Below are 42,950 nucleotides of genomic sequence, written 5' to 3' on the forward strand. Positions count from 1 at the left end.
GAAGCCATGCTGGCGGAGAATCATACGCATTCGGTGCCGAGAGCCGACGACGACTGGCGCTCATTTCTGATCGGGAATGCCCGCAGCTTCAGGCAGGCGCTGCTCGCCTACCGCGATGGCGCGCGCATCCATGCCGGCACGCGACCGGGCGCACCGCAGATGGAAACGGCCGACGCGCAGCTTCGCTTCCTCTGCGAGGCGGGTTTTTCGGCCGGGGACGCCGTCAATGCGCTGATGACAATCAGCTACTTCACTGTTGGGGCCGTGCTTGAGGAGCAGGCCGGCGACAGCGATGCCGGCGAGCGCGGCGGCACCGTTGAACAGGCTCCGCTCTCGCCGCTGTTGCGGGCCGCGATAGACGCCTTCGACGAAGCCGGTCCGGACGCAGCGTTCGAGCAGGGACTCGCGGTGATTGTCGATGGATTGGCGAAAAGGAGGCTCGTTGTCAGGAACGTTGAAGGACCGAGAAAGGGTGACGATTGATCAGGACCGCTGCCGGAGCGCAACCCACTCACTACAGCAGAGCCATGTAGACAACATCCCCTCCCCCTTTCCACCGCGTCAGACGCCCGTAGCAGCCCGCTACGGGCTTTTTCATGCCCTGCCCTAGCGTCCAAGCCTCACGGCCGCGCTCGGCCTCTCTGGCGGCCTTCTGGCGCTCCTGCTGCGGCGTCCGCTCGTGGGCCGTGGCGCGGGTCCGCGCGCCGGCCTCGTGCGCCTGGCGCTCGCGGGCGAGGTCCAGGGCGGCCGTCTTCACGTTCTGCCTTGCGCAGATGAGATAGATCTAGCGTGGACTCAAGGCTCTCGCGAATGGCTCGCGTTGGAAACTTTCATTGACACTTGAGGGGCACCGCAGGGAAATTCTCGTCCTTGCGAGAACCGGCTATGTCGTGCTGCGCATCGAGCCTGCGCCCTTGGCTTGTCTCGCCCCTCTCCGCGTCGCTACGGGGCTTCCAGCGTGTCATTTTCAGAAGACGACTGCACGGAATATCAGGAGTCGGCTGCACTGGTGGATTGCAGCGCGGTGTACAGGGCCGTCTTGCTCACCTTGAGCCGTGTAGCGGCCTCTCGGACATTAAGCCCGTTGGCGATGTGCTCCCGCGCTCGCTGCAACTTGTCGGCGGTGACAACCGGCTTTCGCCCGCCCTTCCTCCCACGAGCGGCGGCGGCAGTCAACCCGGCCTTGGTGCGCTCGCGGATCAAGTCGCGCTCGAACTGGCCCAGCGCGCCGAACACGTGGAAGATGAGCCGCCCGCCTGGCGTGGTGGTGTCGATGGCTTCCGTCAGAGAACGGAAGCCGACGCCTCGCGCTTCCAGCGCGCCTATCGTTTCGATTAGGTGCGGCATAGAGCGCCCGAGCCGATCCAGCCGCCAGACGGCCAGCACGTCGCCGTCGCGCAGGTAGGCCAGCGCATCAGCCAAGCCGGGGCGGTCGGCCTTGGCCCCGGAAGCCGTGTCCTCGAAAACGCGCTCGCAGCCTGCCTTGCGTAGCGCATCCGTCTGCAAGGCGGTGTCCTGTTCCGCCGTCGATACCCGCGCATAGCCGATCAGTGCCATTTGCCGCCTCTCTTGTCCGTCATTCCGTCCGCCTATCTTAATGTCCGACAACCCGTTGTGCAATAACTTTGCTGGACAGTGTCCGGCATGGCCGACTAATGATCGTTTGGCGGACAAGGCGACTGGCATCAGCCGAACAGCTCGCTATGGGAGCCAAGCCGCGCCAGTCGCAGGGTGTCGGCGTCGGACTTGCGGTAGATCAGCAGCAGGTCGGGCTTGATGTGGCATTCGCGGTAGCCCGCCCAATCGCCGGAAAGATCGTGGTCGCGGTATCGCACATCCAGGGGCTGATCGGTCGCCAGCGCGACCAGAACCGGCTTGAGGTCATCATTCGTGCAGCGGACTCCTGATACTGTTCGTTCAATAGACGACTGCACAACAGCCTTCAAACCGCGTTGTCTGGTGCAGTCGTCTTCTGAAAATGACAACAGCCCCCACGCCCTGCTGGGCTGGGGGAAAGTCTCAACGGATCATGCCGGGGCCGTCCCGGTCGCGGCTGCGCTGTGCTTGCCGCTCTCGCTCCTGCTCCTGCTCCTGCCGGTGGGCCTGCACCTCTGGCGCTGCCCACGCATTGGCCGCCGTGCGCCGGGCGTAGTCCTCGACGTGGCCCGCCTTGCGGCTCTCAACGTGCGGGGAGCATTCCAGGATGCCCTTCTCGATGTCCTGCGCCGTGAAGCGCCCGGATTTCGCCATGTCCGTGGCAATCATCCAGTCCAGCCGGGAGAAGTCGGCTTCCTTGCCGTACCGCTGCATCAGGCGCTGCGCCTGCCGCTGGTACTCCTTCACCGGGTCGTATTGCGAGCCATAGCCGCCCGGCTTGGCCGTTTCCAGCGCCTCTAGGCGCTTTTCCCGCTCTTGCTGGGCCGCTGCCCTGTCTAGGTGCTGCTCGATGCGTTCTAGGTACGATGGCGCGGATCTGGCGGCCTTGCCGGGGCAGTCGTGGGCCAGTACGTAGGGCTGGCGACCGTCACGGGCGTGCTGCGGCTTCTGGTTGGTGAAGCCTGCCAGCCGCCCATAGTGGCGACTGTCGCCGCCGTACTGCTTCGCCAGCCCCTGCGCCGCGATGCGCCGCACGTCTGCGGATAACGGTTTATCCGACAGCTTGACCCACGCCTGATAGTTGCCGGGGCTGGTTTCGATGGTCGCAGCGGGGGCGAATCCTTCCGCCTTCATGCGCTCCAGAGCCTGCGGCTTGAGGTCATCGACCAGCACTAGGCCATGCTCGCCAGCCGGGCGGATATACACGTCGTTGCCTTTGGCGTTCATCCGCTTGAGCCACGCGGCGGACTGCTCCAGCTCGGCGCGGCTCCATTCCCGGTTCATCATCTGGCCGGTCTTAGCCTCCCGGATGCCCACCTCGAAGCGCGGCACGTCCAGCGCCGTCACCTGCCTCTGGATGGCTTCAAGGCTTCGATCACGGCGGGTTTCAGGTACTCCGCCACCGCTTGCGCGTCCAGCATGTTCTGCACCTTGGGCGGGGCCAGCCAAAGCCAAAAGCCGCTCACGAGCGCCGCCGTAACCAACCCCGTTACCACGGCTAGGCCGTAGTGCCTCCACTCCATCCGCTGCCCGGCTTGGTTCAGGCTCTCGGCGGCTTGGCTCGCTGCAGCTACCGCGTCCTTGTAGCCCTTCACCGACTCCGATAGCTGGCGCGTGAACGTCTCGCCCTGCTCCCGGCTCTTGCGGTCGATCTCGGCCAGCGTCTGCCGGGTCTCGTCGGCCAGCGCCGCCATTGCTTGGGCCAGCGGCTCCAGCGTCGCGGCCAAGTCCTCCGCGCTCTGGTGCTTGGCCTGCCTCACTGTCTCGATCTGGCTCGCCAAACGCTCTAGCCGCGTCTCGTTCGATGCTGCGGCGGACTGCCGCAAAGTCTCTGTCTTGCTCATAGCTGATGCCCCTTTTCTGGATGCCTGCGGCGGTGTAGCCCTTCCCTAAGTCGCTGCCCTTCATGGTCACGCCGTCCAGCCGGTACGACAGACCGGACAGCTTCGCGCCGTTGAGCTGGGCCACCGGCACCACCTCCACGCCTGCCGCCTCCAGTCGCTCCTGGTACTCGCTGAAGCTGCGGCAATCCCTGGCGCACGCGTCACAAATCTGCTGGAGCTGCTGCCGGGCGCTGGGCTGGCCGGTGCGGGCGTGCTGCTCGATCTCGCCCTTGGTCGGCGCTTTGCGCTCGGCCTCGATGCTCGGGGCCACCCGTTGCAGGCCGTAATCCCGTTCGATCTCTCGCATGATGGTTTCCTGCCGCTTGTAGTCCTGCCCGTCGCTGACCACCTCGCCGGCGTGGGTGATGCGGTTCGCCAAGATGTGGATGTGCTCGTGCTCGGTGTCGGTGTGCCGGGTGATGACGAACTGGTTGTCCTTGAAGCCCATCCCGCGCAAATAACGCTGCCCGACTTCCCGCCACTGCTCATCCGTAAGCTTTTCGCCGGGGGCGGCGGATAGCGAAACATGCATAACTGCCTTGCCCAAGTTCGGGCGAAGCTTGCGAATCTCGCCAAATTCTGCGGCGAGTTCTCGCGGGTTTTGCCCGGCCATGTTGCTATCAATGACGCGGCCCTTCTCTTTCGTGAGGTCGTATTCCAGCGCCCCACGGAAGCCGCGGCCCTTGACCATCTTGGCAATCATTCGCCGCCACCCGCGCCAATGAGGGCCAGCCGAAGCCGCCCGACTTCACCGGCCAGCCGCTGCAAAAGCGCGTCGGCAACGGTGACGGGGCGGCCTTCGTTCGCCAGCCGGGTTAGCTGGTTGAGGTTGGCCGCGAGTCTCGCCAGTTCGGCGTACTGCTCGCGGTTGATGGGCGGGACTGGTGGCGACGGTAGGCGTCGGGATAGCGCCGCTTCCCGCAGCCACTGTGCCGGGGTCATGCCCATCTGATCGGCCTTGGCCCGGAGTGCGGCGTATTCCTCCGCCGACACCCGGACGCCAATGGTCGAGGCGCGCACGGCGGAGGGGTCGCCCTTGGGGCGGCCTCCTCTGCCTTTGCGCGGTGGGGTTGTTTCTGCCGTCATGAACGAGCCTCCAACGAGTGAATGCGGCGGGCGGTGCCGACCGAAGGGAGCGCCGCCGGGGTGCAGGGGCGCAGCCCATGCCAAGCCGTTTGAGCGAAGCGAAAACATGGCTTGCTTCTAACCAACTACGCCACCGATAACCACATCATACGCCAGTCGATGCGGGGGGAAAAACGGCGGGGACAGGATCTGCCTTCCGCAGCGCCTCAAGCTGCCCGGCAAGTCGTGCGGCCTGCTCGCGGGCCTCTGCTGCCACCTTGCGAGCCTCGTCACGCTCGGCCTGCGCCTGCCGGGTTTCCTGCGCTGCTGCGGCGCGGGCGGTGTCGTGGGCCTGTGCAGCCTTGGCGGCCTGCTGCTCGATCTGCTCGGCGCGGGCCTCTGCGCGGCTCACACGGTCGGCGCACGCCTCCAGCTTGGCGGCCAGCACGGCGGCCTGTTGTTCGGCGGCGGTGCGGCCCTGCTGTGCCTCGGCCAATGCGGCGCGTAGGCGCACAAGCTCGGCGGCCTGCTCGCTCACGCGCTCGGCCTGCGCCTCGATCTTGTGCCGGGCGGTTGCCACCTCCAGCCGCGCAGACTCTGCCGCCTGCTGCTCGCGCTCGATGCGCTGCTGCGCCTCGGCCAAGTCGGCGGCCTGCTGGGCGGCTTTGCCTGCCAGCGTGTCGCGCTCAGTGGTCAGCACGGCCACCTGCTCGGCCAGCTCGTCGCGTTCGTCTTCCAGCACCTCGCCAGCGGCGGCCAGTTCGGCGGCCTCCGCCTGCGCCTGCACCAGACGGCCCTCGATCTCGCCGCGTGCCCGCGATGCGGCCCGCTCGATCTCGGCGGCAATGGCAGCGGTCAGCGCCTGCGGCAGTTCCGGCGCAGCGGCGGCGGCCACCGGGCGAGCCTCACGCCACGCGGCCAGATGCTTGTGGATGGTGTTCGGGCTGCCGGTGTCGCCCAACCGCTCCCGCACCGCCCGGATGGTCGGCTGCTGACCCTCGCCTGCCAGCGCATCAGCGACGGCGGCGACCTGCTCAAAAGTGATGCCCTGACGTGCCATGATCGTTGCTCCTTTCGTACCGTATCGGTGTAAATCGTATCAATACAGATATGATACGCAATACAGATACGATACGCAAGCGGTTTTCGTAACGTACCGCTGCCCGGTCGGCTGCTCGTTTTTGGTGAAACACCGTGCTGACGCCTCGCCTTCGGCTCGTTGTCGGCCAGCCGTCGAACGAAAAGCGGAGCTTTCCGCCCGCCGCCCGGCTCCGGCCAGAAACGGGCCTACAGCGCGTTTTGAGAAGGTAAGAAAGGGGGCAGGCAGGGCCACGTCGAGAAAACGCCGCCACGGGCCGCCTACTAGTGGAGAGGGGGTCAAGCGAACCGTGGAATAAAGGGGGTAGCCCGTAGGGGGGCACCGTTGATGCCGCGAAAGTCGCTTGATGCCCTCGGAGCGCCCCAGCCTGAGCGAGTGGGGGCAGGACGAAGGGCGAAGACCGCCACCCTGCCCCCCGAGCCTCACGGCGGCGAGTGGCCCCCGGCAGGGCCGCCGGAGGCATCTTGCAAACACGATCAAGGCGACAGCCGTTTGACCGCATCCACAAATGACAATCTGAACAGGTGCATGGCCAGGTCGATGGCACCGCCGCCCTGCTCTTTCCGCGTGTCGTACCACTTCGGCCCGGTCGCCAGTAGCTCAACACCGCCGCCACCAATGGACACATTCAGCCGCACCGTAGCCTTGTCCTTCACCGGCACAAAGCCAGGATCACGTTTCCAGTACAGGCCCAGCCGGTCTAGCGTTTCCTGCACCGTCATTGCCCGCAACGAATCCAGCAGCGCGGGCGGAAAGGATCGACGGGCGCGACTCATGACAGCCACCCGAGGAACTGGACGAGGGGGCCGCGCCGTTCAGGCGCTATTCAAAGGCAGGCGCTATTCAAGCAGGCTATCAAAGGCAGGCGCTATTCAAAGGCAGGCGCTATTCAAAGGCAGGCGCTATTCAAAGGCAGGCGCTATTCAAAGGCAGGCGCTATTCAAAGGCAGGCGCTATTCAAAGGCAGGCGCTATTCAAAGGCAGGCGCTATTCAAAGGCAGGCGCTATTCAAAGGCAGGCGCTATTCAAAGGCAGGCGCTATTCAAAGGCAGGCGCTACGCGCCGGGCGTAGGCTTCGCCATTAGTAATACGCATGGACTTGGGACACTCTCCCGGCTCTGCGATGTAGCGCCCGGCAGCGGTCTTGCTAATGCCCATCTGTGCAGCAATGGCCCGCACGCTCAGACCCTGCGCCTTGAGGGCCAAAGCCTGCGCCTGCTTGGCGCTGGCTGCTTCCAGATAGGAAGCACGATCGACAGCCCCAGCGGCACGTCTGCGGGCTTTCTCGCGCTCGCTGTGGCGCTCTGCGGCCATGTCCCGGCTGATGAGCGTGCGCAGCTTGCGCTGCTCGTCGTCGGTGATGTGAAACAGGCTGATAAGCGTGTCGTTCTTGGGCGTGTAGAGCGGCGCAAACTGCTTGCCGCCGAACTCCACCTTTTCCCCGGCTTCGTGGGCCTTGGCCTTGGCGTACAGCGTCATAAGCTCGGCGCTGCGGTAGTTCCACCGTGGGTCAAGCTCACGGGCCAGCGCGGCGGCCTCGTGGTACATCTGGCCGGTGTGCGTCGCACCTGACAGCAGCAGGAAATTCAGCCGCCAAAACAGGTGCTGCATCCGCTCACCCTCGGCCACGCCGCCGCGCAGCGCGGCCAGCGTGCGCAAGTCCTCCAGGCGATCCCACGCCAGTTGCCGCCCGTTGAGCGTGCGCAGGTTGCCGGTTTGGCCGCCCGGCAGCAGCTTGAACTGGCGACGGTCGGCGCGGGCCTTGCGGTCGGCCTCGATGTCCCAGCGGGCCACCGGCAGCAGCGCCTCGGCCAGATACTCGAAGTTGTACCGGATCGGCTCGCCGTCCGGGCCTAGCTCAACGTGGATGACGCGGCAAACCTCGCCGCTCTTGCTGTTCACCGTATTGACCAGCCGGAGCACGCGGCTTGCATCCTTGGCCGCTGGATCAGCGCCCAGCCCGGCCAGACGGTCGATCAGGTAACGCTGGCAGGCATTCCAGCGTGGCAGCGCCTGACGCGGCAAGGTGCCATCCAGCAGCCACTTTGCTTGCACGCCACGGCCAGAGAAAACGAGGATCGACGGCGGCGGCACGCCTTCGTCGTAGCAGCGGAACATGACAGCGGCGGCCAGTTGCTCGGGGCTGCGCCCCTGCGCCCACGGCTCGCGGTAGGTGTCCAGATCGGCGAACAGCAAGCCGATGCGGGCCAAGTTGACCACGCGGCGATTGGGCTTGATGAACTCAGCCTGAGACAGCCAGGTATCCCGGCTGTGGTCGAGCATGGAGAGCACCACGGGCATCTGTGACAGCCGGTAACTGTCCTGCTTCTTGCCGCTGCCCTCGCCCGTCGCCATGAGCAACGAGAAAAAGCCCTGCCGGGCTGTGTCGTGATAGCAACCCGCCTCATCGGCTGGGCTGAAAAGTCGTAGCTGTGCTTGCCCCATAACCCTCTTTCCGCTTGTGCGGCAAGAGGTAGGGCGCTACAATGCAGACCATAGTTTGGGTGTTTCTGGTCGTCTGCATCGGTCACGCCTTGGGGTTCCAAACAGTGCCACCTGCTAGGTTCCCACCTCTTGCCAAGCCCCGCTGCCACGCGGGGCTTTGCTTTTTCATCCATCTGAACTCCGCTCCTTCGCTTCCAAAGTTCGCGGAATCCAGCCTTTTGCATTCGCCGTCCAGTGCAGCACGCCATGCTGCCGCAGCACTGCCGCCGCGCCATCGAAAGAGCGAAAAAACCGGATGCCTCCCCGGTACTGGCCGAGAATGCGCCGCTCGTTGCCAACGTGCAGCACGATCACCAGCCCGCGCTCTGTGTTCTCGATGACAGCGCCCTTGATCTCATGCGGTGCGTTCTTCGCAAACGCCTTGAAATGAGAGGGCGGCAGTACCTCCAGACTCAACGGTTCCATTTCAACCATCACTTTATACCCCACGCGCCGTATTTCATCAACATTATTAAATTTCGCCAAATCAAAAATGTATGGACTATAGTCCATGCTTTTGACCCGTCCAGCCGGTTAAGTGATTACTCAATCACTCTTTTCATCAAGTGAGCGCACCAGTTCGCGCAGAATGTCCGTGATGCTGCGCCCGGTCTTGGCGGCGTAAATCTTCAGCTTCGTGTGCTCGGCCCGGTCGAGGTCGAAATTCACCCGGACGGTGGCGGCCTTGTCGGCAAGGTCGGACAAGGTAGGGCCAGCCTTCGCGGCGCTCGGGCGGCCTGCTTTCATGCCAAGTTTCCCGCTACTCATTTTCACCTACTCCTTAATTACTCAAATGGTGCAATTGAGGAAACGGCGCACTTCCTCAGCCAGCGCCCGGATTTCCTCGGCGGCCTCGCTCGTCGGCTCTTGGTCAATGGCCGTGGTGCCGCTGGCCGCGCTGCTCGGGTAGATGACGCGCTGCGTGATGCGCGTTTGCAGGATCGGCAGGCCGTACCCGGCCAGCGCCTCGGAGACTTCCGCACCAATCTTGGTGCCCTTGATCGCACGGGACACCACGAAAGCCGCTTTTAGCTTGCCGTCGGTCAGCTCGATGCGCTGCTTGACCAAATCCACGAGGTCAGAGGTTGCCCAAATGTCGTAGGGCGACGGCTGCACCGGGATCAGCACACAATCGGCGGCCTTCATTGCCGACACGGCCAAGTCATGAGCCTGCGGCGCTCCGTCGATCACAACAAAGTCTTTCCGGGCCACGCTCTTTAGATCGCGCTCGATGGTGGGCCGGTCGATGCCAACCACGGGCACGGGTTGATCCTCGCGGACGGCGGCCCAATCGCGGGCGCTGCCCTGCGGGTCAGAATCAACCAGCAACACGTCTGCGCCGTCGAGTTGCAGGGCGCGGGCAAGGTGGGTGGCGATGGTGGTTTTACCCGCCCCGCCCTTCTGGTTCAGTACAGCAATGACTTGCATATGCGCTCCTTGAGCTATTGAGCGTTTGAGGAAAAAAGGAATTACTCAAGCGCAGTATAGCATATTGAGGATTTGAGTAAATGCACCTTTTGAGGGTTTGAAGTCATAAAAAACCCCGCACGCGGCGGGGTTCGGTGGCAGGGCAGGGGAGGGCTTAGGCGGCCTGGTGGATCTCGTCGGCCACCTGTCGGCACATGGCCAGCATGTCGAGCGTGCCCGCTGCGATGGCCTCAAGGGTCGCATCATCCAGCGCCTGCACGATGCTGGTAGCCCGGCGCTCAAGCTCCTGTGTCATTTTCAGAAGACGACTGCACCAGACAACGCGGTTTGAAGGCTGTTGTGCAGTCGTCTATTGAACGAACAGTATCAGGAGTCCGCTGCACGAATGATGACCTCAAGCCGGTTCTGGTCGCGCTGGCGACCGATCAGCCCCTGGATGTGCGATACCGCGACCACGATCTTTCCGGCGATTGGGCGGGCTACCGCGAATGCCACATCAAGCCCGACCTGCTGCTGATCTACCGCAAGTCCGACGCCGACACCCTGCGACTGGCGCGGCTTGGCTCCCATAGCGAGCTGTTCGGCTGATGCCAGTCGCCTTGTCCGCCAAACGATCATTAGTCGGCCATGCCGGACACTGTCCAGCAAAGTTATTGCACAACGGGTTGTCGGACATTAAGATAGGCGGACGGAATGACGGACAAGAGAGGCGGCAAATGGCACTGATCGGCTATGCGCGGGTATCGACGGCGGAACAGGACACCGCCTTGCAGACGGATGCGCTACGCAAGGCAGGCTGCGAGCGCGTTTTCGAGGACACGGCTTCCGGGGCCAAGGCCGACCGCCCCGGCTTGGCTGATGCGCTGGCCTACCTGCGCGACGGCGACGTGCTGGCCGTCTGGCGGCTGGATCGGCTCGGGCGCTCTATGCCGCACCTAATCGAAACGATAGGCGCGCTGGAAGCGCGAGGCGTCGGCTTCCGTTCTCTGACGGAAGCCATCGACACCACCACGCCAGGCGGGCGGCTCATCTTCCACGTGTTCGGCGCGCTGGGCCAGTTCGAGCGCGACTTGATCCGCGAGCGCACCAAGGCCGGGTTGACTGCCGCCGCCGCTCGTGGGAGGAAGGGCGGGCGAAAGCCGGTTGTCACCGCCGACAAGTTGCAGCGAGCGCGGGAGCACATCGCCAACGGGCTTAATGTCCGAGAGGCCGCTACACGGCTCAAGGTGAGCAAGACGGCCCTGTACACCGCGCTGCAATCCACCAGTGCAGCCGACTCCTGATATTCCGTGCAGTCGTCTTCTGAAAATGACAACAAGGTCATTTTCCACGTCAACAAGGACGTGAAGATCACCTACACCGGCGTCGAGCTGCGGGCCGACGATGACGAACTGGTGTGGCAGCAGGTGTTGGAGTACGCGAAGCGCACCCCTATCGGCGAGCCGATCACCTTCACGTTCTACGAGCTTTGCCAGGACCTGGGCTGGTCGATCAATGGCCGGTATTACACGAAGGCCGAGGAATGCCTGTCGCGCCTACAGGCGACGGCGATGGGCTTCACGTCCGACCGCGTTGGGCACCTGGAATCGGTGTCGCTGCTGCACCGCTTCCGCGTCCTGGACCGTGGCAAGAAAACGTCCCGTTGCCAGGTCCTGATCGACGAGGAAATCGTCGTGCTGTTTGCTGGCGACCACTACACGAAATTCATATGGGAGAAGTACCGCAAGCTGTCGCCGACGGCCCGACGGATGTTCGACTATTTCAGCTCGCACCGGGAGCCGTACCCGCTCAAGCTGGAAACCTTCCGCCTCATGTGCGGATCGGATTCCACCCGCGTGAAGAAGTGGCGCGAGCAGGTCGGCGAAGCCTGCGAAGAGTTGCGAGGCAGCGGCCTGGTGGAACACGCCTGGGTCAATGATGACCTGGTGCATTGCAAACGCTAGGGCCTTGTGGGGTCAGTTCCGGCTGGGGGTTCAGCAGCCAGCGCTTTACTGGCATTTCAGGAACAAGCGGGCACTGCTCGACGCACTTGCTTCGCTCAGTATCGCTCGGGACGCACGGCGCGCTCTACGAACTGCCGATAAACAGAGGATTAAAATTGACAATTGTGATTAAGGCTCAGATTCGACGGCTTGGAGCGGCCGACGTGCAGGATTTCCGCGAGATCCGATTGTCGGCCCTGAAGAAAGCTCCAGAGATGTTCGGGTCCGTTTACGAGCACGAGGAGAAAAAGCCCATGGAGGCGTTCGCTGAACGGTTGCGAGATGCCGTGGCATTCGGCGCCTACATCGACGGCGAGATCATTGGGCTGTCGGTCTTCAAACAGGAGGACGGCCCCAAGGACGCTCACAAGGCGCATCTGTCCGGCGTTTTCGTGGAGCCCGAACAGCGAGGCCGAGGGGTCGCCGGTATGCTGCTGCGGGCGGTGATAGACTATGGCCGCGAGCATGTGGAGCAGATCATGCTGACGGTTGCGGAAGGGAACGAAGCCGCTATAAACCTCTATCAGCGATCGGCTCGTTGCCCTGCGCCGCTCCAAAGCCCGCGACGCAGCGCCGGCAGGCAGAGCAAGTAGAGGGCAGCGCCTGCAATCCATGCCCACCCGTTCCACGTTGTTATAGAAGCCGCATAGATCGCCGTGAAGAGGAGGGGTCCGACGATCGAGGTCAGGCTGGTGAGCGCCGCCAGTGAGCCTTGCAGCTGCCCCTGACGTTCCTCATCCACCTGCCTGGACAACATTGCTTGCAGCGCCGGCATTCCGATGCCACCCGAAGCAAGCAGGACCATGATCGGGAACGCCATCCATCCCCGTGTCGCGAAGGCAAGCAGGATGTAGCCTGTGCCGTCGGCAATCATTCCGAGCATGAGTGCCCGCCTTTCGCCGAGCCGGGCGGCTACAGGGCCGGTGATCATTGCCTGGGCGAGTGAATGCAGAATGCCAAATGCGGCAAGCGAAATGCCGATCGTGGTCGCGTCCCAGTGAAAGCGATCCTCGCCGAAAATGACCCAAAGCGCGGCCGGCACCTGTCCGACAAGTTGCATGATGAAGAAGACCGCCATCAGGGCGGCGACGACGGTCATGCCCCGGGCCCACCGGAACGAAGCGAGCGGGTTGAGAGCCTCCCGGCGTAACGGCCGGCGTTCGCCTTTGTGCGACTCCGGCAAAAGGAAACAGCCCGTCAGGAAATTGAGGCCGTTCAAGGCTGCCGCGGCGAAGAACGGAGCGTGGGGGGAGAAACCGCCCATCAGCCCACCGAGCACAGGTCCCGCGACCATCCCGAACCCGAAACAGGCGCTCATGAAGCCGAAGTGCCGCGCGCGCTCATCGCCATCAGTGATATCGGCAATATAAGCGCCGGCTACCGCCCCAGTCGCCCCGGTGATGCCGGCCACGATCCGCCCGATATAGAGAACCCAAAGGAAAGGCGCCGTCGCCATGATGGCGTAGTCGACAGCAGCGCCGGCCAGCGAGACGAGCAAGACCGGCCGCCGCCCGAAACGATCCGACAGCGCGCCCAGCACAGGTGCGCAGGCAAATTGCATCAACGCATACAGCGCCAGCAGAATGCCATAGTGGGCGGTGACGTCGTTCGAGTGAACCAGATCGCGCAGGAGGCCCGGCAGCACCGGCATAATCAGGCCGATGCCGACAGCGTCGAGCGCGACAGTGCTCAGAATTACGATCAGGGGTCTGTTGGGTTTCACGTCTGGCCTCCGGACCAGCCTCCGCTGGTCCGATTGAACGCGCGGATTCTTTATCACTGATAAGTTGGTGGACATATTATGTTTATCAGTGATAAATTGTCAAGCATGACAAAGTTGCAGCCGAATACAGTGATCCGTGCCGCCCTGGACCTGTTGAACGAGGTCGGCGTAGACGGTCTGACGACACGCAAACTGGCGGAACGGTTGGGGGTTCAGCAGCCGGCGCTTTACTGGCACTTCAGGAACAAGCGGGCGCTGCTCGACGCACTGGCCGAAGCCATGCTGGCGGAGAATCATACGCATTCGGTGCCGAGAGCCGACGACGACTGGCGCTCATTTCTGATCGGGAATGCCCGCAGCTTCAGGCAGGCGCTGCTCGCCTACCGCGATGGCGCGCGCATCCATGCCGGCACGCGACCGGGCGCACCGCAGATGGAAACGGCCGACGCGCAGCTTCGCTTCCTCTGCGAGGCGGGTTTTTCGGCCGGGGACGCCGTCAATGCGCTGATGACAATCAGCTACTTCACTGTTGGGGCCGTGCTTGAGGAGCAGGCCGGCGACAGCGATGCCGGCGAGCGCGGCGGCACCGTTGAACAGGCTCCGCTCTCGCCGCTGTTGCGGGCCGCGATAGACGCCTTCGACGAAGCCGGTCCGGACGCAGCGTTCGAGCAGGGACTCGCGGTGATTGTCGATGGATTGGCGAAAAGGAGGCTCGTTGTCAGGAACGTTGAAGGACCGAGAAAGGGTGACGATTGATCAGGACCGCTGCCGGAGCGCAACCCACTCACTACAGCAGAGCCATGTAGACAACATCCCCTCCCCCTTTCCACCGCGTCAGACGCCCGTAGCAGCCCGCTACGGGCTTTTTCATGCCCTGCCCTAGCGTCCAAGCCTCACGGCCGCGCTCGGCCTCTCTGGCGGCCTTCTGGCGCTCCTGCTGCGGCGTCCGCTCGTGGGCCGTGGCGCGGGTCCGCGCGCCGGCCTCGTGCGCCTGGCGCTCGCGGGCGAGGTCCAGGGCGGCCGTCTTCACGTTCTGCCTTGCGCAGATGAGATAGATCTAGCGTGGACTCAAGGCTCTCGCGAATGGCTCGCGTTGGAAACTTTCATTGACACTTGAGGGGCACCGCAGGGAAATTCTCGTCCTTGCGAGAACCGGCTATGTCGTGCTGCGCATCGAGCCTGCGCCCTTGGCTTGTCTCGCCCCTCTCCGCGTCGCTACGGGGCTTCCAGCGTGTCATTTTCAGAAGACGACTGCACGGAATATCAGGAGTCGGCTGCACTGGTGGATTGCAGCGCGGTGTACAGGGCCGTCTTGCTCACCTTGAGCCGTGTAGCGGCCTCTCGGACATTAAGCCCGTTGGCGATGTGCTCCCGCGCTCGCTGCAACTTGTCGGCGGTGACAACCGGCTTTCGCCCGCCCTTCCTCCCACGAGCGGCGGCGGCAGTCAACCCGGCCTTGGTGCGCTCGCGGATCAAGTCGCGCTCGAACTGGCCCAGCGCGCCGAACACGTGGAAGATGAGCCGCCCGCCTGGCGTGGTGGTGTCGATGGCTTCCGTCAGAGAACGGAAGCCGACGCCTCGCGCTTCCAGCGCGCCTATCGTTTCGATTAGGTGCGGCATAGAGCGCCCGAGCCGATCCAGCCGCCAGACGGCCAGCACGTCGCCGTCGCGCAGGTAGGCCAGCGCATCAGCCAAGCCGGGGCGGTCGGCCTTGGCCCCGGAAGCCGTGTCCTCGAAAACGCGCTCGCAGCCTGCCTTGCGTAGCGCATCCGTCTGCAAGGCGGTGTCCTGTTCCGCCGTCGATACCCGCGCATAGCCGATCAGTGCCATTTGCCGCCTCTCTTGTCCGTCATTCCGTCCGCCTATCTTAATGTCCGACAACCCGTTGTGCAATAACTTTGCTGGACAGTGTCCGGCATGGCCGACTAATGATCGTTTGGCGGACAAGGCGACTGGCATCAGCCGAACAGCTCGCTATGGGAGCCAAGCCGCGCCAGTCGCAGGGTGTCGGCGTCGGACTTGCGGTAGATCAGCAGCAGGTCGGGCTTGATGTGGCATTCGCGGTAGCCCGCCCAATCGCCGGAAAGATCGTGGTCGCGGTATCGCACATCCAGGGGCTGATCGGTCGCCAGCGCGACCAGAACCGGCTTGAGGTCATCATTCGTGCAGCGGACTCCTGATACTGTTCGTTCAATAGACGACTGCACAACAGCCTTCAAACCGCGTTGTCTGGTGCAGTCGTCTTCTGAAAATGACAACAGCCCCCACGCCCTGCTGGGCTGGGGGAAAGTCTCAACGGATCATGCCGGGGCCGTCCCGGTCGCGGCTGCGCTGTGCTTGCCGCTCTCGCTCCTGCTCCTGCTCCTGCCGGTGGGCCTGCACCTCTGGCGCTGCCCACGCATTGGCCGCCGTGCGCCGGGCGTAGTCCTCGACGTGGCCCGCCTTGCGGCTCTCAACGTGCGGGGAGCATTCCAGGATGCCCTTCTCGATGTCCTGCGCCGTGAAGCGCCCGGATTTCGCCATGTCCGTGGCAATCATCCAGTCCAGCCGGGAGAAGTCGGCTTCCTTGCCGTACCGCTGCATCAGGCGCTGCGCCTGCCGCTGGTACTCCTTCACCGGGTCGTATTGCGAGCCATAGCCGCCCGGCTTGGCCGTTTCCAGCGCCTCTAGGCGCTTTTCCCGCTCTTGCTGGGCCGCTGCCCTGTCTAGGTGCTGCTCGATGCGTTCTAGGTACGATGGCGCGGATCTGGCGGCCTTGCCGGGGCAGTCGTGGGCCAGTACGTAGGGCTGGCGACCGTCACGGGCGTGCTGCGGCTTCTGGTTGGTGAAGCCTGCCAGCCGCCCATAGTGGCGACTGTCGCCGCCGTACTGCTTCGCCAGCCCCTGCGCCGCGATGCGCCGCACGTCTGCGGATAACGGTTTATCCGACAGCTTGACCCACGCCTGATAGTTGCCGGGGCTGGTTTCGATGGTCGCAGCGGGGGCGAATCCTTCCGCCTTCATGCGCTCCAGAGCCTGCGGCTTGAGGTCATCGACCAGCACTAGGCCATGCTCGCCAGCCGGGCGGATATACACGTCGTTGCCTTTGGCGTTCATCCGCTTGAGCCACGCGGCGGACTGCTCCAGCTCGGCGCGGCTCCATTCCCGGTTCATCATCTGGCCGGTCTTAGCCTCCCGGATGCCCACCTCGAAGCGCGGCACGTCCAGCGCCGTCACCTGCCTCTGGATGGCTTCAAGGCTTCGATCACGGCGGGTTTCAGGTACTCCGCCACCGCTTGCGCGTCCAGCATGTTCTGCACCTTGGGCGGGGCCAGCCAAAGCCAAAAGCCGCTCACGAGCGCCGCCGTAACCAACCCCGTTACCACGGCTAGGCCGTAGTGCCTCCACTCCATCCGCTGCCCGGCTTGGTTCAGGCTCTCGGCGGCTTGGCTCGCTGCAGCTACCGCGTCCTTGTAGCCCTTCACCGACTCCGATAGCTGGCGCGTGAACGTCTCGCCCTGCTCCCGGCTCTTGCGGTCGATCTCGGCCAGCGTCTGCCGGGTCTCGTCGGCCAGCGCCGCCATTGCTTGGGCCAGCGGCTCCAGCGTCGCGGCCAAGTCCTCCGCGCTCTGGTGCTTGGCCTGCCTCACTGTCTCGATCTGGCTCGCCAAACGCTCTAGCCGCGTCTCGTTCGATGCTGCGGCGGACTGCCGCAAAGTCTCTGTCTTGCTCATAGCTGATGCCCCTTTTCTGGATGCCTGCGGCGGTGTAGCCCTTCCCTAAGTCGCTGCCCTTCATGGTCACGCCGTCCAGCCGGTACGACAGACCGGACAGCTTCGCGCCGTTGAGCTGGGCCACCGGCACCACCTCCACGCCTGCCGCCTCCAGTCGCTCCTGGTACTCGCTGAAGCTGCGGCAATCCCTGGCGCACGCGTCACAAATCTGCTGGAGCTGCTGCCGGGCGCTGGGCTGGCCGGTGCGGGCGTGCTGCTCGATCTCGCCCTTGGTCGGCGCTTTGCGCTCGGCCTCGATGCTCGGGGCCACCCGTTGCAGGCCGTAATCCCGTTCGATCTCTCGCATGATGGTTTCCTGCCGCTTGTAGTCCTGCCCGTCGCTGACCACCTCGCCGGCGTGGGTGATGCGGTTCGCCAAGATGTGGATGTGCTCGTGCTCGGTGTCGGTGTGCCGGGTGATGACGAACTGGTTGTCCTTGAAGCCCATCCCGCGCAAATAACGCTGCCCGACTTCCCGCCACTGCTCATCCGTAAGCTTTTCGCCGGGGGCGGCGGATAGCGAAACATGCATAACTGCCTTGCCCAAGTTCGGGCGAAGCTTGCGAATCTCGCCAAATTCTGCGGCGAGTTCTCGCGGGTTTTGCCCGGCCATGTTGCTATCAATGACGCGGCCCTTCTCTTTCGTGAGGTCGTATTCCAGCGCCCCACGGAAGCCGCGGCCCTTGACCATCTTGGCAATCATTCGCCGCCACCCGCGCCAATGAGGGCCAGCCGAAGCCGCCCGACTTCACCGGCCAGCCGCTGCAAAAGCGCGTCGGCAACGGTGACGGGGCGGCCTTCGTTCGCCAGCCGGGTTAGCTGGTTGAGGTTGGCCGCGAGTCTCGCCAGTTCGGCGTACTGCTCGCGGTTGATGGGCGGGACTGGTGGCGACGGTAGGCGTCGGGATAGCGCCGCTTCCCGCAGCCACTGTGCCGGGGTCATGCCCATCTGATCGGCCTTGGCCCGGAGTGCGGCGTATTCCTCCGCCGACACCCGGACGCCAATGGTCGAGGCGCGCACGGCGGAGGGGTCGCCCTTGGGGCGGCCTCCTCTGCCTTTGCGCGGTGGGGTTGTTTCTGCCGTCATGAACGAGCCTCCAACGAGTGAATGCGGCGGGCGGTGCCGACCGAAGGGAGCGCCGCCGGGGTGCAGGGGCGCAGCCCATGCCAAGCCGTTTGAGCGAAGCGAAAACATGGCTTGCTTCTAACCAACTACGCCACCGATAACCACATCATACGCCAGTCGATGCGGGGGGAAAAACGGCGGGGACAGGATCTGCCTTCCGCAGCGCCTCAAGCTGCCCGGCAAGTCGTGCGGCCTGCTCGCGGGCCTCTGCTGCCACCTTGCGAGCCTCGTCACGCTCGGCCTGCGCCTGCCGGGTTTCCTGCGCTGCTGCGGCGCGGGCGGTGTCGTGGGCCTGTGCAGCCTTGGCGGCCTGCTGCTCGATCTGCTCGGCGCGGGCCTCTGCGCGGCTCACACGGTCGGCGCACGCCTCCAGCTTGGCGGCCAGCACGGCGGCCTGTTGTTCGGCGGCGGTGCGGCCCTGCTGTGCCTCGGCCAATGCGGCGCGTAGGCGCACAAGCTCGGCGGCCTGCTCGCTCACGCGCTCGGCCTGCGCCTCGATCTTGTGCCGGGCGGTTGCCACCTCCAGCCGCGCAGACTCTGCCGCCTGCTGCTCGCGCTCGATGCGCTGCTGCGCCTCGGCCAAGTCGGCGGCCTGCTGGGCGGCTTTGCCTGCCAGCGTGTCGCGCTCAGTGGTCAGCACGGCCACCTGCTCGGCCAGCTCGTCGCGTTCGTCTTCCAGCACCTCGCCAGCGGCGGCCAGTTCGGCGGCCTCCGCCTGCGCCTGCACCAGACGGCCCTCGATCTCGCCGCGTGCCCGCGATGCGGCCCGCTCGATCTCGGCGGCAATGGCAGCGGTCAGCGCCTGCGGCAGTTCCGGCGCAGCGGCGGCGGCCACCGGGCGAGCCTCACGCCACGCGGCCAGATGCTTGTGGATGGTGTTCGGGCTGCCGGTGTCGCCCAACCGCTCCCGCACCGCCCGGATGGTCGGCTGCTGACCCTCGCCTGCCAGCGCATCAGCGACGGCGGCGACCTGCTCAAAAGTGATGCCCTGACGTGCCATGATCGTTGCTCCTTTCGTACCGTATCGGTGTAAATCGTATCAATACAGATATGATACGCAATACAGATACGATACGCAAGCGGTTTTCGTAACGTACCGCTGCCCGGTCGGCTGCTCGTTTTTGGTGAAACACCGTGCTGACGCCTCGCCTTCGGCTCGTTGTCGGCCAGCCGTCGAACGAAAAGCGGAGCTTTCCGCCCGCCGCCCGGCTCCGGCCAGAAACGGGCCTACAGCGCGTTTTGAGAAGGTAAGAAAGGGGGCAGGCAGGGCCACGTCGAGAAAACGCCGCCACGGGCCGCCTACTAGTGGAGAGGGGGTCAAGCGAACCGTGGAATAAAGGGGGTAGCCCGTAGGGGGGCACCGTTGATGCCGCGAAAGTCGCTTGATGCCCTCGGAGCGCCCCAGCCTGAGCGAGTGGGGGCAGGACGAAGGGCGAAGACCGCCACCCTGCCCCCCGAGCCTCACGGCGGCGAGTGGCCCCCGGCAGGGCCGCCGGAGGCATCTTGCAAACACGATCAAGGCGACAGCCGTTTGACCGCATCCACAAATGACAATCTGAACAGGTGCATGGCCAGGTCGATGGCACCGCCGCCCTGCTCTTTCCGCGTGTCGTACCACTTCGGCCCGGTCGCCAGTAGCTCAACACCGCCGCCACCAATGGACACATTCAGCCGCACCGTAGCCTTGTCCTTCACCGGCACAAAGCCAGGATCACGTTTCCAGTACAGGCCCAGCCGGTCTAGCGTTTCCTGCACCGTCATTGCCCGCAACGAATCCAGCAGCGCGGGCGGAAAGGATCGACGGGCGCGACTCATGACAGCCACCCGAGGAACTGGACGAGGGGGCCGCGCCGTTCAGGCGCTATTCAAAGGCAGGCGCTATTCAAAGCAGCGCTATTCAAAGGCAGGCGCTATTCAAAGGCAGGCGCTATTCAAAGGCAGGCGCTATTCAAAGGCAGGCGCTATTCAAAGGCAGGCGCTATTCAAAGGCAGGCGCTATTCAAAGGCAGGCGCTATTCAAAGGCAGGCGCTATTCAAAGGCAGGCGCTATTCAAAGGCAGGCGCTACGCGCCGGGCGTAGGCTTCGCCATTAGTAATACGCATGGACTTGGGACACTCTCCCGGCTCTGCGATGTAGCGCCCGGCAGCGGTCTTGCTAATGCCCATCTGTGCAGCAATGGCCCGCACGCTCAGACCCTGCGCCTTGAGGGCCAAAGCCTGCGCCTGCTTGGCGCTGGCTGCTTCCAGATAGGAAGCACGATCGACAGCCCCAGCGGCACGTCTGCGGGCTTTCTCGCGCTCGCTGTGGCGCTCTGCGGCCATGTCCCGGCTGATGAGCGTGCGCAGCTTGCGCTGCTCGTCGTCGGTGATGTGAAACAGGCTGATAAGCGTGTCGTTCTTGGGCGTGTAGAGCGGCGCAAACTGCTTGCCGCCGAACTCCACCTTTTCCCCGGCTTCGTGGGCCTTGGCCTTGGCGTACAGCGTCATAAGCTCGGCGCTGCGGTAGTTCCACCGTGGGTCAAGCTCACGGGCCAGCGCGGCGGCCTCGTGGTACATCTGGCCGGTGTGCGTCGCACCTGACAGCAGCAGGAAATTCAGCCGCCAAAACAGGTGCTGCATCCGCTCACCCTCGGCCACGCCGCCGCGCAGCGCGGCCAGCGTGCGCAAGTCCTCCAGGCGATCCCACGCCAGTTGCCGCCCGTTGAGCGTGCGCAGGTTGCCGGTTTGGCCGCCCGGCAGCAGCTTGAACTGGCGACGGTCGGCGCGGGCCTTGCGGTCGGCCTCGATGTCCCAGCGGGCCACCGGCAGCAGCGCCTCGGCCAGATACTCGAAGTTGTACCGGATCGGCTCGCCGTCCGGGCCTAGCTCAACGTGGATGACGCGGCAAACCTCGCCGCTCTTGCTGTTCACCGTATTGACCAGCCGGAGCACGCGGCTTGCATCCTTGGCCGCTGGATCAGCGCCCAGCCCGGCCAGACGGTCGATCAGGTAACGCTGGCAGGCATTCCAGCGTGGCAGCGCCTGACGCGGCAAGGTGCCATCCAGCAGCCACTTTGCTTGCACGCCACGGCCAGAGAAAACGAGGATCGACGGCGGCGGCACGCCTTCGTCGTAGCAGCGGAACATGACAGCGGCGGCCAGTTGCTCGGGGCTGCGCCCCTGCGCCCACGGCTCGCGGTAGGTGTCCAGATCGGCGAACAGCAAGCCGATGCGGGCCAAGTTGACCACGCGGCGATTGGGCTTGATGAACTCAGCCTGAGACAGCCAGGTATCCCGGCTGTGGTCGAGCATGGAGAGCACCACGGGCATCTGTGACAGCCGGTAACTGTCCTGCTTCTTGCCGCTGCCCTCGCCCGTCGCCATGAGCAACGAGAAAAAGCCCTGCCGGGCTGTGTCGTGATAGCAACCCGCCTCATCGGCTGGGCTGAAAAGTCGTAGCTGTGCTTGCCCCATAACCCTCTTTCCGCTTGTGCGGCAAGAGGTAGGGCGCTACAATGCAGACCATAGTTTGGGTGTTTCTGGTCGTCTGCATCGGTCACGCCTTGGGGTTCCAAACAGTGCCACCTGCTAGGTTCCCACCTCTTGCCAAGCCCCGCTGCCACGCGGGGCTTTGCTTTTTCATCCATCTGAACTCCGCTCCTTCGCTTCCAAAGTTCGCGGAATCCAGCCTTTTGCATTCGCCGTCCAGTGCAGCACGCCATGCTGCCGCAGCACTGCCGCCGCGCCATCGAAAGAGCGAAAAAACCGGATGCCTCCCCGGTACTGGCCGAGAATGCGCCGCTCGTTGCCAACGTGCAGCACGATCACCAGCCCGCGCTCTGTGTTCTCGATGACAGCGCCCTTGATCTCATGCGGTGCGTTCTTCGCAAACGCCTTGAAATGAGAGGGCGGCAGTACCTCCAGACTCAACGGTTCCATTTCAACCATCACTTTATACCCCACGCGCCGTATTTCATCAACATTATTAAATTTCGCCAAATCAAAAATGTATGGACTATAGTCCATGCTTTTGACCCGTCCAGCCGGTTAAGTGATTACTCAATCACTCTTTTCATCAAGTGAGCGCACCAGTTCGCGCAGAATGTCCGTGATGCTGCGCCCGGTCTTGGCGGCGTAAATCTTCAGCTTCGTGTGCTCGGCCCGGTCGAGGTCGAAATTCACCCGGACGGTGGCGGCCTTGTCGGCAAGGTCGGACAAGGTAGGGCCAGCCTTCGCGGCGCTCGGGCGGCCTGCTTTCATGCCAAGTTTCCCGCTACTCATTTTCACCTACTCCTTAATTACTCAAATGGTGCAATTGAGGAAACGGCGCACTTCCTCAGCCAGCGCCCGGATTTCCTCGGCGGCCTCGCTCGTCGGCTCTTGGTCAATGGCCGTGGTGCCGCTGGCCGCGCTGCTCGGGTAGATGACGCGCTGCGTGATGCGCGTTTGCAGGATCGGCAGGCCGTACCCGGCCAGCGCCTCGGAGACTTCCGCACCAATCTTGGTGCCCTTGATCGCACGGGACACCACGAAAGCCGCTTTTAGCTTGCCGTCGGTCAGCTCGATGCGCTGCTTGACCAAATCCACGAGGTCAGAGGTTGCCCAAATGTCGTAGGGCGACGGCTGCACCGGGATCAGCACACAATCGGCGGCCTTCATTGCCGACACGGCCAAGTCATGAGCCTGCGGCGCTCCGTCGATCACAACAAAGTCTTTCCGGGCCACGCTCTTTAGATCGCGCTCGATGGTGGGCCGGTCGATGCCAACCACGGGCACGGGTTGATCCTCGCGGACGGCGGCCCAATCGCGGGCGCTGCCCTGCGGGTCAGAATCAACCAGCAACACGTCTGCGCCGTCGAGTTGCAGGGCGCGGGCAAGGTGGGTGGCGATGGTGGTTTTACCCGCCCCGCCCTTCTGGTTCAGTACAGCAATGACTTGCATATGCGCTCCTTGAGCTATTGAGCGTTTGAGGAAAAAAGGAATTACTCAAGCGCAGTATAGCATATTGAGGATTTGAGTAAATGCACCTTTTGAGGGTTTGAAGTCATAAAAAACCCCGCACGCGGCGGGGTTCGGTGGCAGGGCAGGGGAGGGCTTAGGCGGCCTGGTGGATCTCGTCGGCCACCTGTCGGCACATGGCCAGCATGTCGAGCGTGCCCGCTGCGATGGCCTCAAGGGTCGCATCATCCAGCGCCTGCACGATGCTGGTAGCCCGGCGCTCAAGCTCCTGTGTCATTTTCAGAAGACGACTGCACCAGACAACGCGGTTTGAAGGCTGTTGTGCAGTCGTCTATTGAACGAACAGTATCAGGAGTCCGCTGCACGAATGATGACCTCAAGCCGGTTCTGGTCGCGCTGGCGACCGATCAGCCCCTGGATGTGCGATACCGCGACCACGATCTTTCCGGCGATTGGGCGGGCTACCGCGAATGCCACATCAAGCCCGACCTGCTGCTGATCTACCGCAAGTCCGACGCCGACACCCTGCGACTGGCGCGGCTTGGCTCCCATAGCGAGCTGTTCGGCTGATGCCAGTCGCCTTGTCCGCCAAACGATCATTAGTCGGCCATGCCGGACACTGTCCAGCAAAGTTATTGCACAACGGGTTGTCGGACATTAAGATAGGCGGACGGAATGACGGACAAGAGAGGCGGCAAATGGCACTGATCGGCTATGCGCGGGTATCGACGGCGGAACAGGACACCGCCTTGCAGACGGATGCGCTACGCAAGGCAGGCTGCGAGCGCGTTTTCGAGGACACGGCTTCCGGGGCCAAGGCCGACCGCCCCGGCTTGGCTGATGCGCTGGCCTACCTGCGCGACGGCGACGTGCTGGCCGTCTGGCGGCTGGATCGGCTCGGGCGCTCTATGCCGCACCTAATCGAAACGATAGGCGCGCTGGAAGCGCGAGGCGTCGGCTTCCGTTCTCTGACGGAAGCCATCGACACCACCACGCCAGGCGGGCGGCTCATCTTCCACGTGTTCGGCGCGCTGGGCCAGTTCGAGCGCGACTTGATCCGCGAGCGCACCAAGGCCGGGTTGACTGCCGCCGCCGCTCGTGGGAGGAAGGGCGGGCGAAAGCCGGTTGTCACCGCCGACAAGTTGCAGCGAGCGCGGGAGCACATCGCCAACGGGCTTAATGTCCGAGAGGCCGCTACACGGCTCAAGGTGAGCAAGACGGCCCTGTACACCGCGCTGCAATCCACCAGTGCAGCCGACTCCTGATATTCCGTGCAGTCGTCTTCTGAAAATGACACGCTGGAAGCCCCGTAGCGACGCGGAGAGGGGCGAGACAAGCCAAGGGCGCAGGCTCGATGCGCAGCACGACATAGCCGGTTCTCGCAAGGACGAGAATTTCCCTGCGGTGCCCCTCAAGTGTCAATGAAAGTTTCCAACGCGAGCCATTCGCGAGAGCCTTGAGTCCACGCTAGATCTATCTCATCTGCGCAAGGCAGAACGTGAAGACGGCCGCCCTGGACCTCGCCCGCGAGCGCCAGGCGCACGAGGCCGGCGCGCGGACCCGCGCCACGGCCCACGAGCGGACGCCGCAGCAGGAGCGCCAGAAGGCCGCCAGAGAGGCCGAGCGCGGCCGTGAGGCTTGGACGCTAGGGCAGGGCATGAAAAAGCCCGTAGCGGGCTGCTACGGGCGTCTGACGCGGTGGAAAGGGGGAGGGGATGTTGTCTACATGGCTCTGCTGTAGTGAGTGGGTTGCGCTCCGGCAGCGGTCCTGATCAATCGTCACCCTTTCTCGGTCCTTCAACGTTCCTGACAACGAGCCTCCTTTTCGCCAATCCATCGACAATCACCGCGAGTCCCTGCTCGAACGCTGCGTCCGGACCGGCTTCGTCGAAGGCGTCTATCGCGGCCCGCAACAGCGGCGAGAGCGGAGCCTGTTCAACGGTGCCGCCGCGCTCGCCGGCATCGCTGTCGCCGGCCTGCTCCTCAAGCACGGCCCCAACAGTGAAGTAGCTGATTGTCATCAGCGCATTGACGGCGTCCCCGGCCGAAAAACCCGCCTCGCAGAGGAAGCGAAGCTGCGCGTCGGCCGTTTCCATCTGCGGTGCGCCCGGTCGCGTGCCGGCATGGATGCGCGCGCCATCGCGGTAGGCGAGCAGCGCCTGCCTGAAGCTGCGGGCATTCCCGATCAGAAATGAGCGCCAGTCGTCGTCGGCTCTCGGCACCGAATGCGTATGATTCTCCGCCAGCATGGCTTCGGCCAGTGCGTCGAGCAGCGCCCGCTTGTTCCTGAAGTGCCAGTAAAGCGCCGGCTGCTGAACCCCCAACCGTTCCGCCAGTTTGCGTGTCGTCAGACCGTCTACGCCGACCTCGTTCAACAGGTCCAGGGCGGCACGGATCACTGTATTCGGCTGCAACTTTGTCATGCTTGACAATTTATCACTGATAAACATAATATGTCCACCAACTTATCAGTGATAAAGAATCCGCGCGTTCAATCGGACCAGCGGAGGCTGGTCCGGAGGCCAGACGTGAAACCCAACAGACCCCTGATCGTAATTCTGAGCACTGTCGCGCTCGACGCTGTCGGCATCGGCCTGATTATGCCGGTGCTGCCGGGCCTCCTGCGCGATCTGGTTCACTCGAACGACGTCACCGCCCACTATGGCATTCTGCTGGCGCTGTATGCGTTGATGCAATTTGCCTGCGCACCTGTGCTGGGCGCGCTGTCGGATCGTTTCGGGCGGCGGCCGGTCTTGCTCGTCTCGCTGGCCGGCGCTGCTGTCGACTACGCCATCATGGCGACGGCGCCTTTCCTTTGGGTTCTCTATATCGGGCGGATCGTGGCCGGCATCACCGGGGCGACTGGGGCGGTAGCCGGCGCTTATATTGCCGATATCACTGATGGCGATGAGCGCGCGCGGCACTTCGGCTTCATGAGCGCCTGTTTCGGGTTCGGGATGGTCGCGGGACCTGTGCTCGGTGGGCTGATGGGCGGTTTCTCCCCCCACGCTCCGTTCTTCGCCGCGGCAGCCTTGAACGGCCTCAATTTCCTGACGGGCTGTTTCCTTTTGCCGGAGTCGCACAAAGGCGAACGCCGGCCGTTACGCCGGGAGGCTCTCAACCCGCTCGCTTCGTTCCGGTGGGCCCGGGGCATGACCGTCGTCGCCGCCCTGATGGCGGTCTTCTTCATCATGCAACTTGTCGGACAGGTGCCGGCCGCGCTTTGGGTCATTTTCGGCGAGGATCGCTTTCACTGGGACGCGACCACGATCGGCATTTCGCTTGCCGCATTTGGCATTCTGCATTCACTCGCCCAGGCAATGATCACCGGCCCTGTAGCCGCCCGGCTCGGCGAAAGGCGGGCACTCATGCTCGGAATGATTGCCGACGGCACAGGCTACATCCTGCTTGCCTTCGCGACACGGGGATGGATGGCGTTCCCGATCATGGTCCTGCTTGCTTCGGGTGGCATCGGAATGCCGGCGCTGCAAGCAATGTTGTCCAGGCAGGTGGATGAGGAACGTCAGGGGCAGCTGCAAGGCTCACTGGCGGCGCTCACCAGCCTGACCTCGATCGTCGGACCCCTCCTCTTCACGGCGATCTATGCGGCTTCTATAACAACGTGGAACGGGTGGGCATGGATTGCAGGCGCTGCCCTCTACTTGCTCTGCCTGCCGGCGCTGCGTCGCGGGCTTTGGAGCGGCGCAGGGCAACGAGCCGATCGCTGATAGAGGTTTATAGCGGCTTCGTTCCCTTCCGCAACCGTCAGCATGATCTGCTCCACATGCTCGCGGCCATAGTCTATCACCGCCCGCAGCAGCATACCGGCGACCCCTCGGCCTCGCTGTTCGGGCTCCACGAAAACGCCGGACAGATGCGCCTTGTGAGCGTCCTTGGGGCCGTCCTCCTGTTTGAAGACCGACAGCCCAATGATCTCGCCGTCGATGTAGGCGCCGAATGCCACGGCATCTCGCAACCGTTCAGCGAACGCCTCCATGGGCTTTTTCTCCTCGTGCTCGTAAACGGACCCGAACATCTCTGGAGCTTTCTTCAGGGCCGACAATCGGATCTCGCGGAAATCCTGCACGTCGGCCGCTCCAAGCCGTCGAATCTGAGCCTTAATCACAATTGTCAATTTTAATCCTCTGTTTATCGGCAGTTCGTAGAGCGCGCCGTGCGTCCCGAGCGATACTGAGCGAAGCAAGTGCGTCGAGCAGTGCCCGCTTGTTCCTGAAATGCCAGTAAAGCGCTGGCTGCTGAACCCCCAGCCGGAACTGACCCCACAAGGCCCTAGCGTTTGCAATGCACCAGGTCATCATTGACCCAGGCGTGTTCCACCAGGCCGCTGCCTCGCAACTCTTCGCAGGCTTCGCCGACCTGCTCGCGCCACTTCTTCACGCGGGTGGAATCCGATCCGCACATGAGGCGGAAGGTTTCCAGCTTGAGCGGGTACGGCTCCCGGTGCGAGCTGAAATAGTCGAACATCCGTCGGGCCGTCGGCGACAGCTTGCGGTACTTCTCCCATATGAATTTCGTGTAGTGGTCGCCAGCAAACAGCACGACGATTTCCTCGTCGATCAGGACCTGGCAACGGGACGTTTTCTTGCCACGGTCCAGGACGCGGAAGCGGTGCAGCAGCGACACCGATTCCAGGTGCCCAACGCGGTCGGACGTGAAGCCCATCGCCGTCGCCTGTAGGCGCGACAGGCATTCCTCGGCCTTCGTGTAATACCGGCCATTGATCGACCAGCCCAGGTCCTGGCAAAGCTCGTAGAACGTGAAGGTGATCGGCTCGCCGATAGGGGTGCGCTTCGCGTACTCCAACACCTGCTGCCACACCAGTTCGTCATCGTCGGCCCGCAGCTCGACGCCGGTGTAGGTGATCTTCACGTCCTTGTTGACGTGGAAAATGACCTTGTTGTCATTTTCAGAAGACGACTGCACGGAATATCAGGAGTCGGCTGCACTGGTGGATTGCAGCGCGGTGTACAGGGCCGTCTTGCTCACCTTGAGCCGTGTAGCGGCCTCTCGGACATTAAGCCCGTTGGCGATGTGCTCCCGCGCTCGCTGCAACTTGTCGGCGGTGACAACCGGCTTTCGCCCGCCCTTCCTCCCACGAGCGGCGGCGGCAGTCAACCCGGCCTTGGTGCGCTCGCGGATCAAGTCGCGCTCGAACTGGCCCAGCGCGCCGAACACGTGGAAGATGAGCCGCCCGCCTGGCGTGGTGGTGTCGATGGCTTCCGTCAGAGAACGGAAGCCGACGCCTCGCGCTTCCAGCGCGCCTATCGTTTCGATTAGGTGCGGCATAGAGCGCCCGAGCCGATCCAGCCGCCAGACGGCCAGCACGTCGCCGTCGCGCAGGTAGGCCAGCGCATCAGCCAAGCCGGGGCGGTCGGCCTTGGCCCCGGAAGCCGTGTCCTCGAAAACGCGCTCGCAGCCTGCCTTGCGTAGCGCATCCGTCTGCAAGGCGGTGTCCTGTTCCGCCGTCGATACCCGCGCATAGCCGATCAGTGCCATTTGCCGCCTCTCTTGTCCGTCATTCCGTCCGCCTATCTTAATGTCCGACAACCCGTTGTGCAATAACTTTGCTGGACAGTGTCCGGCATGGCCGACTAATGATCGTTTGGCGGACAAGGCGACTGGCATCAGCCGAACAGCTCGCTATGGGAGCCAAGCCGCGCCAGTCGCAGGGTGTCGGCGTCGGACTTGCGGTAGATCAGCAGCAGGTCGGGCTTGATGTGGCATTCGCGGTAGCCCGCCCAATCGCCGGAAAGATCGTGGTCGCGGTATCGCACATCCAGGGGCTGATCGGTCGCCAGCGCGACCAGAACCGGCTTGAGGTCATCATTCGTGCAGCGGACTCCTGATACTGTTCGTTCAATAGACGACTGCACAACAGCCTTCAAACCGCGTTGTCTGGTGCAGTCGTCTTCTGAAAATGACAACAGCCCCCACGCCCTGCTGGGCTGGGGGAAAGTCTCAACGGATCATGCCGGGGCCGTCCCGGTCGCGGCTGCGCTGTGCTTGCCGCTCTCGCTCCTGCTCCTGCTCCTGCCGGTGGGCCTGCACCTCTGGCGCTGCCCACGCATTGGCCGCCGTGCGCCGGGCGTAGTCCTCGACGTGGCCCGCCTTGCGGCTCTCAACGTGCGGGGAGCATTCCAGGATGCCCTTCTCGATGTCCTGCGCCGTGAAGCGCCCGGATTTCGCCATGTCCGTGGCAATCATCCAGTCCAGCCGGGAGAAGTCGGCTTCCTTGCCGTACCGCTGCATCAGGCGCTGCGCCTGCCGCTGGTACTCCTTCACCGGGTCGTATTGCGAGCCATAGCCGCCCGGCTTGGCCGTTTCCAGCGCCTCTAGGCGCTTTTCCCGCTCTTGCTGGGCCGCTGCCCTGTCTAGGTGCTGCTCGATGCGTTCTAGGTACGATGGCGCGGATCTGGCGGCCTTGCCGGGGCAGTCGTGGGCCAGTACGTAGGGCTGGCGACCGTCACGGGCGTGCTGCGGCTTCTGGTTGGTGAAGCCTGCCAGCCGCCCATAGTGGCGACTGTCGCCGCCGTACTGCTTCGCCAGCCCCTGCGCCGCGATGCGCCGCACGTCTGCGGATAACGGTTTATCCGACAGCTTGACCCACGCCTGATAGTTGCCGGGGCTGGTTTCGATGGTCGCAGCGGGGGCGAATCCTTCCGCCTTCATGCGCTCCAGAGCCTGCGGCTTGAGGTCATCGACCAGCACTAGGCCATGCTCGCCAGCCGGGCGGATATACACGTCGTTGCCTTTGGCGTTCATCCGCTTGAGCCACGCGGCGGACTGCTCCAGCTCGGCGCGGCTCCATTCCCGGTTCATCATCTGGCCGGTCTTAGCCTCCCGGATGCCCACCTCGAAGCGCGGCACGTCCAGCGCCGTCACCTGCCTCTGGATGGCTTCAAGGCTTCGATCACGGCGGGTTTCAGGTACTCCGCCACCGCTTGCGCGTCCAGCATGTTCTGCACCTTGGGCGGGGCCAGCCAAAGCCAAAAGCCGCTCACGAGCGCCGCCGTAACCAACCCCGTTACCACGGCTAGGCCGTAGTGCCTCCACTCCATCCGCTGCCCGGCTTGGTTCAGGCTCTCGGCGGCTTGGCTCGCTGCAGCTACCGCGTCCTTGTAGCCCTTCACCGACTCCGATAGCTGGCGCGTGAACGTCTCGCCCTGCTCCCGGCTCTTGCGGTCGATCTCGGCCAGCGTCTGCCGGGTCTCGTCGGCCAGCGCCGCCATTGCTTGGGCCAGCGGCTCCAGCGTCGCGGCCAAGTCCTCCGCGCTCTGGTGCTTGGCCTGCCTCACTGTCTCGATCTGGCTCGCCAAACGCTCTAGCCGCGTCTCGTTCGATGCTGCGGCGGACTGCCGCAAAGTCTCTGTCTTGCTCATAGCTGATGCCCCTTTTCTGGATGCCTGCGGCGGTGTAGCCCTTCCCTAAGTCGCTGCCCTTCATGGTCACGCCGTCCAGCCGGTACGACAGACCGGACAGCTTCGCGCCGTTGAGCTGGGCCACCGGCACCACCTCCACGCCTGCCGCCTCCAGTCGCTCCTGGTACTCGCTGAAGCTGCGGCAATCCCTGGCGCACGCGTCACAAATCTGCTGGAGCTGCTGCCGGGCGCTGGGCTGGCCGGTGCGGGCGTGCTGCTCGATCTCGCCCTTGGTCGGCGCTTTGCGCTCGGCCTCGATGCTCGGGGCCACCCGTTGCAGGCCGTAATCCCGTTCGATCTCTCGCATGATGGTTTCCTGCCGCTTGTAGTCCTGCCCGTCGCTGACCACCTCGCCGGCGTGGGTGATGCGGTTCGCCAAGATGTGGATGTGCTCGTGCTCGGTGTCGGTGTGCCGGGTGATGACGAACTGGTTGTCCTTGAAGCCCATCCCGCGCAAATAACGCTGCCCGACTTCCCGCCACTGCTCATCCGTAAGCTTTTCGCCGGGGGCGGCGGATAGCGAAACATGCATAACTGCCTTGCCCAAGTTCGGGCGAAGCTTGCGAATCTCGCCAAATTCTGCGGCGAGTTCTCGCGGGTTTTGCCCGGCCATGTTGCTATCAATGACGCGGCCCTTCTCTTTCGTGAGGTCGTATTCCAGCGCCCCACGGAAGCCGCGGCCCTTGACCATCTTGGCAATCATTCGCCGCCACCCGCGCCAATGAGGGCCAGCCGAAGCCGCCCGACTTCACCGGCCAGCCGCTGCAAAAGCGCGTCGGCAACGGTGACGGGGCGGCCTTCGTTCGCCAGCCGGGTTAGCTGGTTGAGGTTGGCCGCGAGTCTCGCCAGTTCGGCGTACTGCTCGCGGTTGATGGGCGGGACTGGTGGCGACGGTAGGCGTCGGGATAGCGCCGCTTCCCGCAGCCACTGTGCCGGGGTCATGCCCATCTGATCGGCCTTGGCCCGGAGTGCGGCGTATTCCTCCGCCGACACCCGGACGCCAATGGTCGAGGCGCGCACGGCGGAGGGGTCGCCCTTGGGGCGGCCTCCTCTGCCTTTGCGCGGTGGGGTTGTTTCTGCCGTCATGAACGAGCCTCCAACGAGTGAATGCGGCGGGCGGTGCCGACCGAAGGGAGCGCCGCCGGGGTGCAGGGGCGCAGCCCATGCCAAGCCGTTTGAGCGAAGCGAAAACATGGCTTGCTTCTAACCAACTACGCCACCGATAACCACATCATACGCCAGTCGATGCGGGGGGAAAAACGGCGGGGACAGGATCTGCCTTCCGCAGCGCCTCAAGCTGCCCGGCAAGTCGTGCGGCCTGCTCGCGGGCCTCTGCTGCCACCTTGCGAGCCTCGTCACGCTCGGCCTGCGCCTGCCGGGTTTCCTGCGCTGCTGCGGCGCGGGCGGTGTCGTGGGCCTGTGCAGCCTTGGCGGCCTGCTGCTCGATCTGCTCGGCGCGGGCCTCTGCGCGGCTCACACGGTCGGCGCACGCCTCCAGCTTGGCGGCCAGCACGGCGGCCTGTTGTTCGGCGGCGGTGCGGCCCTGCTGTGCCTCGGCCAATGCGGCGCGTAGGCGCACAAGCTCGGCGGCCTGCTCGCTCACGCGCTCGGCCTGCGCCTCGATCTTGTGCCGGGCGGTTGCCACCTCCAGCCGCGCAGACTCTGCCGCCTGCTGCTCGCGCTCGATGCGCTGCTGCGCCTCGGCCAAGTCGGCGGCCTGCTGGGCGGCTTTGCCTGCCAGCGTGTCGCGCTCAGTGGTCAGCACGGCCACCTGCTCGGCCAGCTCGTCGCGTTCGTCTTCCAGCACCTCGCCAGCGGCGGCCAGTTCGGCGGCCTCCGCCTGCGCCTGCACCAGACGGCCCTCGATCTCGCCGCGTGCCCGCGATGCGGCCCGCTCGATCTCGGCGGCAATGGCAGCGGTCAGCGCCTGCGGCAGTTCCGGCGCAGCGGCGGCGGCCACCGGGCGAGCCTCACGCCACGCGGCCAGATGCTTGTGGATGGTGTTCGGGCTGCCGGTGTCGCCCAACCGCTCCCGCACCGCCCGGATGGTCGGCTGCTGACCCTCGCCTGCCAGCGCATCAGCGACGGCGGCGACCTGCTCAAAAGTGATGCCCTGACGTGCCATGATCGTTGCTCCTTTCGTACCGTATCGGTGTAAATCGTATCAATACAGATATGATACGCAATACAGATACGATACGCAAGCGGTTTTCGTAACGTACCGCTGCCCGGTCGGCTGCTCGTTTTTGGTGAAACACCGTGCTGACGCCTCGCCTTCGGCTCGTTGTCGGCCAGCCGTCGAACGAAAAGCGGAGCTTTCCGCCCGCCGCCCGGCTCCGGCCAGAAACGGGCCTACAGCGCGTTTTGAGAAGGTAAGAAAGGGGGCAGGCAGGGCCACGTCGAGAAAACGCCGCCACGGGCCGCCTACTAGTGGAGAGGGGGTCAAGCGAACCGTGGAATAAAGGGGGTAGCCCGTAGGGGGGCACCGTTGATGCCGCGAAAGTCGCTTGATGCCCTCGGAGCGCCCCAGCCTGAGCGAGTGGGGGCAGGACGAAGGGCGAAGACCGCCACCCTGCCCCCCGAGCCTCACGGCGGCGAGTGGCCCCCGGCAGGGCCGCCGGAGGCATCTTGCAAACACGATCAAGGCGACAGCCGTTTGACCGCATCCACAAATGACAATCTGAACAGGTGCATGGCCAGGTCGATGGCACCGCCGCCCTGCTCTTTCCGCGTGTCGTACCACTTCGGCCCGGTCGCCAGTAGCTCAACACCGCCGCCACCAATGGACACATTCAGCCGCACCGTAGCCTTGTCCTTCACCGGCACAAAGCCAGGATCACGTTTCCAGTACAGGCCCAGCCGGTCTAGCGTTTCCTGCACCGTCATTGCCCGCAACGAATCCAGCAGCGCGGGCGGAAAGGATCGACGGGCGCGACTCATGACAGCCACCCGAGGAACTGGACGAGGGGGCCGCGCCGTTCAGGCGCTATTCAAAGGCAGGCGCTATTCAAAGGCAGGCGCTATTCAAAGGCAGGCGCTATTCAAAGGCAGGCGCTATTCAAAGGCAGGCGCTATTCAAAGGCAGGCGCTATTCAAAGGCAGGCGCTATTCAAAGGCAGGCGCTATTCAAAGGCAGGCGCTATTCAAAGGCAGGCGCTATTCAAAGGCAGGCGCTACGCGCCGGGCGTAGGCTTCGCCATTAGTAATACGCATGGACTTGGGACACTCTCCCGGCTCTGCGATGTAGCGCCCGGCAGCGGTCTTGCTAATGCCCATCTGTGCAGCAATGGCCCGCACGCTCAGACCCTGCGCCTTGAGGGCCAAAGCCTGCGCCTGCTTGGCGCTGGCTGCTTCCAGATAGGAAGCACGATCGACAGCCCCAGCGGCACGTCTGCGGGCTTTCTCGCGCTCGCTGTGGCGCTCTGCGGCCATGTCCCGGCTGATGAGCGTGCGCAGCTTGCGCTGCTCGTCGTCGGTGATGTGAAACAGGCTGATAAGCGTGTCGTTCTTGGGCGTGTAGAGCGGCGCAAACTGCTTGCCGCCGAACTCCACCTTTTCCCCGGCTTCGTGGGCCTTGGCCTTGGCGTACAGCGTCATAAGCTCGGCGCTGCGGTAGTTCCACCGTGGGTCAAGCTCACGGGCCAGCGCGGCGGCCTCGTGGTACATCTGGCCGGTGTGCGTCGCACCTGACAGCAGCAGGAAATTCAGCCGCCAAAACAGGTGCTGCATCCGCTCACCCTCGGCCACGCCGCCGCGCAGCGCGGCCAGCGTGCGCAAGTCCTCCAGGCGATCCCACGCCAGTTGCCGCCCGTTGAGCGTGCGCAGGTTGCCGGTTTGGCCGCCCGGCAGCAGCTTGAACTGGCGACGGTCGGCGCGGGCCTTGCGGTCGGCCTCGATGTCCCAGCGGGCCACCGGCAGCAGCGCCTCGGCCAGATACTCGAAGTTGTACCGGATCGGCTCGCCGTCCGGGCCTAGCTCAACGTGGATGACGCGGCAAACCTCGCCGCTCTTGCTGTTCACCGTATTGACCAGCCGGAGCACGCGGCTTGCATCCTTGGCCGCTGGATCAGCGCCCAGCCCGGCCAGACGGTCGATCAGGTAACGCTGGCAGGCATTCCAGCGTGGCAGCGCCTGACGCGGCAAGGTGCCATCCAGCAGCCACTTTGCTTGCACGCCACGGCCAGAGAAAACGAGGATCGACGGCGGCGGCACGCCTTCGTCGTAGCAGCGGAACATGACAGCGGCGGCCAGTTGCTCGGGGCTGCGCCCCTGCGCCCACGGCTCGCGGTAGGTGTCCAGATCGGCGAACAGCAAGCCGATGCGGGCCAAGTTGACCACGCGGCGATTGGGCTTGATGAACTCAGCCTGAGACAGCCAGGTATCCCGGCTGTGGTCGAGCATGGAGAGCACCACGGGCATCTGTGACAGCCGGTAACTGTCCTGCTTCTTGCCGCTGCCCTCGCCCGTCGCCATGAGCAACGAGAAAAAGCCCTGCCGGGCTGTGTCGTGATAGCAACCCGCCTCATCGGCTGGGCTGAAAAGTCGTAGCTGTGCTTGCCCCATAACCCTCTTTCCGCTTGTGCGGCAAGAGGTAGGGCGCTACAATGCAGACCATAGTTTGGGTGTTTCTGGTCGTCTGCATCGGTCACGCCTTGGGGTTCCAAACAGTGCCACCTGCTAGGTTCCCACCTCTTGCCAAGCCCCGCTGCCACGCGGGGCTTTGCTTTTTCATCCATCTGAACTCCGCTCCTTCGCTTCCAAAGTTCGCGGAATCCAGCCTTTTGCATTCGCCGTCCAGTGCAGCACGCCATGCTGCCGCAGCACTGCCGCCGCGCCATCGAAAGAGCGAAAAAACCGGATGCCTCCCCGGTACTGGCCGAGAATGCGCCGCTCGTTGCCAACGTGCAGCACGATCACCAGCCCGCGCTCTGTGTTCTCGATGACAGCGCCCTTGATCTCATGCGGTGCGTTCTTCGCAAACGCCTTGAAATGAGAGGGCGGCAGTACCTCCAGACTCAACGGTTCCATTTCAACCATCACTTTATACCCCACGCGCCGTATTTCATCAACATTATTAAATTTCGCCAAATCAAAAATGTATGGACTATAGTCCATGCTTTTGACCCGTCCAGCCGGTTAAGTGATTACTCAATCACTCTTTTCATCAAGTGAGCGCACCAGTTCGCGCAGAATGTCCGTGATGCTGCGCCCGGTCTTGGCGGCGTAAATCTTCAGCTTCGTGTGCTCGGCCCGGTCGAGGTCGAAATTCACCCGGACGGTGGCGGCCTTGTCGGCAAGGTCGGACAAGGTAGGGCCAGCCTTCGCGGCGCTCGGGCGGCCTGCTTTCATGCCAAGTTTCCCGCTACTCATTTTCACCTACTCCTTAATTACTCAAATGGTGCAATTGAGGAAACGGCGCACTTCCTCAGCCAGCGCCCGGATTTCCTCGGCGGCCTCGCTCGTCGGCTCTTGGTCAATGGCCGTGGTGCCGCTGGCCGCGCTGCTCGGGTAGATGACGCGCTGCGTGATGCGCGTTTGCAGGATCGGCAGGCCGTACCCGGCCAGCGCCTCGGAGACTTCCGCACCAATCTTGGTGCCCTTGATCGCACGGGACACCACGAAAGCCGCTTTTAGCTTGCCGTCGGTCAGCTCGATGCGCTGCTTGACCAAATCCACGAGGTCAGAGGTTGCCCAAATGTCGTAGGGCGACGGCTGCACCGGGATCAGCACACAATCGGCGGCCTTCATTGCCGACACGGCCAAGTCATGAGCCTGCGGCGCTCCGTCGATCACAACAAAGTCTTTCCGGGCCACGCTCTTTAGATCGCGCTCGATGGTGGGCCGGTCGATGCCAACCACGGGCACGGGTTGATCCTCGCGGACGGCGGCCCAATCGCGGGCGCTGCCCTGCGGGTCAGAATCAACCAGCAACACGTCTGCGCCGTCGAGTTGCAGGGCGCGGGCAAGGTGGGTGGCGATGGTGGTTTTACCCGCCCCGCCCTTCTGGTTCAGTACAGCAATGACTTGCATATGCGCTCCTTGAGCTATTGAGCGTTTGAGGAAAAAAGGAATTACTCAAGCGCAGTATAGCATATTGAGGATTTGAGTAAATGCACCTTTTGAGGGTTTGAAGTCATAAAAAACCCCGCACGCGGCGGGGTTCGGTGGCAGGGCAGGGGAGGGCTTAGGCGGCCTGGTGGATCTCGTCGGCCACCTGTCGGCACATGGCCAGCATGTCGAGCGTGCCCGCTGCGATGGCCTCAAGGGTCGCATCATCCAGCGCCTGCACGATGCTGGTAGCCCGGCGCTCAAGCTCCTGTGTCATTTTCAGAAGACGACTGCACCAGACAACGCGGTTTGAAGGCTGTTGTGCAGTCGTCTATTGAACGAACAGTATCAGGAGTCCGCTGCACGAATGATGACCTCAAGCCGGTTCTGGTCGCGCTGGCGACCGATCAGCCCCTGGATGTGCGATACCGCGACCACGATCTTTCCGGCGATTGGGCGGGCTACCGCGAATGCCACATCAAGCCCGACCTGCTGCTGATCTACCGCAAGTCCGACGCCGACACCCTGCGACTGGCGCGGCTTGGCTCCCATAGCGAGCTGTTCGGCTGATGCCAGTCGCCTTGTCCGCCAAACGATCATTAGTCGGCCATGCCGGACACTGTCCAGCAAAGTTATTGCACAACGGGTTGTCGGACATTAAGATAGGCGGACGGAATGACGGACAAGAGAGGCGGCAAATGGCACTGATCGGCTATGCGCGGGTATCGACGGCGGAACAGGACACCGCCTTGCAGACGGATGCGCTACGCAAGGCAGGCTGCGAGCGCGTTTTCGAGGACACGGCTTCCGGGGCCAAGGCCGACCGCCCCGGCTTGGCTGATGCGCTGGCCTACCTGCGCGACGGCGACGTGCTGGCCGTCTGGCGGCTGGATCGGCTCGGGCGCTCTATGCCGCACCTAATCGAAACGATAGGCGCGCTGGAAGCGCGAGGCGTCGGCTTCCGTTCTCTGACGGAAGCCATCGACACCACCACGCCAGGCGGGCGGCTCATCTTCCACGTGTTCGGCGCGCTGGGCCAGTTCGAGCGCGACTTGATCCGCGAGCGCACCAAGGCCGGGTTGACTGCCGCCGCCGCTCGTGGGAGGAAGGGCGGGCGAAAGCCGGTTGTCACCGCCGACAAGTTGCAGCGAGCGCGGGAGCACATCGCCAACGGGCTTAATGTCCGAGAGGCCGCTACACGGCTCAAGGTGAGCAAGACGGCCCTGTACACCGCGCTGCAATCCACCAGTGCAGCCGACTCCTGATATTCCGTGCAGTCGTCTTCTGAAAATGACACGCTGGAAGCCCCGTAGCGACGCGGAGAGGGGCGAGACAAGCCAAGGGCGCAGGCTCGATGCGCAGCACGACATAGCCGGTTCTCGCAAGGACGAGAATTTCCCTGCGGTGCCCCTCAAGTGTCAATGAAAGTTTCCAACGCGAGCCATTCGCGAGAGCCTTGAGTCCACGCTAGATCTATCTCATCTGCGCAAGGCAGAACGTGAAGACGGCCGCCCTGGACCTCGCCCGCGAGCGCCAGGCGCACGAGGCCGGCGCGCGGACCCGCGCCACGGCCCACGAGCGGACGCCGCAGCAGGAGCGCCAGAAGGCCGCCAGAGAGGCCGAGCGCGGCCGTGAGGCTTGGACGCTAGGGCAGGGCATGAAAAAGCCCGTAGCGGGCTGCTACGGGCGTCTGACGCGGTGGAAAGGGGGAGGGGATGTTGTCTACATGGCTCTGCTGTAGTGAGTGGGTTGCGCTCCGGCAGCGGTCCTGATCAATCGTCACCCTTTCTCGGTCCTTCAACGTTCCTGACAACGAGCCTCCTTTTCGCCAATCCATCGACAATCACCGCGAGTCCCTGCTCGAACGCTGCGTCCGGACCGGCTTCGTCGAAGGCGTCTATCGCGGCCCGCAACAGCGGCGAGAGCGGAGCCTGTTCAACGGTGCCGCCGCGCTCGCCGGCATCGCTGTCGCCGGCCTGCTCCTCAAGCACGGCCCCAACAGTGAAGTAGCTGATTGTCATCAGCGCATTGACGGCGTCCCCGGCCGAAAAACCCGCCTCGCAGAGGAAGCGAAGCTGCGCGTCGGCCGTTTCCATCTGCGGTGCGCCCGGTCGCGTGCCGGCATGGATGCGCGCGCCATCGCGGTAGGCGAGCAGCGCCTGCCTGAAGCTGCGGGCATTCCCGATCAGAAATGAGCGCCAGTCGTCGTCGGCTCTCGGCACCGAATGCGTATGATTCTCCGCCAGCATGGCTTCGGCCAGTGCGTCGAGCAGCGCCCGCTTGTTCCTGAAGTGCCAGTAAAGCGCCGGCTGCTGAACCCCCAACCGTTCCGCCAGTTTGCGTGTCGTCAGACCGTCTACGCCGACCTCGTTCAACAGGTCCAGGGCGGCACGGATCACTGTATTCGGCTGCAACTTTGTCATGCTTGACAATTTATCACTGATAACATAATATGTCCACCAACTTATCAGTGATAAAGAATCCGCGCGTTCAATCGGACCAGCGGAGGCTGGTCCGGAGGCCAGACGTGAAACCCAACAGACCCCTGATCGTAATTCTGAGCACTGTCGCGCTCGACGCTGTCGGCATCGGCCTGATTATGCCGGTGCTGCCGGGCCTCCTGCGCGATCTGGTTCACTCGAACGACGTCACCGCCCACTATGGCATTCTGCTGGCGCTGTATGCGTTGATGCAATTGCCTGCGCACCTGTGCTGGGCGCGCTGTCGGATCGTTTCGGGCGGCGGCCGGTCTTGCTCGTCTCGCTGGCCGGCGCTGCTGTCGACTACGCCATCATGGCGACGGCGCCTTTCCTTTGGGTTCTCTATATCGGGCGGATCGTGGCCGGCATCACCGGGGCGACTGGGGCGGTAGCCGGCGCTTATATTGCCGATATCACTGATGGCGATGAGCGCGCCGGCACTTCGCTTCATGAGCGCCTGTTTCGGGTTCGGGATGGTCGCGGGACCTGTGCTCGGTGGGCTGATGGGCGGTTTCTCCCCCACGCTCCGTTCTTCGCCGCGGCAGCCTTGAACGGCCTCAATTTCCTGACGGGCTGTTTCCTTTTGCCGGAGTCGCACAAAGGCGAAACGCCGGCCGTTACGCCGGGAGGCTCTCAACCCGCTCGCTTCGTTCCGGTGGGCCCGGGGCATGACCGTCGTCGCCGCCCTGATGGCGGTCTTCTTCATCATGCAACTTGTCGGACAGGTGCCGGCCGCGCTTTGGGTCATTTTCGCGAGGATCGCTTTCACTGGGACGCGACCACGATCGGCATTTCGCTTGCCGCATTTGGCATTCTGCATTCACTCGCCAGGCAATGATCACCGGCCCTGTAGCCGCCCGGCTCGGCGAAAGGCGGGCACTCATGCTCGGAATGATTGCCGACGGCACAGGCTACATCCTGCTTGCCTTCGCGACACGGGGATGGATGGCGTTCCCGATCATGGTCCTGCTTGCTTCGGGTGGCATCGGAATGCCGGCGCTGCAAGCAATGTTGTCCAGGCAGGTGGATGAGGAACGTCAGGGGCAGCTGCAAGGCTCACTGGCGGCGCTCACCAGCCTGACCTCGATCGTCGGACCCTCCTCTTCACGGCGATCTATGCGGCTTCTATAACAACGTGGAACGGGTGGGCATGGATGCAGGCGCTGCCCCTCTACTTGCTCTGCCTGCCGGGCTGCGTCGCGGGCTTTGGAGCGGCGCAGGGCAACGAGCCGATCGCTGATAGAGGTTTATAGCGGCTTCGTTCCCTTCCGCAACCGTCAGCATGATCTGCTCCACATGCTCGCGGCCATAGTCTATCACCGCCCGCAGCAGCATACCGGCGACCCCTCGGCCTCGCTGTTCGGGCTCCACGAAAACGCCGGACAGATGCGCCTTGTGAGCGTCCTTGGGGCCGTCCTCCTGTTTGAAGACCGACAGCCCAATGATCTCGCCGTCGATGTAGGCGCCGAATGCCACGGCATCTCGCAACCGTTCAGCGAACGCCTCCATGGGCTTTTTCTCCTCGTGCTCGTAAACGGACCCGAACATCTCTGGAGCTTTCTTCAGGGCCGACAATCGGATCTCGCGGAAATCCTGCACGTCGGCCGCTCCAAGCCGTCGAATCTGAGCCTTAATCACAATTGTCAATTTTAATCCTCTGTTTATCGGCAGTTCGTAGAGCGCGCCGTGCGTCCCGAGCGATACTGAGCGAAGCAAGTGCGTCGAGCAGTGCCCGCTTGTTCCTGAAATGCCAGTAAAGCGCTGGCTGCTGAACCCCCAGCCGGAACTGACCCCACAAGGCCCTAGCGTTTGCAATGCACCAGGTCATCATTGACCCAGGCGTGTTCCACCAGGCCGCTGCCTCGCAACTCTTCGCAGGCTTCGCCGACCTGCTCGCGCCACTTCTTCACGCGGGTGGAATCCGATCCGCACATGAGGCGGAAGGTTTCCAGCTTGAGCGGGTACGGCTCCCGGTGCGAGCTGAAATAGTCGAACATCCGTCGGGCCGTCGGCGACAGCTTGCGGTACTTCTCCCATATGATTTCGTGTAGTGGTCGCCAGCAAACAGCACGACGATTTCCTCGTCGATCAGGACCTGGCAACGGGACGTTTTCTTGCCACGGTCCAGGACGCGGAAGCGGTGCAGCAGCGACACCGATTCCAGGTGCCCAACGCGGTCGGACGTGAAGCCCATCGCCGTCGCCTGTAGGCGCGACAGGCATTCCTCGGCCTTCGTGTAATACCGGCCATTGATCGACCAGCCCAGGTCCTGGCAAAGCTCGTAGAACGTGAAGGTGATCGGCTCGCCGATAGGGGTGCGCTTCGCGTACTCCAACACCTGCTGCCACACCAGTTCGTCATCGTCGGCCCGCAGCTCGACGCCGGTGTAGGTGATCTTCACGTCCTTGTTGACGTGGAAAATGACCTTGTTGTCATTTTCAGAAGACGACTGCACGGAATATCAGGAGTCGGCTGCACTGGTGGATTGCAGCGCGGTGTACAGGGCCGTCTTGCTCACCTTGAGCCGTGTAGCGGCCTCTCGGACATTAAGCCCGTTGGCGATGTGCTCCCGCGCTCGCTGCAACTTGTCGGCGGTGACAACCGGCTTTCGCCCGCCCTTCCTCCCACGAGCGGGCGGCGGCAGTCAACCCGGCCTTGGTGCGCTCGCGGATCAAGTCGCGCTCGAACTGGCCCAGCGCGCCGAACACGTGGAAGATGAGCCGCCCGCCTGGCGTGGTGGTGTCGATGGCTTCCGTCAGAGAACGGAAGCCGACGCCTCGCGCTTCCAGCGCGCCTATCGTTTCGATTAGGTGCGGCATAGAGCGCCCGAGCCGATCCAGCCGCCAGACGGCCAGCACGTCGCCGTCGCGCAGGTAGGCCAGCGCATCAGCCAAGCCGGGGCGGTCGGCCTTGGCCCCGGAAGCCGTGTCCTCGAAAACGCGCTCGCAGCCTGCCTTGCGTAGCGCATCCGTCTGCAAGGCGGTGTCCTGTTCCGCCGTCGATACCCGCGCATAGCCGATCAGTGCCATTTGCCGCCTCTCTTGTCCGTCATTCCGTCCGCCTATCTTAATGTCCGACAACCCGTTGTGCAATAACTTTGCTGGACAGTGTCCGGCATGGCCGACTAATGATCGTTTGGCGGACAAGGCGACTGGCATCAGCCGAACAGCTCGCTATGGAGCCAAGCCGCGCCAGTCGCAGGGTGTCGGCGTCGGACTTGCGGTAGATCAGCAGCAGGTCGGGCTTGATGTGGCATTCGCGGTAGCCCGCCCAATCGCCGGAAAGATCGTGGTCGCGGTATCGCACATCCAGGGGCTGATCGGTCGCCAGCGCGACCAGAACCGGCTTGAGGTCATCATTCGTGCAGCGGACTCCTGATACTGTTCGTTCAATAGACGACTGCACAACAGCCTTCAAACCGCGTTGTCTGGTGCAGTCGTCTTCTGAAAATGACAACAGCCCCCACGCCCTGCTGGGCTGGGGAAAGTCTCAACGGATCATGCCGGGGCGTCCCGGTCGCGGCTGCGCTGTGCTTGCCGCTCTCGCTCCTGCTCCTGCTCCTGCCGGTGGGCCTGCACCTCTGGCGCTGCCCACGCATTGGCCGCCGTGCGCCGGGCGTAGTCCTCGACGTGGCCCGCCTTGCGGCTCTCAACGTGCGGGGAGCATTCCAGGATGCCCTTCTCGATGTCCTGCGCCGTGAAGCGCCCGGATTTCGCCATGTCCGTGGCAATCATCCAGTCCAGCCGGGAGAAGTCGGCTTCCTTGCCGTACCGCTGCATCAGGCGCTGCGCCTGCCGCTGGTACTCCTTCACCGGGTCGTATTGCGAGCCATAGCCGCCCGGCTTGGCCGTTTCCAGCGCCTCTAGGCGCTTTTCCCGCTCTTGCTGGGCCGCTGCCCTGTCTAGGTG

Annotated in this window: 55 protein-coding genes and 13 pseudogenes; 15 read left to right on the top strand and 53 right to left on the bottom strand. The window is 63.8% G+C overall.

What is annotated here, in order from left to right:
* On the top strand, nucleotides 1-483 hold a 483-nt coding region (gene tetR(A) / locus HQ393_RS16820; RefSeq protein WP_079955019.1), incomplete at its 5' end, for a tetracycline resistance transcriptional repressor TetR(A).
* Between the two features lie 31 nt (nucleotides 484-514).
* On the opposite strand, the gene HQ393_RS16825 is transcribed toward tetR(A) (HQ393_RS16820), so the two are convergent.
* From HQ393_RS16825 to HQ393_RS16890, 14 genes and pseudogenes are all read right to left on the bottom strand, one after another.
* Nucleotides 515-757, bottom strand: coding sequence for a transposase (locus HQ393_RS16825; RefSeq protein WP_000844627.1), 243 nt, complete (start codon nucleotides 755-757; stop codon nucleotides 515-517).
* Nucleotides 758-990: 233 nt separating this feature from the next.
* Nucleotides 991-1,557: a recombinase family protein gene (locus tag HQ393_RS16830; protein ID WP_003159185.1), complete on the bottom strand. Its 567-nt coding sequence runs from the start codon at nucleotides 1,555-1,557 to the stop codon at nucleotides 991-993.
* Nucleotides 1,558-1,685: 128 nt separating this feature from the next.
* Complete coding sequence (locus HQ393_RS16835; RefSeq protein WP_012585400.1) at nucleotides 1,686-1,934, bottom strand: type II toxin-antitoxin system YafQ family toxin; 249 nt, start codon at nucleotides 1,932-1,934, stop codon at nucleotides 1,686-1,688.
* Between the two features lie 85 nt (nucleotides 1,935-2,019).
* The gene (locus HQ393_RS17775) at nucleotides 2,020-2,943 is read right to left on the bottom strand and encodes a RepB family DNA primase (RefSeq protein ID WP_008168803.1); all 924 of its coding nucleotides are present in this window, start codon (nucleotides 2,941-2,943) and stop codon (nucleotides 2,020-2,022) included.
* Nucleotides 2,940-3,440, bottom strand: a complete 501-nt coding sequence (locus HQ393_RS17780) for an IncQ-type mobilization protein MobB (RefSeq protein WP_008168805.1) — start codon at nucleotides 3,438-3,440, stop codon at nucleotides 2,940-2,942. The genes HQ393_RS17775 and HQ393_RS17780 overlap by 4 nt, the downstream gene beginning before the upstream one ends.
* Nucleotides 3,441-3,768: 328 nt before the next feature.
* A pseudogene (locus HQ393_RS18165) lies at nucleotides 3,769-4,182 on the bottom strand (relaxase/mobilization nuclease domain-containing protein); the annotation flags it as partial.
* Nucleotides 4,179-4,565 (bottom strand): plasmid mobilization protein, encoded by a 387-nt coding sequence (locus tag HQ393_RS16855; RefSeq protein ID WP_008168810.1) that lies wholly within the window; start codon nucleotides 4,563-4,565, stop codon nucleotides 4,179-4,181. The gene HQ393_RS16855 and the pseudogene HQ393_RS18165, both read right to left, overlap by 4 nt.
* Nucleotides 4,566-4,710: 145 nt before the next feature.
* Nucleotides 4,711-5,604 (bottom strand): DNA-binding protein, encoded by an 894-nt coding sequence (locus tag HQ393_RS16860; RefSeq protein WP_008168811.1) that lies wholly within the window; start codon nucleotides 5,602-5,604, stop codon nucleotides 4,711-4,713.
* A 515-nt stretch (nucleotides 5,605-6,119) separates the two neighbouring features.
* The gene (locus tag HQ393_RS16865) at nucleotides 6,120-6,419 is read right to left on the bottom strand and encodes a hypothetical protein (protein ID WP_023277449.1); all 300 of its coding nucleotides are present in this window, start codon (nucleotides 6,417-6,419) and stop codon (nucleotides 6,120-6,122) included.
* Between the two features lie 262 nt (nucleotides 6,420-6,681).
* Nucleotides 6,682-8,088, bottom strand: coding sequence for a helix-turn-helix domain-containing protein (locus tag HQ393_RS16870; protein WP_052183938.1), 1,407 nt, complete (start codon nucleotides 8,086-8,088; stop codon nucleotides 6,682-6,684).
* A gap of 165 nt (nucleotides 8,089-8,253) precedes the next feature.
* Nucleotides 8,254-8,640 (bottom strand): ParC family partition-associated protein, encoded by a 387-nt coding sequence (gene parC / locus HQ393_RS16875; RefSeq protein ID WP_011270177.1) that lies wholly within the window; start codon nucleotides 8,638-8,640, stop codon nucleotides 8,254-8,256.
* A gap of 33 nt (nucleotides 8,641-8,673) precedes the next feature.
* Complete coding sequence (locus HQ393_RS16880; protein WP_011178357.1) at nucleotides 8,674-8,895, bottom strand: plasmid partition protein ParG; 222 nt, start codon at nucleotides 8,893-8,895, stop codon at nucleotides 8,674-8,676.
* Between the two features lie 21 nt (nucleotides 8,896-8,916).
* Nucleotides 8,917-9,555, bottom strand: coding sequence for a ParA family partition ATPase (parA, locus tag HQ393_RS16885; RefSeq protein ID WP_008166580.1), 639 nt, complete (start codon nucleotides 9,553-9,555; stop codon nucleotides 8,917-8,919).
* 154 nt (nucleotides 9,556-9,709) lie between these two features.
* Nucleotides 9,710-9,850, bottom strand: a complete 141-nt coding sequence (locus HQ393_RS16890) for a hypothetical protein (protein WP_156143128.1) — start codon at nucleotides 9,848-9,850, stop codon at nucleotides 9,710-9,712.
* 44 nt (nucleotides 9,851-9,894) lie between these two features.
* Between HQ393_RS16890 and HQ393_RS16895 the strand changes: the two genes are divergently transcribed.
* The 5 genes and pseudogenes from HQ393_RS16895 (at nucleotide 9,895) to HQ393_RS16910 (ending at nucleotide 12,130) form a co-directional block, all read left to right on the top strand.
* A complete protein-coding gene (locus tag HQ393_RS16895) occupies nucleotides 9,895-10,143 on the top strand; it encodes a type II toxin-antitoxin system YafQ family toxin (RefSeq protein ID WP_012585400.1) in 249 nt (82 codons plus the stop codon).
* Between the two features lie 128 nt (nucleotides 10,144-10,271).
* The gene (locus HQ393_RS16900) at nucleotides 10,272-10,838 is read left to right on the top strand and encodes a recombinase family protein (RefSeq protein ID WP_003159185.1); all 567 of its coding nucleotides are present in this window, start codon (nucleotides 10,272-10,274) and stop codon (nucleotides 10,836-10,838) included.
* Between the two features lie 39 nt (nucleotides 10,839-10,877).
* Nucleotides 10,878-11,498, top strand: a pseudogene (gene trfA, locus HQ393_RS16905) (plasmid replication initiator TrfA); the annotation flags it as partial.
* A 19-nt stretch (nucleotides 11,499-11,517) separates the two neighbouring features.
* Nucleotides 11,518-11,590 (top strand): annotated as a pseudogene (locus tag HQ393_RS17790) (TetR family transcriptional regulator); the annotation flags it as partial.
* A 72-nt stretch (nucleotides 11,591-11,662) separates the two neighbouring features.
* Nucleotides 11,663-12,130 carry a GNAT family N-acetyltransferase gene (locus tag HQ393_RS16910; protein WP_223155915.1) on the top strand — a complete coding sequence of 156 codons (468 nt, stop codon included), beginning with the start codon at nucleotides 11,663-11,665 and terminating at the stop codon, nucleotides 12,128-12,130.
* Here HQ393_RS16910 and tet(A) (HQ393_RS16915) read toward each other — a convergent pair.
* Nucleotides 12,061-13,260 carry a tetracycline efflux MFS transporter Tet(A) gene (gene tet(A) / locus HQ393_RS16915; RefSeq protein WP_000804064.1) on the bottom strand — a complete coding sequence of 400 codons (1,200 nt, stop codon included), beginning with the start codon at nucleotides 13,258-13,260 and terminating at the stop codon, nucleotides 12,061-12,063. The two genes, HQ393_RS16910 and tet(A) (HQ393_RS16915), sit on opposite strands and share 70 nt — an antisense overlap.
* Nucleotides 13,261-13,365: 105 nt before the next feature.
* Here tet(A) (HQ393_RS16915) and tetR(A) (HQ393_RS16920) point away from each other — a divergent pair, with 105 nt between their 5' ends.
* A complete protein-coding gene (gene tetR(A) / locus HQ393_RS16920; RefSeq protein WP_000164043.1) occupies nucleotides 13,366-14,016 on the top strand; it encodes a tetracycline resistance transcriptional repressor TetR(A) in 651 nt (216 codons plus the stop codon).
* A gap of 31 nt (nucleotides 14,017-14,047) precedes the next feature.
* On the opposite strand, the gene HQ393_RS16925 is transcribed toward tetR(A) (HQ393_RS16920), so the two are convergent.
* The 14 genes and pseudogenes from HQ393_RS16925 to HQ393_RS16990 form a co-directional block, all read right to left on the bottom strand.
* The gene (locus HQ393_RS16925; RefSeq protein WP_000844627.1) at nucleotides 14,048-14,290 is read right to left on the bottom strand and encodes a transposase; all 243 of its coding nucleotides are present in this window, start codon (nucleotides 14,288-14,290) and stop codon (nucleotides 14,048-14,050) included.
* A 233-nt stretch (nucleotides 14,291-14,523) separates the two neighbouring features.
* Nucleotides 14,524-15,090, bottom strand: coding sequence for a recombinase family protein (locus HQ393_RS16930; protein ID WP_003159185.1), 567 nt, complete (start codon nucleotides 15,088-15,090; stop codon nucleotides 14,524-14,526).
* A 128-nt stretch (nucleotides 15,091-15,218) separates the two neighbouring features.
* On the bottom strand, nucleotides 15,219-15,467 hold the full coding sequence (locus HQ393_RS16935; protein ID WP_012585400.1) for a type II toxin-antitoxin system YafQ family toxin: 249 nt from the start codon (nucleotides 15,465-15,467) through the stop codon (nucleotides 15,219-15,221).
* An 85-nt stretch (nucleotides 15,468-15,552) separates the two neighbouring features.
* Complete coding sequence (locus HQ393_RS17795) at nucleotides 15,553-16,476, bottom strand: RepB family DNA primase (RefSeq protein ID WP_008168803.1); 924 nt, start codon at nucleotides 16,474-16,476, stop codon at nucleotides 15,553-15,555.
* Nucleotides 16,473-16,973, bottom strand: a complete 501-nt coding sequence (locus HQ393_RS17800) for an IncQ-type mobilization protein MobB (RefSeq protein ID WP_008168805.1) — start codon at nucleotides 16,971-16,973, stop codon at nucleotides 16,473-16,475. The genes HQ393_RS17795 and HQ393_RS17800 overlap by 4 nt, the downstream gene beginning before the upstream one ends.
* A gap of 328 nt (nucleotides 16,974-17,301) precedes the next feature.
* Nucleotides 17,302-17,715 (bottom strand): annotated as a pseudogene (locus HQ393_RS18170) (relaxase/mobilization nuclease domain-containing protein); the annotation flags it as partial.
* The gene (locus HQ393_RS16955) at nucleotides 17,712-18,098 is read right to left on the bottom strand and encodes a plasmid mobilization protein (RefSeq protein WP_008168810.1); all 387 of its coding nucleotides are present in this window, start codon (nucleotides 18,096-18,098) and stop codon (nucleotides 17,712-17,714) included. The gene HQ393_RS16955 and the pseudogene HQ393_RS18170, both read right to left, overlap by 4 nt.
* Nucleotides 18,099-18,243: 145 nt before the next feature.
* Nucleotides 18,244-19,137 (bottom strand): DNA-binding protein, encoded by an 894-nt coding sequence (locus HQ393_RS16960; protein WP_008168811.1) that lies wholly within the window; start codon nucleotides 19,135-19,137, stop codon nucleotides 18,244-18,246.
* Nucleotides 19,138-19,652: 515 nt separating this feature from the next.
* Nucleotides 19,653-19,952 carry a hypothetical protein gene (locus HQ393_RS16965; RefSeq protein ID WP_023277449.1) on the bottom strand — a complete coding sequence of 100 codons (300 nt, stop codon included), beginning with the start codon at nucleotides 19,950-19,952 and terminating at the stop codon, nucleotides 19,653-19,655.
* A gap of 231 nt (nucleotides 19,953-20,183) precedes the next feature.
* Nucleotides 20,184-21,590 carry a helix-turn-helix domain-containing protein gene (locus tag HQ393_RS16970; RefSeq protein WP_052183938.1) on the bottom strand — a complete coding sequence of 469 codons (1,407 nt, stop codon included), beginning with the start codon at nucleotides 21,588-21,590 and terminating at the stop codon, nucleotides 20,184-20,186.
* Nucleotides 21,591-21,755: 165 nt separating this feature from the next.
* Nucleotides 21,756-22,142: a ParC family partition-associated protein gene (gene parC, locus HQ393_RS16975; protein WP_011270177.1), complete on the bottom strand. Its 387-nt coding sequence runs from the start codon at nucleotides 22,140-22,142 to the stop codon at nucleotides 21,756-21,758.
* Between the two features lie 33 nt (nucleotides 22,143-22,175).
* Nucleotides 22,176-22,397: a plasmid partition protein ParG gene (locus tag HQ393_RS16980; RefSeq protein WP_011178357.1), complete on the bottom strand. Its 222-nt coding sequence runs from the start codon at nucleotides 22,395-22,397 to the stop codon at nucleotides 22,176-22,178.
* A 21-nt stretch (nucleotides 22,398-22,418) separates the two neighbouring features.
* Nucleotides 22,419-23,057 (bottom strand): ParA family partition ATPase, encoded by a 639-nt coding sequence (parA, locus tag HQ393_RS16985; protein WP_008166580.1) that lies wholly within the window; start codon nucleotides 23,055-23,057, stop codon nucleotides 22,419-22,421.
* Nucleotides 23,058-23,211: 154 nt separating this feature from the next.
* Nucleotides 23,212-23,352 (bottom strand): hypothetical protein, encoded by a 141-nt coding sequence (locus HQ393_RS16990; protein ID WP_156143128.1) that lies wholly within the window; start codon nucleotides 23,350-23,352, stop codon nucleotides 23,212-23,214.
* A gap of 44 nt (nucleotides 23,353-23,396) precedes the next feature.
* On the opposite strand from HQ393_RS16990, the gene HQ393_RS16995 reads away from it, so the two are divergent.
* From HQ393_RS16995 to HQ393_RS17005, 3 genes are all read left to right on the top strand, one after another.
* Nucleotides 23,397-23,645: a type II toxin-antitoxin system YafQ family toxin gene (locus HQ393_RS16995; RefSeq protein ID WP_012585400.1), complete on the top strand. Its 249-nt coding sequence runs from the start codon at nucleotides 23,397-23,399 to the stop codon at nucleotides 23,643-23,645.
* Nucleotides 23,646-23,773: 128 nt separating this feature from the next.
* Nucleotides 23,774-24,340 (top strand): recombinase family protein, encoded by a 567-nt coding sequence (locus HQ393_RS17000; protein WP_003159185.1) that lies wholly within the window; start codon nucleotides 23,774-23,776, stop codon nucleotides 24,338-24,340.
* Between the two features lie 233 nt (nucleotides 24,341-24,573).
* Nucleotides 24,574-24,816, top strand: coding sequence for a transposase (locus tag HQ393_RS17005; protein ID WP_000844627.1), 243 nt, complete (start codon nucleotides 24,574-24,576; stop codon nucleotides 24,814-24,816).
* A 31-nt stretch (nucleotides 24,817-24,847) separates the two neighbouring features.
* Here the strand turns inward: HQ393_RS17005 and tetR(A) (HQ393_RS17010) are convergent, their stop codons facing one another.
* On the bottom strand, nucleotides 24,848-25,498 hold the full coding sequence (tetR(A), locus tag HQ393_RS17010) for a tetracycline resistance transcriptional repressor TetR(A) (RefSeq protein WP_000164043.1): 651 nt from the start codon (nucleotides 25,496-25,498) through the stop codon (nucleotides 24,848-24,850).
* 105 nt (nucleotides 25,499-25,603) lie between these two features.
* Here tetR(A) (HQ393_RS17010) and tet(A) (HQ393_RS17015) point away from each other — a divergent pair, with 105 nt between their 5' ends.
* Complete coding sequence (gene tet(A), locus HQ393_RS17015; protein ID WP_000804064.1) at nucleotides 25,604-26,803, top strand: tetracycline efflux MFS transporter Tet(A); 1,200 nt, start codon at nucleotides 25,604-25,606, stop codon at nucleotides 26,801-26,803.
* On the opposite strand, the gene HQ393_RS17020 is transcribed toward tet(A) (HQ393_RS17015), so the two are convergent.
* The 16 genes and pseudogenes from HQ393_RS17020 to HQ393_RS17090 all read right to left on the bottom strand — a co-directional run bounded on the left by HQ393_RS17020 (nucleotide 26,734) and on the right by HQ393_RS17090 (nucleotide 36,839).
* Entirely contained in the window at nucleotides 26,734-27,201 is a 468-nt protein-coding gene (locus HQ393_RS17020) for a GNAT family N-acetyltransferase (protein ID WP_223155915.1), read from the bottom strand. The two genes, tet(A) (HQ393_RS17015) and HQ393_RS17020, sit on opposite strands and share 70 nt — an antisense overlap.
* Before the next feature lie 72 nt (nucleotides 27,202-27,273).
* A pseudogene (locus tag HQ393_RS17810) lies at nucleotides 27,274-27,346 on the bottom strand (TetR family transcriptional regulator); the annotation flags it as partial.
* Nucleotides 27,347-27,365: 19 nt separating this feature from the next.
* Nucleotides 27,366-27,986, bottom strand: a pseudogene (trfA, locus tag HQ393_RS17025) (plasmid replication initiator TrfA); the annotation flags it as partial.
* A 39-nt stretch (nucleotides 27,987-28,025) separates the two neighbouring features.
* Entirely contained in the window at nucleotides 28,026-28,592 is a 567-nt protein-coding gene (locus HQ393_RS17030) for a recombinase family protein (RefSeq protein WP_003159185.1), read from the bottom strand.
* Nucleotides 28,593-28,720: 128 nt separating this feature from the next.
* Nucleotides 28,721-28,969 (bottom strand): type II toxin-antitoxin system YafQ family toxin, encoded by a 249-nt coding sequence (locus HQ393_RS17035; RefSeq protein WP_012585400.1) that lies wholly within the window; start codon nucleotides 28,967-28,969, stop codon nucleotides 28,721-28,723.
* Between the two features lie 85 nt (nucleotides 28,970-29,054).
* Complete coding sequence (locus tag HQ393_RS17815; RefSeq protein WP_008168803.1) at nucleotides 29,055-29,978, bottom strand: RepB family DNA primase; 924 nt, start codon at nucleotides 29,976-29,978, stop codon at nucleotides 29,055-29,057.
* Entirely contained in the window at nucleotides 29,975-30,475 is a 501-nt protein-coding gene (locus HQ393_RS17820) for an IncQ-type mobilization protein MobB (protein WP_008168805.1), read from the bottom strand. Before HQ393_RS17820 ends, HQ393_RS17815 begins: the two co-directional genes overlap by 4 nt.
* A gap of 328 nt (nucleotides 30,476-30,803) precedes the next feature.
* A pseudogene (locus tag HQ393_RS18175) lies at nucleotides 30,804-31,217 on the bottom strand (relaxase/mobilization nuclease domain-containing protein); the annotation flags it as partial.
* Complete coding sequence (locus tag HQ393_RS17055) at nucleotides 31,214-31,600, bottom strand: plasmid mobilization protein (RefSeq protein ID WP_008168810.1); 387 nt, start codon at nucleotides 31,598-31,600, stop codon at nucleotides 31,214-31,216. The gene HQ393_RS17055 and the pseudogene HQ393_RS18175, both read right to left, overlap by 4 nt.
* Nucleotides 31,601-31,745: 145 nt before the next feature.
* On the bottom strand, nucleotides 31,746-32,639 hold the full coding sequence (locus HQ393_RS17060; protein WP_008168811.1) for a DNA-binding protein: 894 nt from the start codon (nucleotides 32,637-32,639) through the stop codon (nucleotides 31,746-31,748).
* 515 nt (nucleotides 32,640-33,154) lie between these two features.
* Nucleotides 33,155-33,454, bottom strand: coding sequence for a hypothetical protein (locus HQ393_RS17065; RefSeq protein ID WP_023277449.1), 300 nt, complete (start codon nucleotides 33,452-33,454; stop codon nucleotides 33,155-33,157).
* Nucleotides 33,455-33,670: 216 nt separating this feature from the next.
* Nucleotides 33,671-35,077: a helix-turn-helix domain-containing protein gene (locus tag HQ393_RS17070; RefSeq protein WP_052183938.1), complete on the bottom strand. Its 1,407-nt coding sequence runs from the start codon at nucleotides 35,075-35,077 to the stop codon at nucleotides 33,671-33,673.
* A 165-nt stretch (nucleotides 35,078-35,242) separates the two neighbouring features.
* Complete coding sequence (parC, locus tag HQ393_RS17075) at nucleotides 35,243-35,629, bottom strand: ParC family partition-associated protein (RefSeq protein ID WP_011270177.1); 387 nt, start codon at nucleotides 35,627-35,629, stop codon at nucleotides 35,243-35,245.
* A 33-nt stretch (nucleotides 35,630-35,662) separates the two neighbouring features.
* Nucleotides 35,663-35,884, bottom strand: coding sequence for a plasmid partition protein ParG (locus HQ393_RS17080; RefSeq protein WP_011178357.1), 222 nt, complete (start codon nucleotides 35,882-35,884; stop codon nucleotides 35,663-35,665).
* Nucleotides 35,885-35,905: 21 nt separating this feature from the next.
* On the bottom strand, nucleotides 35,906-36,544 hold the full coding sequence (parA, locus tag HQ393_RS17085) for a ParA family partition ATPase (protein ID WP_008166580.1): 639 nt from the start codon (nucleotides 36,542-36,544) through the stop codon (nucleotides 35,906-35,908).
* A gap of 154 nt (nucleotides 36,545-36,698) precedes the next feature.
* Complete coding sequence (locus HQ393_RS17090; RefSeq protein WP_156143128.1) at nucleotides 36,699-36,839, bottom strand: hypothetical protein; 141 nt, start codon at nucleotides 36,837-36,839, stop codon at nucleotides 36,699-36,701.
* Nucleotides 36,840-36,883: 44 nt separating this feature from the next.
* On the opposite strand from HQ393_RS17090, the gene HQ393_RS17095 reads away from it, so the two are divergent.
* The 3 genes from HQ393_RS17095 to HQ393_RS17105 all read left to right on the top strand — a co-directional run bounded on the left by HQ393_RS17095 (nucleotide 36,884) and on the right by HQ393_RS17105 (nucleotide 38,303).
* Nucleotides 36,884-37,132, top strand: a complete 249-nt coding sequence (locus tag HQ393_RS17095) for a type II toxin-antitoxin system YafQ family toxin (RefSeq protein ID WP_012585400.1) — start codon at nucleotides 36,884-36,886, stop codon at nucleotides 37,130-37,132.
* 128 nt (nucleotides 37,133-37,260) lie between these two features.
* Nucleotides 37,261-37,827 carry a recombinase family protein gene (locus tag HQ393_RS17100; RefSeq protein ID WP_003159185.1) on the top strand — a complete coding sequence of 189 codons (567 nt, stop codon included), beginning with the start codon at nucleotides 37,261-37,263 and terminating at the stop codon, nucleotides 37,825-37,827.
* A gap of 233 nt (nucleotides 37,828-38,060) precedes the next feature.
* Nucleotides 38,061-38,303 (top strand): transposase, encoded by a 243-nt coding sequence (locus HQ393_RS17105; protein WP_000844627.1) that lies wholly within the window; start codon nucleotides 38,061-38,063, stop codon nucleotides 38,301-38,303.
* Between the two features lie 31 nt (nucleotides 38,304-38,334).
* Here the strand turns inward: HQ393_RS17105 and tetR(A) (HQ393_RS17110) are convergent, their stop codons facing one another.
* On the bottom strand, nucleotides 38,335-38,985 hold the full coding sequence (tetR(A), locus tag HQ393_RS17110; protein ID WP_000164043.1) for a tetracycline resistance transcriptional repressor TetR(A): 651 nt from the start codon (nucleotides 38,983-38,985) through the stop codon (nucleotides 38,335-38,337).
* A 104-nt stretch (nucleotides 38,986-39,089) separates the two neighbouring features.
* Here tetR(A) (HQ393_RS17110) and tet(A) (HQ393_RS17115) point away from each other — a divergent pair.
* Nucleotides 39,090-40,282: pseudogene (gene tet(A) / locus HQ393_RS17115) on the top strand (tetracycline efflux MFS transporter Tet(A)).
* A gap of 53 nt (nucleotides 40,283-40,335) precedes the next feature.
* On the opposite strand, the pseudogene HQ393_RS17830 reads toward tet(A) (HQ393_RS17115), so the two are convergent.
* From HQ393_RS17830 to HQ393_RS17145, 6 genes and pseudogenes are all read right to left on the bottom strand, one after another.
* A pseudogene (locus tag HQ393_RS17830) lies at nucleotides 40,336-40,590 on the bottom strand (GNAT family N-acetyltransferase); the annotation flags it as partial.
* 162 nt (nucleotides 40,591-40,752) lie between these two features.
* Nucleotides 40,753-40,825 (bottom strand): annotated as a pseudogene (locus HQ393_RS17125) (TetR family transcriptional regulator); the annotation flags it as partial.
* Nucleotides 40,826-40,844: 19 nt separating this feature from the next.
* Nucleotides 40,845-41,464: pseudogene (trfA, locus tag HQ393_RS17130) on the bottom strand (plasmid replication initiator TrfA); the annotation flags it as partial.
* Nucleotides 41,465-41,503: 39 nt separating this feature from the next.
* Nucleotides 41,504-42,071, bottom strand: a pseudogene (locus HQ393_RS17135) (recombinase family protein).
* Nucleotides 42,072-42,199: 128 nt separating this feature from the next.
* Nucleotides 42,200-42,447: pseudogene (locus HQ393_RS17140) on the bottom strand (type II toxin-antitoxin system YafQ family toxin).
* Between the two features lie 92 nt (nucleotides 42,448-42,539).
* Nucleotides 42,540-42,950 (bottom strand): hypothetical protein (locus tag HQ393_RS17145; protein WP_438833128.1); only part of this gene is annotated, 411 nt, incomplete at its 5' end.

It is taken from the genome of Chitinibacter bivalviorum (assembly GCF_013403565.1).
Classification (GTDB): Bacteria; Pseudomonadota; Gammaproteobacteria; order Burkholderiales; family Chitinibacteraceae; genus Chitinibacter; species Chitinibacter bivalviorum.

Excerpts from the sequence above, each read along its gene's own strand:
- HQ393_RS17070 (WP_052183938.1), bottom strand. The coding sequence starts at position 35,077 with ATGGGGCAAGCACAGCTACGACTTTTCAGCCCAGCCGATGAGGCGGGT.
- parA (WP_008166580.1), bottom strand. The coding sequence starts at position 36,544 with ATGCAAGTCATTGCTGTACTGAACCAGAAGGGCGGGGCGGGTAAAACC.
- HQ393_RS16990 (WP_156143128.1), bottom strand. The coding sequence starts at position 23,352 with ATGACACAGGAGCTTGAGCGCCGGGCTACCAGCATCGTGCAGGCGCTG.
- HQ393_RS17065 (WP_023277449.1), bottom strand. The coding sequence starts at position 33,454 with ATGAGTCGCGCCCGTCGATCCTTTCCGCCCGCGCTGCTGGATTCGTTG.
- HQ393_RS17090 (WP_156143128.1), bottom strand. The coding sequence starts at position 36,839 with ATGACACAGGAGCTTGAGCGCCGGGCTACCAGCATCGTGCAGGCGCTG.
- HQ393_RS16955 (WP_008168810.1), bottom strand. The coding sequence starts at position 18,098 with ATGACGGCAGAAACAACCCCACCGCGCAAAGGCAGAGGAGGCCGCCCC.
- HQ393_RS17780 (WP_008168805.1), bottom strand. The coding sequence starts at position 3,440 with ATGAGCAAGACAGAGACTTTGCGGCAGTCCGCCGCAGCATCGAACGAG.
- HQ393_RS17100 (WP_003159185.1), top strand. The coding sequence starts at position 37,261 with ATGGCACTGATCGGCTATGCGCGGGTATCGACGGCGGAACAGGACACC.
- HQ393_RS16970 (WP_052183938.1), bottom strand. The coding sequence starts at position 21,590 with ATGGGGCAAGCACAGCTACGACTTTTCAGCCCAGCCGATGAGGCGGGT.
- HQ393_RS16880 (WP_011178357.1), bottom strand. The coding sequence starts at position 8,895 with ATGAGTAGCGGGAAACTTGGCATGAAAGCAGGCCGCCCGAGCGCCGCG.
- HQ393_RS16860 (WP_008168811.1), bottom strand. The coding sequence starts at position 5,604 with ATGGCACGTCAGGGCATCACTTTTGAGCAGGTCGCCGCCGTCGCTGAT.
- parA (WP_008166580.1), bottom strand. The coding sequence starts at position 9,555 with ATGCAAGTCATTGCTGTACTGAACCAGAAGGGCGGGGCGGGTAAAACC.
- HQ393_RS16980 (WP_011178357.1), bottom strand. The coding sequence starts at position 22,397 with ATGAGTAGCGGGAAACTTGGCATGAAAGCAGGCCGCCCGAGCGCCGCG.
- HQ393_RS16930 (WP_003159185.1), bottom strand. The coding sequence starts at position 15,090 with ATGGCACTGATCGGCTATGCGCGGGTATCGACGGCGGAACAGGACACC.
- parC (WP_011270177.1), bottom strand. The coding sequence starts at position 8,640 with ATGGACTATAGTCCATACATTTTTGATTTGGCGAAATTTAATAATGTT.
- HQ393_RS16855 (WP_008168810.1), bottom strand. The coding sequence starts at position 4,565 with ATGACGGCAGAAACAACCCCACCGCGCAAAGGCAGAGGAGGCCGCCCC.
- HQ393_RS16870 (WP_052183938.1), bottom strand. The coding sequence starts at position 8,088 with ATGGGGCAAGCACAGCTACGACTTTTCAGCCCAGCCGATGAGGCGGGT.
- HQ393_RS17060 (WP_008168811.1), bottom strand. The coding sequence starts at position 32,639 with ATGGCACGTCAGGGCATCACTTTTGAGCAGGTCGCCGCCGTCGCTGAT.
- HQ393_RS17030 (WP_003159185.1), bottom strand. The coding sequence starts at position 28,592 with ATGGCACTGATCGGCTATGCGCGGGTATCGACGGCGGAACAGGACACC.
- HQ393_RS16900 (WP_003159185.1), top strand. The coding sequence starts at position 10,272 with ATGGCACTGATCGGCTATGCGCGGGTATCGACGGCGGAACAGGACACC.
- HQ393_RS17820 (WP_008168805.1), bottom strand. The coding sequence starts at position 30,475 with ATGAGCAAGACAGAGACTTTGCGGCAGTCCGCCGCAGCATCGAACGAG.
- parA (WP_008166580.1), bottom strand. The coding sequence starts at position 23,057 with ATGCAAGTCATTGCTGTACTGAACCAGAAGGGCGGGGCGGGTAAAACC.
- parC (WP_011270177.1), bottom strand. The coding sequence starts at position 22,142 with ATGGACTATAGTCCATACATTTTTGATTTGGCGAAATTTAATAATGTT.
- HQ393_RS17080 (WP_011178357.1), bottom strand. The coding sequence starts at position 35,884 with ATGAGTAGCGGGAAACTTGGCATGAAAGCAGGCCGCCCGAGCGCCGCG.
- HQ393_RS16965 (WP_023277449.1), bottom strand. The coding sequence starts at position 19,952 with ATGAGTCGCGCCCGTCGATCCTTTCCGCCCGCGCTGCTGGATTCGTTG.
- HQ393_RS16960 (WP_008168811.1), bottom strand. The coding sequence starts at position 19,137 with ATGGCACGTCAGGGCATCACTTTTGAGCAGGTCGCCGCCGTCGCTGAT.
- HQ393_RS17800 (WP_008168805.1), bottom strand. The coding sequence starts at position 16,973 with ATGAGCAAGACAGAGACTTTGCGGCAGTCCGCCGCAGCATCGAACGAG.
- HQ393_RS17055 (WP_008168810.1), bottom strand. The coding sequence starts at position 31,600 with ATGACGGCAGAAACAACCCCACCGCGCAAAGGCAGAGGAGGCCGCCCC.
- HQ393_RS16865 (WP_023277449.1), bottom strand. The coding sequence starts at position 6,419 with ATGAGTCGCGCCCGTCGATCCTTTCCGCCCGCGCTGCTGGATTCGTTG.
- HQ393_RS16830 (WP_003159185.1), bottom strand. The coding sequence starts at position 1,557 with ATGGCACTGATCGGCTATGCGCGGGTATCGACGGCGGAACAGGACACC.
- HQ393_RS16890 (WP_156143128.1), bottom strand. The coding sequence starts at position 9,850 with ATGACACAGGAGCTTGAGCGCCGGGCTACCAGCATCGTGCAGGCGCTG.
- HQ393_RS17000 (WP_003159185.1), top strand. The coding sequence starts at position 23,774 with ATGGCACTGATCGGCTATGCGCGGGTATCGACGGCGGAACAGGACACC.
- parC (WP_011270177.1), bottom strand. The coding sequence starts at position 35,629 with ATGGACTATAGTCCATACATTTTTGATTTGGCGAAATTTAATAATGTT.